The organism is Armatimonadota bacterium (assembly GCA_031460175.1).
GTDB lineage: Bacteria > Sysuimicrobiota > Sysuimicrobiia > Sysuimicrobiales > Sysuimicrobiaceae > Sysuimicrobium > Sysuimicrobium tengchongense.
In genome coordinates, this window is the sequence record JAVKGW010000002.1 from 341,598 (window position 1) to 398,996 (window position 57,399).

General features: G+C 70.0%; 51 protein-coding genes, 1 tRNA gene and 1 other RNA gene (2 of these 53 running past the window's edge). 4 read left to right on the forward strand and 49 right to left on the reverse strand.

The window, feature by feature from the left end; translation table 11 throughout:
• The 5 genes in view from QN206_04410 to QN206_04430 are tightly spaced (at most 13 nt apart) and all read right to left on the reverse strand, a layout consistent with a single transcriptional unit that may run on beyond the window.
• Positions 1-142, reverse strand: partial view of an ABC transporter ATP-binding protein gene (locus QN206_04410; protein ID MDR7614047.1) — the start only. 554 nt of this gene lie to the left of the window's left edge; the window shows 142 of its 696 coding nt (coding positions 1-142); it begins with the start codon at positions 140-142; its stop codon lies beyond the left edge, outside the window.
• A gap of 2 nt (positions 143-144) precedes the next feature.
• The gene (locus tag QN206_04415) at positions 145-897 is read right to left on the reverse strand and encodes an ABC transporter ATP-binding protein (protein ID MDR7614048.1); all 753 of its coding nucleotides are present in this window, start codon (positions 895-897) and stop codon (positions 145-147) included.
• 13 nt (positions 898-910) lie between these two features.
• Positions 911-1,903 (reverse strand): branched-chain amino acid ABC transporter permease, encoded by a 993-nt coding sequence (locus QN206_04420; protein ID MDR7614049.1) that lies wholly within the window; start codon positions 1,901-1,903, stop codon positions 911-913.
• A gap of 10 nt (positions 1,904-1,913) precedes the next feature.
• Positions 1,914-2,786, reverse strand: coding sequence for a branched-chain amino acid ABC transporter permease (locus QN206_04425; protein MDR7614050.1), 873 nt, complete (start codon positions 2,784-2,786; stop codon positions 1,914-1,916).
• A complete protein-coding gene (locus QN206_04430) occupies positions 2,765-3,964 on the reverse strand; it encodes an ABC transporter substrate-binding protein (GenBank protein ID MDR7614051.1) in 1,200 nt (399 codons plus the stop codon). The genes QN206_04425 and QN206_04430 overlap by 22 nt, the downstream gene beginning before the upstream one ends.
• Before the next feature lie 1,499 nt (positions 3,965-5,463).
• Here QN206_04430 and QN206_04435 point away from each other — a divergent pair.
• Entirely contained in the window at positions 5,464-6,018 is a 555-nt protein-coding gene (locus QN206_04435) for a DDE-type integrase/transposase/recombinase (protein ID MDR7614052.1), read from the forward strand.
• 42 nt (positions 6,019-6,060) lie between these two features.
• On the opposite strand, the gene QN206_04440 is transcribed toward QN206_04435, so the two are convergent.
• The 6 genes from QN206_04440 to QN206_04465 form a co-directional block, all read right to left on the reverse strand.
• Complete coding sequence (locus QN206_04440; protein MDR7614053.1) at positions 6,061-6,732, reverse strand: isochorismatase family cysteine hydrolase; 672 nt, start codon at positions 6,730-6,732, stop codon at positions 6,061-6,063.
• The gene (locus QN206_04445; GenBank protein MDR7614054.1) at positions 6,711-7,772 is read right to left on the reverse strand and encodes an ABC transporter substrate-binding protein; all 1,062 of its coding nucleotides are present in this window, start codon (positions 7,770-7,772) and stop codon (positions 6,711-6,713) included. The genes QN206_04440 and QN206_04445 overlap by 22 nt, the downstream gene beginning before the upstream one ends.
• 175 nt (positions 7,773-7,947) lie before the next feature.
• Positions 7,948-9,387 carry a CocE/NonD family hydrolase gene (locus QN206_04450; GenBank protein ID MDR7614055.1) on the reverse strand — a complete coding sequence of 480 codons (1,440 nt, stop codon included), beginning with the start codon at positions 9,385-9,387 and terminating at the stop codon, positions 7,948-7,950.
• 359 nt (positions 9,388-9,746) lie between these two features.
• On the reverse strand, positions 9,747-11,429 hold the full coding sequence (locus QN206_04455; protein ID MDR7614056.1) for a CocE/NonD family hydrolase: 1,683 nt from the start codon (positions 11,427-11,429) through the stop codon (positions 9,747-9,749).
• A gap of 89 nt (positions 11,430-11,518) precedes the next feature.
• Positions 11,519-15,067 (reverse strand): chromosome segregation protein SMC, encoded by a 3,549-nt coding sequence (smc, locus tag QN206_04460; protein MDR7614057.1) that lies wholly within the window; start codon positions 15,065-15,067, stop codon positions 11,519-11,521.
• Between the two features lie 11 nt (positions 15,068-15,078).
• Positions 15,079-16,248: a glycosyltransferase family 4 protein gene (locus QN206_04465; protein ID MDR7614058.1), complete on the reverse strand. Its 1,170-nt coding sequence runs from the start codon at positions 16,246-16,248 to the stop codon at positions 15,079-15,081.
• A gap of 82 nt (positions 16,249-16,330) precedes the next feature.
• Here QN206_04465 and QN206_04470 point away from each other — a divergent pair, with 82 nt between their 5' ends.
• Positions 16,331-17,503 carry a cysteine desulfurase family protein gene (locus tag QN206_04470; GenBank protein MDR7614059.1) on the forward strand — a complete coding sequence of 391 codons (1,173 nt, stop codon included), beginning with the start codon at positions 16,331-16,333 and terminating at the stop codon, positions 17,501-17,503.
• On the forward strand, positions 17,491-18,669 hold the full coding sequence (gene thiI / locus QN206_04475) for a tRNA uracil 4-sulfurtransferase ThiI (GenBank protein MDR7614060.1): 1,179 nt from the start codon (positions 17,491-17,493) through the stop codon (positions 18,667-18,669). Before QN206_04470 ends, thiI begins: the two co-directional genes overlap by 13 nt.
• Here the strand turns inward: thiI and QN206_04480 are convergent.
• The 7 genes from QN206_04480 to QN206_04510 form a co-directional block, all read right to left on the reverse strand.
• Positions 18,666-20,021, reverse strand: a complete 1,356-nt coding sequence (locus QN206_04480; GenBank protein ID MDR7614061.1) for a glycosyltransferase family 2 protein — start codon at positions 20,019-20,021, stop codon at positions 18,666-18,668. The two genes, thiI and QN206_04480, sit on opposite strands and share 4 nt — an antisense overlap.
• Positions 20,022-20,025: 4 nt before the next feature.
• Positions 20,026-21,075: an S-methyl-5-thioribose-1-phosphate isomerase gene (gene mtnA / locus QN206_04485; protein ID MDR7614062.1), complete on the reverse strand. Its 1,050-nt coding sequence runs from the start codon at positions 21,073-21,075 to the stop codon at positions 20,026-20,028.
• An 8-nt stretch (positions 21,076-21,083) separates the two neighbouring features.
• Positions 21,084-21,479, reverse strand: coding sequence for a cell division protein SepF (locus QN206_04490; protein ID MDR7614063.1), 396 nt, complete (start codon positions 21,477-21,479; stop codon positions 21,084-21,086).
• 68 nt (positions 21,480-21,547) lie between these two features.
• Entirely contained in the window at positions 21,548-22,255 is a 708-nt protein-coding gene (locus QN206_04495) for a YggS family pyridoxal phosphate-dependent enzyme (protein ID MDR7614064.1), read from the reverse strand.
• Positions 22,252-23,007, reverse strand: a complete 756-nt coding sequence (pgeF, locus tag QN206_04500; GenBank protein ID MDR7614065.1) for a peptidoglycan editing factor PgeF — start codon at positions 23,005-23,007, stop codon at positions 22,252-22,254. Before pgeF ends, QN206_04495 begins: the two co-directional genes overlap by 4 nt.
• 79 nt (positions 23,008-23,086) lie before the next feature.
• Positions 23,087-23,380, reverse strand: coding sequence for a ferredoxin family protein (locus QN206_04505; GenBank protein MDR7614066.1), 294 nt, complete (start codon positions 23,378-23,380; stop codon positions 23,087-23,089).
• A 26-nt stretch (positions 23,381-23,406) separates the two neighbouring features.
• Positions 23,407-23,856, reverse strand: a complete 450-nt coding sequence (locus tag QN206_04510) for a helix-turn-helix transcriptional regulator (GenBank protein MDR7614067.1) — start codon at positions 23,854-23,856, stop codon at positions 23,407-23,409.
• Between the two features lie 110 nt (positions 23,857-23,966).
• On the opposite strand from QN206_04510, the gene mutY reads away from it, so the two are divergent.
• The gene (gene mutY, locus QN206_04515; protein MDR7614068.1) at positions 23,967-24,995 is read left to right on the forward strand and encodes an A/G-specific adenine glycosylase; all 1,029 of its coding nucleotides are present in this window, start codon (positions 23,967-23,969) and stop codon (positions 24,993-24,995) included.
• Here mutY and QN206_04520 read toward each other — a convergent pair.
• The 31 genes from QN206_04520 to rsmB form a co-directional block, all read right to left on the reverse strand.
• Positions 24,992-27,406 carry an adenosylcobalamin-dependent ribonucleoside-diphosphate reductase gene (locus QN206_04520; GenBank protein MDR7614069.1) on the reverse strand — a complete coding sequence of 805 codons (2,415 nt, stop codon included), beginning with the start codon at positions 27,404-27,406 and terminating at the stop codon, positions 24,992-24,994. The two genes, mutY and QN206_04520, sit on opposite strands and share 4 nt — an antisense overlap.
• A 29-nt stretch (positions 27,407-27,435) precedes the next feature.
• On the reverse strand, positions 27,436-27,963 hold the full coding sequence (gene nrdR / locus QN206_04525) for a transcriptional regulator NrdR (GenBank protein ID MDR7614070.1): 528 nt from the start codon (positions 27,961-27,963) through the stop codon (positions 27,436-27,438).
• A gap of 153 nt (positions 27,964-28,116) precedes the next feature.
• A complete protein-coding gene (locus QN206_04530; GenBank protein ID MDR7614071.1) occupies positions 28,117-29,244 on the reverse strand; it encodes a site-2 protease family protein in 1,128 nt (375 codons plus the stop codon).
• Positions 29,241-30,317, reverse strand: coding sequence for a cell division protein FtsZ (gene ftsZ / locus QN206_04535; GenBank protein MDR7614072.1), 1,077 nt, complete (start codon positions 30,315-30,317; stop codon positions 29,241-29,243). The genes QN206_04530 and ftsZ overlap by 4 nt, the downstream gene beginning before the upstream one ends.
• 19 nt (positions 30,318-30,336) lie before the next feature.
• On the reverse strand, positions 30,337-31,563 hold the full coding sequence (gene ftsA, locus QN206_04540) for a cell division protein FtsA (protein ID MDR7614073.1): 1,227 nt from the start codon (positions 31,561-31,563) through the stop codon (positions 30,337-30,339).
• Positions 31,564-31,591: 28 nt separating this feature from the next.
• On the reverse strand, positions 31,592-32,320 hold the full coding sequence (locus QN206_04545; GenBank protein MDR7614074.1) for an FtsQ-type POTRA domain-containing protein: 729 nt from the start codon (positions 32,318-32,320) through the stop codon (positions 31,592-31,594).
• On the reverse strand, positions 32,320-33,222 hold the full coding sequence (gene murB / locus QN206_04550; protein ID MDR7614075.1) for a UDP-N-acetylmuramate dehydrogenase: 903 nt from the start codon (positions 33,220-33,222) through the stop codon (positions 32,320-32,322). The genes QN206_04545 and murB overlap by 1 nt, the downstream gene beginning before the upstream one ends.
• Positions 33,219-34,568 carry a UDP-N-acetylmuramate--L-alanine ligase gene (murC, locus tag QN206_04555; protein ID MDR7614076.1) on the reverse strand — a complete coding sequence of 450 codons (1,350 nt, stop codon included), beginning with the start codon at positions 34,566-34,568 and terminating at the stop codon, positions 33,219-33,221. Before murC ends, murB begins: the two co-directional genes overlap by 4 nt.
• The gene (gene murG / locus QN206_04560) at positions 34,565-35,644 is read right to left on the reverse strand and encodes an undecaprenyldiphospho-muramoylpentapeptide beta-N-acetylglucosaminyltransferase (GenBank protein ID MDR7614077.1); all 1,080 of its coding nucleotides are present in this window, start codon (positions 35,642-35,644) and stop codon (positions 34,565-34,567) included. Before murG ends, murC begins: the two co-directional genes overlap by 4 nt.
• 4 nt (positions 35,645-35,648) lie before the next feature.
• Complete coding sequence (gene ftsW, locus QN206_04565) at positions 35,649-36,794, reverse strand: putative lipid II flippase FtsW (GenBank protein MDR7614078.1); 1,146 nt, start codon at positions 36,792-36,794, stop codon at positions 35,649-35,651.
• Positions 36,791-38,251 (reverse strand): UDP-N-acetylmuramoyl-L-alanine--D-glutamate ligase, encoded by a 1,461-nt coding sequence (murD, locus tag QN206_04570; GenBank protein MDR7614079.1) that lies wholly within the window; start codon positions 38,249-38,251, stop codon positions 36,791-36,793. Before murD ends, ftsW begins: the two co-directional genes overlap by 4 nt.
• Before the next feature lie 10 nt (positions 38,252-38,261).
• Positions 38,262-39,212 carry a phospho-N-acetylmuramoyl-pentapeptide-transferase gene (gene mraY, locus QN206_04575; protein ID MDR7614080.1) on the reverse strand — a complete coding sequence of 317 codons (951 nt, stop codon included), beginning with the start codon at positions 39,210-39,212 and terminating at the stop codon, positions 38,262-38,264.
• Positions 39,194-40,579, reverse strand: coding sequence for a UDP-N-acetylmuramoyl-tripeptide--D-alanyl-D-alanine ligase (murF, locus tag QN206_04580; GenBank protein ID MDR7614081.1), 1,386 nt, complete (start codon positions 40,577-40,579; stop codon positions 39,194-39,196). Before murF ends, mraY begins: the two co-directional genes overlap by 19 nt.
• Positions 40,566-42,026 (reverse strand): UDP-N-acetylmuramoyl-L-alanyl-D-glutamate--2,6-diaminopimelate ligase, encoded by a 1,461-nt coding sequence (locus QN206_04585; GenBank protein ID MDR7614082.1) that lies wholly within the window; start codon positions 42,024-42,026, stop codon positions 40,566-40,568. The genes murF and QN206_04585 overlap by 14 nt, the downstream gene beginning before the upstream one ends.
• Positions 42,027-42,068: 42 nt before the next feature.
• Positions 42,069-43,814 (reverse strand): penicillin-binding transpeptidase domain-containing protein, encoded by a 1,746-nt coding sequence (locus QN206_04590; protein MDR7614083.1) that lies wholly within the window; start codon positions 43,812-43,814, stop codon positions 42,069-42,071.
• The gene (locus QN206_04595) at positions 43,811-44,245 is read right to left on the reverse strand and encodes a hypothetical protein (protein MDR7614084.1); all 435 of its coding nucleotides are present in this window, start codon (positions 44,243-44,245) and stop codon (positions 43,811-43,813) included. Before QN206_04595 ends, QN206_04590 begins: the two co-directional genes overlap by 4 nt.
• Positions 44,242-45,120: a 16S rRNA (cytosine(1402)-N(4))-methyltransferase RsmH gene (gene rsmH, locus QN206_04600; protein MDR7614085.1), complete on the reverse strand. Its 879-nt coding sequence runs from the start codon at positions 45,118-45,120 to the stop codon at positions 44,242-44,244. Before rsmH ends, QN206_04595 begins: the two co-directional genes overlap by 4 nt.
• Before the next feature lie 153 nt (positions 45,121-45,273).
• On the reverse strand, positions 45,274-45,696 hold the full coding sequence (gene mraZ, locus QN206_04605) for a division/cell wall cluster transcriptional repressor MraZ (GenBank protein MDR7614086.1): 423 nt from the start codon (positions 45,694-45,696) through the stop codon (positions 45,274-45,276).
• A gap of 142 nt (positions 45,697-45,838) precedes the next feature.
• Positions 45,839-46,099 (reverse strand): hypothetical protein, encoded by a 261-nt coding sequence (locus QN206_04610; protein MDR7614087.1) that lies wholly within the window; start codon positions 46,097-46,099, stop codon positions 45,839-45,841.
• Positions 46,100-46,130: 31 nt separating this feature from the next.
• Positions 46,131-46,496, reverse strand: an RNA gene (gene rnpB / locus QN206_04615) — RNase P RNA component class A.
• Between the two features lie 18 nt (positions 46,497-46,514).
• Positions 46,515-46,919, reverse strand: coding sequence for a ribonuclease HI family protein (locus QN206_04620; GenBank protein ID MDR7614088.1), 405 nt, complete (start codon positions 46,917-46,919; stop codon positions 46,515-46,517).
• Positions 46,920-46,976: 57 nt separating this feature from the next.
• Positions 46,977-47,054: transfer RNA gene (locus QN206_04625), tRNA-Pro, on the reverse strand.
• A gap of 46 nt (positions 47,055-47,100) precedes the next feature.
• Positions 47,101-48,303, reverse strand: coding sequence for a S1 RNA-binding domain-containing protein (locus tag QN206_04630; GenBank protein ID MDR7614089.1), 1,203 nt, complete (start codon positions 48,301-48,303; stop codon positions 47,101-47,103).
• A gap of 86 nt (positions 48,304-48,389) precedes the next feature.
• Positions 48,390-49,436: a histone deacetylase gene (locus QN206_04635; GenBank protein ID MDR7614090.1), complete on the reverse strand. Its 1,047-nt coding sequence runs from the start codon at positions 49,434-49,436 to the stop codon at positions 48,390-48,392.
• A 1-nt stretch (position 49,437) separates the two neighbouring features.
• Complete coding sequence (locus tag QN206_04640) at positions 49,438-51,411, reverse strand: PASTA domain-containing protein (protein MDR7614091.1); 1,974 nt, start codon at positions 51,409-51,411, stop codon at positions 49,438-49,440.
• The gene (locus tag QN206_04645) at positions 51,411-52,811 is read right to left on the reverse strand and encodes a penicillin-binding transpeptidase domain-containing protein (protein MDR7614092.1); all 1,401 of its coding nucleotides are present in this window, start codon (positions 52,809-52,811) and stop codon (positions 51,411-51,413) included. Before QN206_04645 ends, QN206_04640 begins: the two co-directional genes overlap by 1 nt.
• Positions 52,808-54,070, reverse strand: a complete 1,263-nt coding sequence (locus QN206_04650; protein ID MDR7614093.1) for an FtsW/RodA/SpoVE family cell cycle protein — start codon at positions 54,068-54,070, stop codon at positions 52,808-52,810. Before QN206_04650 ends, QN206_04645 begins: the two co-directional genes overlap by 4 nt.
• A 16-nt stretch (positions 54,071-54,086) precedes the next feature.
• On the reverse strand, positions 54,087-54,512 hold the full coding sequence (locus QN206_04655) for an FHA domain-containing protein (GenBank protein ID MDR7614094.1): 426 nt from the start codon (positions 54,510-54,512) through the stop codon (positions 54,087-54,089).
• Positions 54,509-55,240, reverse strand: coding sequence for a DUF3662 and FHA domain-containing protein (locus tag QN206_04660; protein MDR7614095.1), 732 nt, complete (start codon positions 55,238-55,240; stop codon positions 54,509-54,511). Before QN206_04660 ends, QN206_04655 begins: the two co-directional genes overlap by 4 nt.
• Positions 55,227-56,339: a 23S rRNA (adenine(2503)-C(2))-methyltransferase RlmN gene (gene rlmN / locus QN206_04665; protein MDR7614096.1), complete on the reverse strand. Its 1,113-nt coding sequence runs from the start codon at positions 56,337-56,339 to the stop codon at positions 55,227-55,229. Before rlmN ends, QN206_04660 begins: the two co-directional genes overlap by 14 nt.
• A protein-coding gene (gene rsmB, locus QN206_04670) for a 16S rRNA (cytosine(967)-C(5))-methyltransferase RsmB (GenBank protein MDR7614097.1) crosses the window boundary here: on the reverse strand, positions 56,336-57,399 show its 3' portion. The gene runs 259 nt beyond the window's last position; the window shows 1,064 of its 1,323 coding nt (coding positions 260-1,323); its start codon lies beyond the right edge, outside the window; it ends in the stop codon at positions 56,336-56,338. Before rsmB ends, rlmN begins: the two co-directional genes overlap by 4 nt.

Here is a 57,399-nt window from a genome sequence, read left to right on the forward strand (position 1 = left end):
TGACGCTCCGGATGAGGGTGGTCTTGCCCACGCCGTTGCGTCCCAGCACCGCCACCGTCTGTCCCTCGGCCACCCTCAGACTCACCCCCTGGAGGACGTAGCTCTCCCCGTAGTACGTGTGGATCTCCTCCACCTCCAGCACTGCTACACTTCCTCCTCTCCCAGGTAGATGGCCTGGACCTCCGGGTTCCGCCGGATCTCCTCCACGGTGCCCTCCGCGAGGATCCTCCCGAGGTGCATGACCGTGATGCGCTGGGCGACGGCGAACGCCACGTCCATGTCGTGCTCGATGAGCAGCACGGTGATGGCAGGATCCAGGGCCTGCAGCAGCTCCACCACCCGCTGGGTCTCCGCGGGCGACAGGCCCGCGGTGGGTTCGTCCAGCAGGAGCAGCCGGGGATTCCCGGCCAGGGCCAGCACGATCTCCAGCTCCCGCTGTTCCCCGTAGGAGAGGCTTGCCGCCGGCCAGTCCCGCTTCTCCCAGAGCCCGAAGGTCTCCAGCAGCTCCTGGGCCTTGGCCCACGTCTCCCGATGCGAACGGGTGGGCCGGAACGGGTCGTACTGCTCGCGCCGCAGGCCCCACAGTGCCAGGAGCACGTTCTCCAGGACGGTGAGGCTCAAGAAGACGTTCGTCACCTGGTACGTGCGTCCGATCCCCAGGGCCGTCCGCCGATGCGCGGGGAGATGCGTGACCTCCCTCCCGTGCCACCAGATCCGGCCATGGGTGGGGCGGACCTCCCCGCTCAGGAGGTGGAAGAGGGTGGTCTTGCCCGCCCCGTTCGGGCCGATGATGACCCGGCGCTCCCCCTCCTCCACCCGCAGGTTCACCCCGTCCACCGCGCGCAGTCCACCGTATGCCTTGGAGAGGCCCTCCGTGCGGAGGACGATTCCCGCCACGCCGCCCGGCCTCCTAGCTCCCCTTCTCCCCCACCGCGGGCGCCCGTTTCCACGCCTCCCGGGGTCTTTGCATCCGCCTCGCCCACGCCGCGGCCAGCGGAGGATACAGACCCGCCGGCGCATAGCGCACCACGAGGACGTACCCGATGCCCAACAGGGCGGCCCAGTATTCCGTGTAGCCGCTGATCCAGTGCTTCACGAGGGTCACCACGAAAGCTCCCAGGGCCGGCCCCAGGAACGTCCCGGGTCCCCCCACGAGGACCATCACGAGCCCTTCTGCGGAGGTGAGGATGTGCAGCTCCGTGGGGCCCACGAACCCGTTGTGGTAGGCGAGGAGGGCCCCTGCCAAGCCCGCCATCATGCCGCTGCCCACGAGCGCGAGGAACTTGTGGAGCTGCGTGTTGTATCCCAGGGTCCGCATCCGGTTCTCGTTTTCCCGGATCCCCTGGAGCACGAGCCCGAAGCTGGATTGCCCCACCCGGCGCAGGAGAATCAGGCAACCCAGGAACACCAGGAGAAGGAGATAGTACTCGGAGGTGCCCCCGAGGGACGGGAGGACCTCTCCCAGGCGTGGCACGCCCGTAAGCCCGTCGTCCCCGCCCGTGAAGGAGCGCCACTTCACCGCCCCTCCCCAAAGCATCATGGAGATGGCGAGGAAGGCCATGAGGGACACGATTCCGCGGGTGCGGAGGACGGCGGGAGCGATCACGGTCGCCAGGATCCCCGCCGCCAGCATCCCGCTGAGGGTGCCGAGAAGCATATTCTGTATCCCGAGCCGCGCCCCCAGGAGCCCCGCGGTGTACGCGCCCATCCCCCAGAACGCCGCGTGCCCCAGGGACTCGATCCCCGCATACCCGTAGAGGAGATCCAGGCTCATGGCGAAGATGGCGTAGAGGAAGGTGAGGCTCAGGAGGGTCCGCTGGTACTCGGAGAGGACCCACGGCAAGAGCAAGAAGAGCACAACTCCCCCCAGCTGCAGAAGGCGCGGAGGAGCGTTCCGAACCATACCCTGGTTCCTACCGCTCCACGAGCCCGCCCGGCCGCAGCATGAGGGCGGCCACCATCACCGCGAACAGGCTGAAGGTGGAGATCTCCGGCCAGTTCCCCGTGAGCACCGTCTCCAGCACGCCCACCAGGAGCGCCCCGAGATACGTCCCCGCCACACTCCCCACCCCTCCCACCACCACCACCACGAGGGCAGCCACCAGCATCTCCACATCCATCCCGGGGCCCACTCCCGTGATGATCCCTCCCACCACACCTCCCAGGCCCGCAAGCCCTGAGGCGATCCCGAACACCCACCGCTTGATCCGCACCACGTCAATCCCGAGCCCTCGTGCCATCTCCTCGTCGTCCACCGCGGCCCGGACCAGGGCCCCCCAGTGGGTCCGCTCCACCACCCACCAGAGGATCCCCGCGATCGCCCCGCCCAGCCCCACCAGGACCAGCCGGTACGCGGGGACGACCGCCCCGCCGAGCGTCACCGCACCCTGCGCCCACCTCGGCGCCGCCACCAGGGTGGGAATCCCCCCCCACACGAACCGGAAGAGGTCCATGGCCACGAACAGCACCCCCACCGTGAGCAGCACCTGGGCCAGAAGTGTCCGGGCCCAGGGCCGCCGAAGGAGCTCGAAGATCGCAAAGCCTCCTGCGGTGCTGGCCAGGATCCCGCACATCGCCCCCGCCCCCCAGCTCCCCGTGGCCCGGGCCACGCTCACCGCCAGGTACCCGCCCAGAAGGTAGAGGGAGCCGTGCGCGAGGTTGGCGATGCGCAGCACGCCGATCCCCACGCTCAGCCCCACCGCCACCAGGAAGAGGACGCTGCCGTAGACGAGCCCGTTCAGCGCCTGTAGCCCGTAGGCGGAGATCACCGCCTCCACCACTGCCACACGTCCACCTGCGCCACCTGCCCGATCCGATCAATGGGGACGTTCAGCAGCTGGCCCTCGCGGCGCTCCACCCGCACCACGTACAGGTCGAAGATCCGCTGGTTGTACCGGTCCAGGCGGAGGGGACCCGCGGGCGTGACGATCTTGGGAGCCTCCCGGCGCATGGCCCGGGCGAGCTCCTCCCTGCGGCTCGTGTCCCCCCGCATGGCCTGCAGGCCCGCGAGGATGAGCTTCCCGGCCGTGTATCCGCTCTCCTCATAGGAGAAGGGCAGCCGCCCGTACCGCTGCCGGAAGGCCTGCACGAACCTCCGGCTCTCCGGGGTCTCCAGGACCGGCGTGTACGGGGTGACGGTGATGACCCCCAGTGCGGAGTCCCCCGCCTCGCTCACGTACGCCTCATCGGACATGGGCCTCCCGCCGTACAGGGGAAGCCGGGCCTTCCATCCGAAGGCGTCGTACTGCTTCAGGAACCGGATGGCATCCACTCCGGCAAACCACGCGTACACCGCGTCCGCCCCCTCCATGTTCGCGGGCGTGAGGAAGGGCGCGAAGTCCACGGTGCCCACCCGCACGAAGATCTTCCGGAGGACGCGGCCGCCTGCGGCCCGCACGCCCGCCTCGAACGCCCCGATCCCGTCGTGCCCCGCCGCCACGTCGAAGCCGATGGCCACGAGGTTCCGGTGCCCGCGCTTGTTCACCACCCACCGCCCGAGGGGGAAGCTATTCTGGTCGCTGGTGTCCACGAGCCGGAACATCCGGGGCGTTGCCCGCTCCGGGGTCATCAGAAGCCGGGTGGTGGGCACCGGGATGACCCAGATGACGTCCCGCGTGCGCAGGTAGTCCGCCAAAGCGAGCGCCACGTGACTCCACACCGGCCCCACGAGGAAATCCACCTGCCGCTCCTCCACCAGGCGCCGGACCTTGCTCAGCGCCACCGTGGGGCTCCCTTCATCGTCCTCCCGGAAGAGCTCGAAGCTCCTTCCCGCTACCCGGCCTCCGACTTCCTCCAGGGCGAGCCGCAGCCCGTCCTCCACCCCCCGGGACTGGACGGGCTGGCTCGCATAGGTCAAGGGAAGCCCGATGCGGATGGGAGCCGGCTGAGGAAGTCCCGGCAAGCTCAGGAAGAGGAGCATGGAGAGGAGGAGGACCCCTATCCCTCCCATGCGCAGGACTCGCATGTCCTCACCCCCTTCTCCAGAATCCATACTTCCCCAGCGGAATCCGCCGGGGAGGTGCTTCATAGCGCCACGATCTACCATACCACGCCCACGGAACCCCAGCCAGCAGCCCCGGGAGCTGCCCCCCCACCACCGTATCTACTGCCGGGCCACCATCGCCCGGCACTGCCGGGCGGATCCCGCGAAAGGAGCGGCGGCCATAGTGACCCGGATCTCCATCTGCACGTGGGCTCCACGCTGGGCTTCCGGGAACCCCCGTTGGGCTCGCCCCACACTAGGATGAGCTCCGTCCCTGGCTGGCTGTAGGGCTCCTCCACAGTGGCCAAGGAGACCGCCACGGTCTCCTTGTGAGGTGTACCCGGGCCACCTGCCGAACCCCACCACCTCCCCCGGCGGTTTAACACGGCATCATAGTGCCACATGGCGTACTGGGCCGCGGGCATATCGATGAACTTCGCCCGCTGGCCCAGGGGCTTCGGCCCTGGCTGCGCCGCGCGGACGGTCGCTCCCTCGCCCGCCTACCTTCCCGCCTCAGAAGGCCGGACGCGGCCACGGCCGAAACGCACCGACCCACGCGGCCTTGGAATCCGGGCCCGACCGGATCGACGGGGGCGCCGGATCCGCAGGACATCCGGTGATCTTACTTTATCTCCTCGCGGGATTGTGGACGTCGCCCCTGGTAGAGGTCAAAATCTCCGAGTGGGCAAGGGATGCCCGCAGCCTGAAAACCTTCCCGGACGAGTACCCGGATATGACGGACGGCGGCCCCTTGACGTGCACCGGCGGGCAGATCCTGCCCCTCACCCGCCGGGTTCCGGCAGTGCCCCGGTGGGCCGTGCGCTGAAGGATCTGTCCAGGACCCGATGAAAGCCCGCGTCATGGCAGGATCACCCCTCGGTTCCTTGCCGGTAGGCGGAGGGCCGGGTCCGGGATGGACCACCCTGAACGGCTCTAGCCTGTCCTGTTTCGCATTCGTGTTGACAGTACAGGAGGGCCATGTGACGAATCCTTCCCGCTGGAAACCAACCCCTTCCGGGTTGACGGGGAGGACCGCCCATGACCCTCGCCGACAGTGTACACGCCTTCCGGCTCCGTGTGATCGCCCGGGCCCAGGCCCTGAGGAACGTCAGCCAGGCCGCTCGAGGAGTTCGGGATCTCCCGCACGCTGTTCTACCGCTGGCGCCGTCGCTACCTGGCCTACGGGCCGGATGGTTTGCATCCCCGCCGTCAGGGTCCCAGGCGGGGTCGGCCACCCACCCTGACCGCGCAGGAGGAGCGCGCCATCCTGGCGCTCGCCCTCGCCTGGCCGACATGGGGGCCGGCCCGATTGGCCGACATGTGGCGCGACCGGAGCAGGGCGGGCTGCGGGTGGCCCCGACGACGATCTACCGCCTGCTGCGCCTGCTGTGGGCTGCAAACCCGCTGGGAACGCCTGGCCGTGCTCGAGATCCACAGTGCCCAGAGTGTGGGGTTGTTGACCGACCGGACCCGTCGCTCAAGTGGCGCATCAGGCCCGGCACATCGCGGCGCGCCGTCCCGGCGAAGTGGTCTGTGTCGATACGTTCTACATCGGCAAGCTCAAGGGGGTCGGCAAAGTCTGGCAGTACACCGCCTGCGATGCGGCATGCTCGTATGCCATCGCCGAGGTGTCGACCGAGTTCTCGGCCCGGGCGGCAGCCCGCTTCCTGACCAGGCGAGTCGAGCCGACCTATCGGGGCGCGGGCTGGGTCATAGAGCGGGTCCTGACCGATCAGGGCAGCGAGTACCGGGGGGCGTTCGATCAGGCCTGTCGGGCGCTGGGGATCCAGCACACGCGGACCCAACCCCGCCATGCCTGGACCAACGGCTTCGTCGAGCGCCTGCAAGGCACCATCCTGAGCGAGCTGTGGCGCCTGGAGTTCCGCCGGCGCTTCTTTACCCGCGTGGCGACCATGCAGGACGCTCTGGATCGCTACCTGACGTTCTACAATCACCACCGTCCCCACCTGGGGTATCGGACCCGAGGTCGTACCCCTGGCGAGCTCTTCATGCACCACAAGGAGGTCTCCTCATGAGTAAGGTGTCAACACCCTTCCGGAACTTGACAGCCTAGACCTTCAGGTACCCTTCCCCAAATCCTCAGGAGCCGGAAGTACCCTGAGCAGACTCTTGCTCATCTCGACCCTACCAAAGTATTTTCCGATGCGCTCCAATGCCAGCTCGTGCTCTTTCACATCGAGAGCACCACAGCAATCGCCCACCACCGTAACCACATATCCAAGGTCCACGGCGCTACGCACCGTACTCTCCACGCATACATCTGTAGTGACCCCTGCGATGACCAGCGAAGTAATTTCTTGACTTCGCAGTACAAGATCCAGGTCCGTTCCGCAGAACGCGCTGAATCTGTGCTTCGTGACCACCAACTCCCCTCTACCCGGCCCGATCCGGTAAAATTCCGCTCCCCACGACCCTGCTCGACAGATCTCCGGCACCACCTCTCTGCCTAGACCTCTGAGCCTTTCCCGCCATCCCGCCGCATCCGTCCAAGGGCTGTGCTCGGTGCGAACGAAGAGAACTGGAAGTCCGCCCACACGCCAAGCCTTCAGAAATCGCTCCAGTCGCGCCACTGCCTCCTGGATGGCTCTCACCGAGAAGCCCGCACGCCCGAAGGCCCCTCCCTCATGACAATAATCGTTCTGCACATCCACCACCACCAGTATTCTCCGTGCATCTCTCACACTCACTACCTCTCTTCTCGAATTGCTCACCTTCTCCACCACTGCCACACATCTACTTGTGCAATCCGTCCAAGCCGATCTATCGGCACATTGACCAGCCGTCCTTCTCGCCGTTCCACCTGCAATACGTAGATATCAAAGATCCTTTGGTTCCAGCGATCGAAGCGTAGGGGGCCCACCGGTGTAAGCACTTTCTGCGCTGCTCGCCTCATCGCGCGTGCCAGTTCTTCCGGGGAACTCGTGTCGCCTCGCATGGCCTGCAAGCCCGCAAGAATCAGCTTCCCCGCCGTATAGCCGTATTCGCTGTACCGGTAAGGAACCTGCCGAAACTTTCGCTGATACAGCTCCACAAACTTCCGGTTCTGCGGTGTATCCACCACCGAGGTGTAATGTGCTAAACTGATCACCCCGACCGCTGATTCCCCGATCTCACCGAGGTATGGGTCGTCCACCAGAGGGTTGCATCCTTGGAGGGGGATACGGCTTTTCCATCCAAGCTCCGCATATTGCTGGACAAATCGCACCGCATCAATCCCCGCAAAACACGCGTACACCGCTTCTGCTCCGCTCAGGTTGGCGGCCGTCAGGAACGGCGCAAAGTTCACGGTACCGATCCGGACAAAAACCTTCCGGAGCACCTGACCTCCGGCAGCCCGGACTCCCGCTTCAAACGCTCCCACAGAGTCGTGTCCGAACGCTACATCGGTTCCGAAGACCACGATGTTTTTGTGCCCCCGACTTCGTACCATCCACCGGCCATGGGGAAAGCCGCTCTGGTCCGTAGTTTCCACCACCCGAAACATCCGCGGGGTTGCCCGCTCGGGAGTCATTAGGAGCCGTGTGGCTGCCACCGGGATCACCCAGATCACATCCCGTGCCTTCAGGTAATCCAGGAGGGCCAACGCTTCATGGCTCCAGACCGGGCCGACGATGAACTCCACTCGCCGTTCCTCTACAAGCCTCCGGGCCTTCGTTAGGGCCACGGTGGGATTGACCTCCGTGTCCTCCCGGAGGAGCTCGATTCTCCGCCCCGCCACCTGGCCTCCCTCCTCTTCCACCGCCAGCTGCAACCCCCTGGTCCGTCCCAATGGCCTGGAACGGCGATGGCCCCGTATAACTCAGCAGGAGGCCAACGCGAACCGGTCGCTCCTGTCCTGCTCCCGGAACCCCTAACGCAAGAACCACGAGCCCGATTAGCGACAGGTAGGCATTCCTTCGAAATCGCATCGCCCTTTATACCCCCTCTTTCTTTTCTTTCGACCTTCACCCTCCCCGGGGAAACTCCCCTCCTGACACGTACAGACCCAGGAGGTTCCCTCTCGTTACTGGCAACAGGAGGTAGCTCGGAAAGTGGGCATTATGCTGGATAACGATACGGCTAGGCCGCTGCCTACGCAGGCTTCCCGCCCCGATGAGCTCGAGTGGATTGCTGGGTGGTTCCTCTACTCCCGCAATCCTCAGCACCAGCCGCTCTCCGGGCCGCACGAGTATCCCCGTGGGCCGAACATTGATCCAGAATTCGTGGATCTCCCCTGGAGTCAGCGGAACCATCCGGTCGTGCCGATGCCGGATCTCCCAAATCGTGGAGTTCTCCCAATCCACCTCCCGATGGCTGCCACGGAGCCACCCTCTCGTCAACAACCTGCGTTCTCCATTCCTATCCTCGTGGTACAAGGAGACGACCCAAAACACGTCCGTGTCTGTACTGCTGGCGTAAAGCTTTAGAATGATGGGTCCCAGCACCTCTGTGGACTCCACCATGGGCGGGGTCCGAAACTCCACACTCCCGCGGTACCATGGAGAGTCTTCATATGCCGAACTCCCTCCATCCTCCGCCGGCTCCCGATCCAGGAGCAGGCCTCCCTCATGCAGGAAAAGGGGAACCCACCGCGTTCCCGGCACCGGCCAGTCGGTGGTCTCCTTCCACTCGCCTGTCCCCATCACAAAGAGACGGACCGGAGGTTCCTCCAGAATTCCTGTTGGAATCCCCTTCATCCAGTAATCAAACCACCGCAGGGCCTCAAACTGCAGCTGGTAGAGGGGGCGGTCCAGGTAGACCGGTGGGCCAATGATCAGCTTCTTCGGTGCGGTAATCCGCTTCCAAGCCCGGAAGGCCCCTGGGAGGTGCAACCCATAGATCCCCCAGTCCCCTCCTAGGTAGGCTGGGATGTGGATTCGCTCCAAATCCACTGTGCGCTCACGCCAGTACTCATCGTAGAAAGGATGGAGAAGGACATCCACCAAGAACGGGTGCATGCCGGTCTCCGGATCCGCCAGGGCCCGCTGGAGCTCCGGGATGGCCGCAAGGTCCTCATCCTGCTTGAGTTCTGTGATCCTCTGCGCGAGCATCTGTTCATCGAAGGTCCGCCTGCTCACCAGCTCTGGCTGGCACCGGCTATACGTCAAGGAGGTCTGGCTCCAGCCCACCAGCCACTGCCAGGCCAGAAGACCCCCTCGATACACAAAGTCCCTGTAGAAGTCCGTGGCAGCCCAAGGACAGAACAAACACCGCAGCTCCTCCGTGCCTTTGGCGGCTGCGAAGAGCTGAATCCAGGCAAAGTAGGAGACGCCGAACATGGCCACCTGGCCGGTGCACCAGGGCTGACGAGCGATCCACCGGATTACCTCCAGAACGTCCTCCACCTCCTTGTCGCCCACAAACGTCCACTTGCCTTCGGACCCCCCGTACCCCGCACATTGCAAACCACATGTGCGTATCCCCTCCGCGCAAACAGATACGGGTCACCTGCTTCCAGCGAAGCATTGGTCCGCTCCTGGCCGGGGTGGCGCCATTGAGCGGTGGAAAGGGCCGTGGGACGGATGGGAGCGGTCTGACCCAGTCGGTGGTAGGGGTGGCAGCCCAGGATGGCGGGGAACCGCCCATCCGCATCCGGCCGGAACACGTCGCACAGCAGCCGAACCCCATCCTTCATGGGGACCGCGACATCCCGTTCCACCCGCACTCCGAAAAGCCGCTCCGACGTCACCCAATCTAAGCCACGGATCGTGGGACCGAGCTCACGTGGTTCCATGGTCTTCCCTCCTCTTCCCTAGCACCCGCATTACGGGACGTGCGGGATCACGAGGTACGAGTCGAACCGGCCCCCGCCCCAGACCACGTGCCGGCCCACGTTCACCGTGGCCTCGTGGCGGGCGTACGGGAGGTGGCGGGGGTAGTCCTGGATGTCCCGGCCCTGGATCACCAGGCGCAGCCGGTCCCCCGCTTCAAACCGCGTCCCCGAAGGCCAGATCTCGATCTCCAGGGGCACCACCTCCCCCGGGTGCAACTTCTCTTCCCGGCGGTGCGGGTGCACGGGCTGCCATTCCGTGCTGGCCACGGGATCCACCTCCCGGTGGGAGGCCCGCAGCCAGCCAAGCGCCACGGGACCGTCCTCGTACTGGGCATAGTGGATGAAAGGCACTGTCTGCCCGTCCCGGCGGATCTTCTGGATCCCCACGAACACGTCCATGTCGTCCCCGTCCGGGGTGCTCATCCACACCCGCAGCTTCATGTACCCCACAAGATCCACCCGCTCCCGGAACACGTACTCGAACACCACCCGGCCCAACTCCCGCCGGTGCCGATCGTACCCGCCGCTCGTGGCGAGATAGAAGCGGCTCGCTTCCTCCCCCACCGGCGCCTCCTGCAGGCGGCCCTCCGCCACGTTCAGGTACAGCCGCTGGTACCGGGTCTCCGGAACCGGCCACCCCTCAAAGGACCGCCACACCCCTTCTGTCCCCTGCTCCCGGACGAAGGCCTGGATCCGGGGCCAGTTTTCCACCTCCGTACGCTCGCCCTTCAGGAACCGGTCGAAGAAGGCCGCCTGCCGCTCGAGGCTCTCCCGCCGGTAGTAGTAGGCCCACTTCTTGTGCCCGTGGACTTCCAGCCACTTCGGGTCCGACCGGATGCGCTTGAAGCCCTCCAGGGTTCCCCGGGTATGCAGCCCGTGGTCGCTCCAGCTCGCCACCACGTACGCGGGCACCCGGATGGCCTCCAGGTCCGGAAGCTTCGAGGCCCAGAAGGCGTCGAAGAAGGGATGCTCGAGCTCCTCCGCAAAGAGGTCCTCCACCTGGTGAAGGCCCACACCGATGCGCTGCAGGCTCCAGTAGGGCCGGAACCAGGTCTCCGGGATCCCGCCGTGTCGGGAGACCTCCCGGTAATGGTCCGTAAAGCCTTCCCAGGGGTTGATGGCCGCGAGGTGCGGAGGGTGCAGGGCCGCCACCTTCCACTGGATGCACGCGAGGTAACTTACCCCCGTCATCCCCACCTTCCCGTTGCACCAGCTCTGGTGGGCGATCCACTCGATGACGTCGTAGCAGTCCTGGGCTTCTTCGGGGGAGAGGAAGGTGGCCACCCCTTCCGAGTACCAGGTGCCCCGGGGGTTCACGTTGACCACCGCGTATCCCCGGGGGACCCAATAGGCAGGATCTGGTCCCTCGAAGACCGCATAGGAGGAGACGTCCTCCTCCCGCACCCCCGCGGCCGGGAAGGCCCGCACCAGGTACTGCAGGGTTCCCTCGTGCTTGCCGTAGGGGCTCCATGCCAGCAGGGCGGGGACCGGAGGACCGTCCGGGGGTCGGAAGACGTCCGCGTAGATCCGCACCCCGTCCCGCAGCGGGATGGCCACGTCCCGCTCCACCAGCATCCCCGCCTCCACCCCTCGGCTTGGACGGGGGCCCACGACCCCCACCTCCTCCGGACGGTACAGGGGCGTACGGAACCGGTATGCGAAGGTCTCCGGCATCTCCTCCCCCGTCTCTTCGGGGCGTGTCGTATAGAGGTTCTCCCCCAGGGGCCGGGCTTCCTGCCCCGCGCCATGGGGAAAGGGCCGGGCTAACGGGATGCGACCTCCTGCTCGCGTCCCACCATCCGCACGGAGACGATGCGGGAGATCCCGGGTTCCTCCATGGTGACCCCGTAGAGGACGTCCGCGGCCTCCATGGTGGCCTTGTTGTGGGTGATGATGATGACCTGGCTGCGCTCTGCGAGCTCCCGCAGCAGGGCCGTGAGACGTCGGGTGTTCTCGTCGTCCAGGGCCGCCTCCACCTCGTCGAAGACGCAGAAGGGGCTCGGGTGCACCCGCAGGAGGGCGAAGATGAGGGCGAGGGCCGTCATGGCCCGCTCCCCGCCCGAGAGGGCCCCCAGATCCCGAACCTTCTTGCCGGGCACCTGCACCTGGATCTCGATCCCCTCCTCCCCGTCCTCGTCCACCACCCGCTCCAGGGAGGCGTTCCCTCCCCCGAACAGGCGCCGGAAGCAATCCGCAAGCGCCCCGTTCACCGCTTGGAGGGTTGAGCGGAAGCGCGCGTCCAGGACCCGACCCAGCCGCTCCATCTCCTCCCGCAAAAGCGCCCGGGCCCGCTCGATGTCCTCCACCTGCGCCCGCAGCTTCTCCAGGCGCTCGCGCAGACGCCCGTGTTCCTCCACGGCCCGGAGATTCACCGGTCCCAGGGCTTCCAACTGGGCACGCAGCTCCTCGGCCCGCCGTACGAGCTCCTCGCGTGGAAGCTCCTGGGGAGCGGCCTCCTCCGCGGCCGAGAGCTCTACCCCGAACGCCTCCGCCACCCGCTCCGCCAGAGCTCTGTGCTCAGCCTCCACCTGCGCCCTGCGCAGCGCGATCCGGTGCAAGGCTTCCGTTGAGCCCCGGACCTCCCTCCAGGCCGCCTCGCTCGCGGCCACGAGCGCCTGGACCTCCTCTGAGGCGCGCTCCCGTTCCTGCGCGGCCGCCTGGATCTCTCCCCGCAGCGCCTCCTCCCGCGCCCGCAAGCTCTCGAGGGCCCTCTGGGCCTCTGCCTGCTCCCGGGCCAGGTGATCCGCCTCCTCTGAGAGCGCCGCCCGCTCCGCCTGCACCGCGGCCAAGCGCTCCTCCAGCAGCCTGCGCGTCTGCTCCCCGTCCTCCACCCGGTGATGCAGGGTCTCCCGCAGGGCCTGGAGCTCCACCAGGTTCACGCGGAGCCTCGTGTGCTCCGCCCGGGCGGCTTCCAGGGCCCGCTCCCGCTCGTCCAGGGCCTCCCGGGCCGTCTGGAACGCGGCCCGCACCCGTTCCAGCTCCGCTTCCACGGACGTGAGATCCGCCTCGGCGCGCTCGAGGACACCCGCTCGCGCGTGGGCCTCGGACTCCACGGCTTCGAGTTCCGCCCGGAGTTCGGCCTCCATTGAGCCCCTGCGGGTTCGATCCTCCTCCACCGCCAGCAGCGCGCGGCGCAGCTCCGCCAGCCGGATCTCCCAGGTCCGGAGGGTCTGGGTGATCCCGTGGAGCTCGGCCCGCAGGGCCTCCAGGTGCCGCTCGAGGGATCGCCGACGCTCTTGGAGCTCCTGCCTGCGGGCGTCCAGGATCGCGAGGGTGGCCCGGAGGCTCTCCAGCTCCTGAGCACGCCCCAAGGGATGGTCGGGACTCACCCCTCCGGTGGCGAGCAGCCCCTCCGGGCTCAGGACCTCGCCCGCCAGGGTGACCAGACGACCCGAAACCCCCTGGGCCCGCAGGGCGAGGGCGGCCTCCAGATCCCGGACCACCCAGGTATCCGCCAGGGCCGCGGCCACGAAGGGCGCCACTTGCGGGGGGCAACGCACCAGCTCCGGGGCCGGGATCGCGCCATCCGGTGGGGAAGAGCCGTTCGAGGGGATACGGAGGAGCTCAGGGACGAAAAAGCGCACCCCGCCCGCCCGGTCCTCTAGCCACCGGAGAGCCGCGCGGGCGGATTCCAGGGAGTCCGCGAGGAGCCCGAAGAGGGCGGGACCCAGGGCCGCCTCCACCGCACGCCGGTGCGGGGTCTCCACCTCCAGGAAGTCCACGAGGGCTCCCCGAACCCCCCGAAGCTCCGGGGAGTGGGTCCGCGCCAGCAGGACCTCCCGGGCGCCCTGCTCGTAACCCACCAGACTCGCCTGCGCCTCCTCCAGGTACCGGAGCCGTTCGAGACGGGCCGACCGGTCCAGTTCCACCTCCCGCTCCTCGGCCCGGACCCGCTCCACCTCCGCCTCCACCTGCTGGATCTGCGCCCGGAGGGCTTCCACCCGCTCGCCCAGCGCCTCCATCTGAGCAACGCCTTGGCTTACCTGGGCCTCCAGAGCCTCCTGCTGCGCCTGTAATGCCCGGCCCTCCTCCTGGACGCGCTCCAGGCGCTCCTGGAGGCGATGCCGCTGGGCATGTAAGCCTTGGAGGCGGCTGCGGGCCGCGGCGAGCTGGGCTTGGGTCTGGGCCCGGGCGTGCTCCAGCTCCACGAGGTCCGCCCGCAACCGCTCCACCTCCTCCCGATGGATCCTCACCTCCTCCGCACGCTCCTCCACCCGGGCCCGGGCCTCCGCCTCCGCCTTGGCCGTCGAGGTGACCTCAACCTCCACGGTCGCCCGCTGAGCCTGAAGGGCCTCTATCGTCTCGCGGAGGGCCGCAAGCTCCCCCGCAAGGCGCGTGGCCTCTGCCTCAAGCCGCAATTCCCGCTCTCTCCGGGTCCGGAGCCGCTCGGCCAGGAGCTGGAGGCGGGCCTCGCACGCCCGGGCCGCCTCCACCGCCGAGAGGAGCTCCCGCTGTGCCGCCTCCAAGAGGGCTGCCGCGGCCTCCGTGCGCTGTCGTTTCTCCCGGAGGGCGCAATCCACGGCCTGCGCCCGCTCTTCCGCCTCCGCGTGCCGGCCCCGGACGGCCTCGTGCTGGGCCTCAAGACGCTGGAGCTGAGCGGCCAAGCGCCGGGCCGCCTCCACGTGCAGCAGGAGCTCCACCTCCTTTAGCTCCCGCTCGCACGCCCGATACCGGTTTGCGGCCTCCGCCTGGTCCGCCAGGGAGGCTTCTTGGGCCCCGAGCTCCTGCAGGAGATCCCGCAACCGCTCCAGGTTCTCCTGAGCCTGCCGCAGCCGCCGTTCAGATTCCCGCTGCCGGCGCTGGTAGCGGGCGATCCCCGCGGCCTCCAGCAGCCACGCCCGCCGCTCCTGGGGGGAGGCGTCCAGGACGGCCTCCACCTCGCCCTGGGCGATCATGGCGTACGAGCGGCCGCCGAGCCCCGTACCCAAAAACAAGGCCTGAACATCCCGCATCCGGTAAGGGATCCGGTTCACGAAAAACTCGCTCTCGGAGGCCCGGGTGGCCCGGCGGACCACGGTGACTTCGGAGAACTCCAGGGGCAGGATCCCGCTCGTGTTGTCCAGGGTGAGCTCCACCTGCGCGATGCCATGGGGCCGGCGGGTGCTAGTTCCCGCGAAGATCACGTCCTCCGTGCGGTGGGTTCGGAGGGCCCGGTGGGAGGTCTCCCCGAGCACCCACCGGATGGCATCGAAGAGGTTGCTCTTCCCGGCCCCGTTGGGGCCCACGATGGCGGTGATCCCAGGACCGAACTCCAGCTCCGTGCGGTCCGCAAAGGTCTTGAACCCCACCAGCTCCAGGCGCTTGAGGTACATCCGAACCTCCCCTAAGGCGAATGGTTTCGCCCCCCTCGCCCCTGCCCCTCCCGTACGGACCGATACAGGGCCAGCACCCGTTCCGCTTGAGCGGCCTCGGACCAGTTGCGGGCCACGTTCCGGGCCTGCTCTCCCATCCTGCGCCGGAGATCCGGCTGGTCCGCGAGCCGCACCACTGCCCCCGCCAGCGCCTCCGGATCCGGATCCACGAGCAGACCGGTTCGACCGTGGGTCACGGTCTCGCTGGTCCCCGTGGCCTCCACCGCGGCCACCGGCAGCCCGCACGCCATGGCCTCCACCACCGCCAGTCCCTGGGTCTCCGTCCGGGAGGCGAACACGAAGACGTCCGAAGCCTTCATCCAGGCCAGGGCCTCGGGGTGCGGGAGGGCACCCGCAAAGGTCACCCGGTCCCAGACCCCCGCCTCACGTGCCCTGCGCTCGAGCCCCGCGCGCTCAGGGCCGTGGCCGACGAGGAGCAGGTGCAAGGGGCGGCTTCTGCAGGCCCGTGCGAACGCCTCCAGGAGCAGGTCCAGGCCCTTTTCCCGGGCCAGCCGGCCCACGTACACCAGCAGGATCCGGTCCTGGGGGATCCCGAGCGCCCGCCGGTCCGCGGGCGGGATCCGGGCGATGCCCTCAAGGTCCAGGGCCGCGGTGGGGATCACCTCGATCCGGCTCCTGACCCCCTGCGCCCGCAGGAGGTCCAATACGGCCCGGGAAGGGGCGATGACCGCGTCACAGCGGTTGCAGAACCGGACCACGTGGGTCCGCACGAACCAGGCGGCCACGGGAGGCGGGACCCAGGGGACGTAGTGCACGTACTCGGCGTAGAGGGTGTGGTGGGTAAAGACCACGGGCACGCGAAGGGCCCGGGCGGCGTTCAACCCCAGGCGGCCCGCGAGGAAAGGGGAGTGCACGTGCACCACCTCCGGCGCGATGGCCCGGATGTGTCCCATCACCCCCGGCTGGACGGGCACGAGCAGCGGGAAATCGGGGTACTGGGGGAGGTGGAGGGACCGGAGGCGGTGCACGTCCGGTTCTGAGTCCCGATAGCCGGGATAGGCGGGCGCGAAGAGGTGCGCGCGGATCCCCCGACGCCGCAGGCCCCGCACCAGGGCCGCCACGGAGTGCACCACCCCGCTCAGCCGGGGCCGGTACGAGTCGCTGAACAGGGCCACCTTCACGCCCTACAGTCTAGCCGAGGAATGCCCGTCTCCCGTGCCTCGTTGGAGGGGGCGGACATCGGGTAGACTACGGGAGGTCGGGATGATCTACCTGGATCACAGCGCCACCACGAGGCCGCTCCCGCAGGCGGTGGAGGCGGTGCGCCGGGCCTTGGTGGAGCGGTGGGGGAATCCCTCCTCCCTCCACCGGATGGGGCTGGAGGCGGAGCGCCTCGTGCAGGAAGCCCGGACGCTCCTCGCCGAGGCCCTGGGAGTGGATGCGGGGGAGGTGGTGTTTACCTCCGGGGCCACGGAGGCCAACAACCTGGCCCTGTGGGGCGTCGCCCGAAACCGGCGGGATCCCCACGTGGTGGTGAGCGCGGTGGAGCACTCCTCGGTGCTGGAGGTCGCTCACCGCATGCGGGAGGGGGGAGTGCAGGTGGACGTGGTGCCCGTGGACCGGGAGGGGTTCTTGCGATGCGACGTGCTGGAGGAGCTCGTAGGACCGGGCACGAGCCTGGTGAGCGTGATGCTGGTGAACAACGAGGTGGGGACGATCCAGCCCCTGGCAGAGGTGGTGCGGATCCTGGACCACGTGGAGACGCGATCCGGCCGCCGGCCGCTCCTGCACGTGGATGCGGTTCAGGGGCTTTTTAAGGTGGAGGTGCGGCCCAGGATCCAGCGGTTCGATCTCGTGAGCCTCTCGGGACACAAGGTGGGCGGCCCCAAGGGGATCGGGGCCCTGTACGTGCGAAAGGGGGTGCGGCTTGCCCCCCTGCTGGCAGGGGGGGACCAGGAGCGGGGCCTGCGGCCCGGCACGGAAAACGTCCCGGGGATTGCGGGATTCGGAGCCGCGGTGCGGGTCCAGCTTGGCACGTGGCGGCAGGACGCGGAGCGCATGCGGAGCCTTCGGGACCTGCTGCGGGAACTCCTCTCGGATCTCCCCGACGTGGTGTGGAACACGCCGGACCACGACATCGCCCCCCACATCCTGAACTTCGCGGTGTCGGGCGTGCGAGGAGAGGTCCTCGTGCACCGCCTGGAGCAGGAGGGGGTGTACGTGAGCACGGGATCCGCGTGCCATTCCCGGAAGGCCCGTCCCAGCCACGTGCTGCTCGCCATGGGACGCACGGAGGAAGAGGCCATGAGCAGCGTCCGCGTGAGCCTGGGGCCCCAGACCTCGGAGGACGAGGTCCGCGCGGCGGCGGAAGCCATCCGCCGGGCGGTGGAGGATCTGCGGCCGCAGCCGGTGCGGCGGGGAGCATGGAGGAAGTGATCCTGGTCCGGTACGGGGAGATCGGCCTCAAGGGCCGCAACCGAGGTTTCTTCTTGCGGCACCTGGAGCGCAACCTCCGGGCGCGCCTGGCGGATCTGGACGCGGAGGTGGAGAACCGATTCGACCGGTTCGTGGTGCGGGCCGTGCGGGACCGCGAGGAGGCCATCGTCCGCATCACCCGCACCTTCGGGGTGGTCTCCGCGAGCCCTGCCCTGGAGGTCCCCGGGGAACTACAGGCCATCGAGGAGGCTGCGGTGGAGGTCACACGCCGGGCCCTGGGGGAGGCCGCCACGGCCACCTTCCGGGTCAGCGCCCGCCGCGGGGATCCCCGCTTCCCCATGCGCTCCGTGGACCTGGAGCGGCACCTGGGGGCGGTGCTCCTCCGGCGGTTTCCCGGGCTGGTGGCCCGCATGAAGGATCCGGAGATCGAGGTGTGTGTGGAGGTGCGGAAGCGGGCGTACGTGTACACCCGGACGCATCCAGGCCCCGGGGGTCTCCCCGTGGGGAGCGGAGGCCGTGCGGTGGGGCTGCTCTCGGGCGGGATTGACAGCCCCGTGGCCCTTTGGATGATGGCCCGGCGGGGAATGGAGATCCTCCCCCTCCACTTCCACGCCTTCCCCTTCACGAGCGAGCGGTCGAAGGAGAAGGTGGTGAGCATCGTGCGGCGGCTCGAGACGTGGACGGGCCCTTTGCGGCTCCGCGTGGCACCCTTTGCGGAGGTGCAGCGGGCCATCGGGCAGTCCGTCCCGGAGCCCCTGTGGACCCTGGTGATGCGGCGCATGATGATGCGGGTGGCGGAGCGGATGGCGGATGCCGCGGGCGCCCGGGCCCTGGTGACCGGGGAGAACCTGGGACAGGTGGCGAGCCAGACCGTGGAGGCCCTGCACGTGATCGAGGCCGTGACGCGCCTGCCGGTGCTGCGGCCGCTGGTAGGGATGGACAAGCAGGAGATCGTGGCCCTGGCCCAGCGCATCGGCACCTACGAGCTCTCCCTCTTGCCCTACGAGGACTGCTGCACCCTTTTCGTGCCCCGCCATCCCCGCACCCGGCCTTCCCTGGAGGAGGTGGAGGCGGCGGAGCGTGTCCTTCCCGTGGAGGACCTCGTGGAACGCGTAGTGGCGGGGGTGGAGGAGATCCCTTCCCCGGAGCCCGTCTCCGTGAACTAAACGGCCTCCGGCCGGGGCGCGCCCCGATGCTCCGTCTTCAGCCACTCCCCCTGCCCCGTAAGGGTGTCCCTGGCGTACCGGAGGAGGGCCAGGGGAGCCGTCAGCATCTGGTGCGATCCCATGAGGAGGTAGCTCAGCAGGGCCCCCGCCACCCGGAGCGGGCGGAAGCCCATCTGGGCCCCGATGGCGGTGGCGAGGGCTCCGGTGAACAGGAAGAAGGCCGCGTTGGTGAGCTCGGGCGCGAGGGCGCGGCCGATGGGCAGGAGGTACAGGGGCTCCAGCAGGTTCCGCAGGAACAGGACGGTGCCGTACACGTAGCTCGCGAAGATGGCCGCGGGGATCGCCACGGTGCCCGTGAGGAAGAACACCAGATCCAGCTTCTGAAAAAGGGTGGTGCGCCCCAGAAGGATCCTGAGGAAGTAGTCGCCCAGGGCCATGAGGGCTCCCTCGGACCAGCGGGTGCGCTGGCGGACGAGGTCCCACCAACCGGGCACGGACTCCTCCCACACCACCGCCTCCTCGCAGTACCGTACCCTCCAGCCCGCGGCCCAGAACCGGATGGCAAGGTCCGTGTCCTCCGTGAGAGCGAGGGGGTTCCATCCGCCCAGGGCCAGCAGGGCCCGGCGGTTCACCAACATGCCGTTCCCGCCCAGGAGCACGCACGCGCCGAAGTGTTCCCGGGCCCGCTGCATGAGGGTGTGGAACACCCGGAACTCCACCTCCTGGCCCCGGCTCAGGAGCGTGCGCACGGGATGGTAGAAGAGGCGCCGGCCCTGCACCCCCGCCACCCCCGGCTCCAGGAGGTACGGAACCGCCCGCCGCAAGAACTCCGGGTGGATCCGGGCGTCCGCGTCGAACACCGCCACGAGCTCCCCGCGTGCGTGCCGCATCCCCACGTTCAGAACCGATGCCTTCCGGCCCCCTTCGCCCTCCGGGACCCGCACCACCCGGGGCACCACGGGGAGGGTATCCTGGAGCGCCCGCACCACCTCCGAGGTCCCGTCCGTGGACCCATCGTCCAGCACGATCACCTCGAACCGGGGCCTCCCCTGGGCGTCGTGGTAGCGGAGGGAGCAGCTGCTCCGCACGCTGCGGCCGATCACCCTCGCCTCGTTGCGGGCGGGGATGAGCACGGTGACGAAGGGAAGGCGGTCCGCAGGGGGTGCACAACGGGGCCGGAAGCGGGCCAAGGTCCCCAGGAGGTGCATGCACACGCCGTAGAGGGAATAGACAAGGAGCACCACCTGCAGCCAGCGGATGTCGTGGGTGCGGACGCTGTAGAGGAGGAGGGCGACCCACACGGCCCCTCCCCCCACCACCCAGAGAAGCGCCTCCGGCCGCCGGGTCCGCATGGCCCTAGACCTGCAGGGGTTGGGCCGCTCCCACCAGGCGCCGCAGGGATTCCTCGTAGGGCGGGGTCGCGATGCCCGCGTCCGTGACGATGGCGCTCACCAGCTCCGCGGGCGTCACGTCGAAGGCGTCGTTGAGGACGGGGGTCCCCTCCGGCGCCACGGGAATTCCCCCGAGGTGGGTGACTTCCCGGGGATCCCGGGACTCGATGGGGATGGCGGCCCCGTTGGGTGTGGCGAGGTCGACGGTGGAACTCGGCGCCGCCACCCAGAAGGGAATCCCGTGGTGCCGGCTCAGAACCGCGAGGGTGTAGGTACCGATCTTGTTCGCCACGTCCCCGTTCGCCGCGATCCGGTCCGCCCCCACGATCACCCGATCCACCATCCCCCGCGCCATGAGCCACCCCGCGGCCGCGTCCGGGAGGAGGTGAAAGGGGATCCCCTCCTGCAGCAGCTCCCAGGCGGTGAGCCGAGCGCCCTGCAGCACCGGGCGGGTCTCACACACGTACACGTGGATGCCCTTGCCGGAGGCGTGAGCCGCCCGGAGGATACCGAGGGCGGTGCCCATGCCCGCCGTGGCCAGGGCTCCGGTGTTGCAGAGCGTGAGGATGCGCTCCCCGGGCCGGATCTGCGCGGCCCCGAGGAGACTCAGGCGGCGGTTCGCCTCCGCCTCCTCCTCCAGGATCCGGTGGGCCTCCCGGAGCAACGCCTCCGCGTTTGCCCATGGGTCCCTGCGGGGATCCAGGCACCGCATCAGCCGGTCCACCGCCCCCTGCAGGTTCACCGCGGTGGGCCGGGCCTTCCGGATCTCCTCCGCGGCCTGATGGAGCCGGACCTCGAAGGAGTCCGGGTCCGCGGCAGCCTGCCGGGCCGCGAGGGCCAAGGCGTATGCACCCGCGGCCCCGATGGCGGGAGCGCCCCGCACCCGCATCTCGCGGATGGCCTCCACCACCTCCCGCCAATCCCGCAACCGCAGCACCCGCACCTCATGCGGGAGGCGGGTCTGGTCCAGGACCTCCAGGGCATCCGCTTGCCAGGCGATGCTGCGAAGCGGCATCCGCACGCCTAAACGGGGAAGAGGGGACCGGTGGCGCGCGGCGGGTTGGCGGAAGGAGCCGTGATCACCACGTGGCTGGGCGCGAACAGGAAGATCTCCTCCCCCACCTGCTGGAGATGCCCGTCCAGGGCATAGTCCACTCCGCAGAGGAAGTCCACGATCCGCTGCGCCGTCTCCCGCTCCACGTCCCGGAGGTTCACGATCACGGGGCGCCGGTGCTTGAGACAGTCCGCGGCCCCCCGGGCTTCCTCCAGGCTCTTGGGCTCCAGGACCACGATCTCCATCTGCCGGTTCGTGTGCAGGCTGAGGATGGGGGTCCTGCGGCGCCGGGGTTCCTCCTCGACGAGCGGTTCTTCCTCCTCCGGCTCCTCATCGAAACCCAGGAACTGCATCAGGCGCGCCATGGCTCCCATGCCTTCCACCCCGCTTTCCCTGGTCCCCTGGGTATTCGCCCCTGACCCCCTCCATCCCTTCACCGGCCGGGCCGTTCTCCGAAGAGGGCCCGGCCCAGGCGCACCATGGTGGCTCCCTCCTCCACCGCCACCTCGAAGTCGTCCGTCATCCCCATGGAGAGCTCCGGGAGGGGAAAGCCCAGGCGGTGCGCGAGGTCGTCCCGCAGGGTCCGCAGCGTCCGGAACACCCACCGGACCTCCTCCGGGTGGGGGGTGAGGGGAGCGATGGTCATGAGTCCCCGCAGCCGCAGCCTCCGAAGCCGCAGCACGGCTTGGGCAAGCCGGATGGCCTCCTCGGGCGGGACCCCGTGCTTTTGGGCCTCCCCCGCTACGTTTACCTGGATAAGCACCTGGAGGGCGCGGTCGTGCTGTGCGGCCCTGCGATCCAGCTCCTCCGCGAGGGCCTCGGAGTCCAGGGAGTGGATCCACGGGAACAACCGGACCGCCTCCCGGGCCTTGTTCCGCTGCAGGTGCCCCACCAGGTGCCAGGTGGCCTCCGGAACCGCCCGGATTTTCTCCCGGGCTTCCTGCACGTAGTTCTCCCCGAGGTCCGTCAATCCCGCCTGCACCGCGGCCACCACCACCTCCGCGGGGAACCCCTTGGTCACGGCCACCACCCGCACGGAGGCGGGATCCCGGCCCGACCGGGCGCAGGCGGCGGCGAGGCGCAACCGCACCGCCTCGAGGTTGTGCCGCACCAGATCTAGCCCGATCGCGCCCACGGTCACGGCTCCAGGGCGATGAGACCCTCCATCCGACCCACCCGCCCGTCCCGCCGGTACGAGAAGAACCACTCCCCGTGACACGCGGTGCAGGCGGGACAGAAGCTCATCCGGTGCCAGGATACCCCGACATCCCGGAGCTGCACGCGGGCCACCGCCCGAAGGTCCAACTTCCAGTGGCCGGGACGGGTGGGCAGAAGGGCCCCTTCCGCCCAGCGCTTTAGGGCCTCCACCACGGGCCCGTCCACCTCGTAGCAGCAAGGGCCCACGGAAGGCCCCCCCACCGCGGTGATGCGGTCGGCCCGGGCCCCCCGGGCCACCATGACCTCCACCACCCGGGCCAGGATCCCTCTTGCCAGCCCCCGCCATCCCGCGTGTGCGGCCGCCACCACCCCCGCCTCCGGATCCACGAGGAGGACGGGGAGGCAGTCGCTGGTCCGAACGCTCAGCACCAGGCCGGGTTCTGCCGTCACCACCGCGTCCGCCACGCCCAGCTGCCTTCCTGCGTCAGCCCTCTCCGCCACTACCGCCCGGGCGGTATGCCGTTGGGTGACCGCTACGGCCCGTTGTGGATCGAATCCCAACGCCGCGAGCAAGCGGGCCCGGAAGGTGGGGTCCGCCAGGGGATCGGAAGATCCCATGCGGGCCCGGCGGGTGGTAAAGGCATGCCGGACCCGGGCCACACCCTGGAGCCGCCTGGACCGCAGGCACCACAGCCCCTCTACCTCCACGGGCTCGAAGTCGGGTCCGAAGGGCATGGGATCCATCCGTGCACGGAAACGGGCGCGGGAGGGAAGTCCCCTCCCGCGCCCCGTGTGCACCGTTCGTGGCCCGGACCTACGGTTCCCGGCCCCACTTCTCCGCGAACTCCTCCCGGCTCAGCCGGTAGTAGTCCGCGTTCATCTCCACGTACTCCTTCCACTGCTCGGGTACATCCGCCTCCGCGAAGATGGCCTGGACGGGGCAGACGGGTTCGCAGGCGCCGCAGTCGATGCACTCGTCGGGATTGATGTACAGCATGATCTCGCCCTGGTCCTCCTCCGCCCGCGGGTGGATGCAGTCCACCGGGCACACCTCCACGCAGGACCGGTCCTTCGTCCCGATGCAGGGTTCCGCGATCACGTACGCCATAGGTCCCTCCTCCGATGGGGTTTGGGCTAGACCGCCTTGCGCTCGCCACGCTGTACCCGATCCACCAGGAACTCCACGTACAGGAGCAGGGCCTCCACCACGTCCGCGGGGGCCGGCCGCAGCTTCTCGAGATTCGCCTGGAGACGGGCCCATAGGACCGGACTCGCAGGCTCCGGCCGGGCACTGCGCAGCTCCACCACGTCCATGGGCGTCACCAGGGCCGCCACCCGCTTCATCACGGAGGGCCGAACCCCCAGGGCAGGGGCCAACCGCTCGATGTACCATGGCTTGCGGAGGTCCTGGAGGCCCCGCTCTCCCCGGGAGAGCACACTCAGGGGGATCCCGGTCTCCTCACTGAGCTGCCGCAGGCTCTTGCCCTTGCCGCGGCCGTAGAAGTTCTGCCGCAGGGACCGGATGTAGTTGCCGAACGCCCGGGCCCGCTCCCTGGACTCCGCCGGGTCACTTGTTCCTACCATGGAACACCCTCCCCAGTTTACGCGGGGATTCTCCCGGATTTCAACCGCCAGATGTTCCAGATTTGGAACAACCAGAGGAACTGGTGCGTTTGCCGGGAATGACATCCTCGATGGATACCGGTTTCTCTCGCGCGCTGCTGGCCTGGTACGTCCGGAGTGCGCGCCCGCTCCCCTGGAGGGCCACCCGAGACCCCTACGCCATCTGGGTGGCGGAGGTCCTCTTGCAGCAGACCCGGGTGGAGGTGGCTATTCCTTACTACCACCGGTTCCTCCAGGCCTTCCCCACGGTGGAGTCCCTGGCCGCGGCACAGGGGGAGGAGGTCCTGCGGGTGTGGGAGGGATTGGGGTACTACGCCCGAGCCCGTCACCTCCACCGGGCCGCCCGTCTGGTGACGGAGCAGGGGGGATTCCCCACCACCGCGGAGGGGTGGATGAAGTTACCGGGGGTAGGTCCCTACACCGCGGCCGCCATCGCGAGCATCGCCTTCGGCCAAGACGTGCTGGCCCTGGACGGCAACGGACTGCGGGTCGGGGCGAGACTACTGGGCATCCGCCGGCCGTTGGATGACCCCTCCGCCCGCCAGCGCATCCGCGCGGGCCTGGAGGCCCTGCTCCCCCGGGGCCGGGCCGGGGAGTTTAACCAGGCCCTCATGGACCTGGGAGCCACGGTGTGCCTAGCCCGGTCTCCCCGGTGCGAGGCGTGTCCGGTGTGGAGGTGGTGCGCGGCCGCGGCCCACGGGCTTTGGGAGCACATCCCCGCCCGGCCGGCGAAGCGCCCCAAGCCCCACCGCCACTTCGTGGCGGTCCTCGTGCGGGACCCCGCGGGTCGGGTGCTGCTGGTGCGCCAGCCCCCGAGGGGGTTGTGGGGCGGGCTGTGGATTCTCCCACAGGTGGAGGCCCGGACGTGGAGGCAGGCCCGGCAAAGGCTCGAGCGTGTTTTGGGGGTCCGCCTGCGGCGCCGCACGGGTAGGCCCTTCGCCGTCCTACAACACGGCTTCACCCACTTCCTGGCCACCTTCCGCGCGGTAGAAGCCATCCCAAGCGCCCGGCCCGCGGTAGGGCGCTTCGTCTCCCCCCGCTCGCCGGGTGTCCCGGTTCCCGTCCCGACCCGGAGGATCCTCGAACGGCTCAGGACCTAGCACTTCGAGTACCCGCACCCGCGGCAGACCGCGCACCCGTTCTCGTACACGAGGGTTTCCCCGCAGTCCGGGCAGATGCCCGCGAACTCCAGGGGCACGGTGCCGTTCGCGGCCCCTACAGGGGGGAGCGGCTGCGCGGGAGCGAAGCGCAGCCGCTCCTGGCGGGCGCGCGGCACCGGCTCGGGGAGAACTGCCGCGCGCGGGAACTCCCGATCGGGACGAAAGGCCTCCCCGTACAGGGTCCGGCCCAGGGCCAGGGCCACCGCCTGGGCGATGGTGCTCACCCGCACGGGCGTGCCGTCGCTGCTGCGGTCGATCACCGCCTCCTTGGACTGCACCCGCCACAGCTGCTCGATGACCTCCCGGGCGTCCACCCCGGCCCGCAGGGCCAAGGAGCTCAGCCGGCCGATGGCCTCCGCTTCCACGTCCAGGGACTCCACGAACACCTCGCACACCCCCAGCTCGTCCTCGTTCACCGTCACGTACACCCTCCCCCGGGGTGTCTCGATGCGCTCCGTGCGGCCCTGGGTGACCTTGGGCCGGGCCCGCACCGCCACGGCCCCGCGCCCGGCCTCCGGGGCCCGCTCGGCCCGGGAGGGAGCGGACCGTGCCGCGTCGTTGTCCGGTTGCTTCTCCCCGCTCAGGCTCCGGAGGATGTCCTCCCGGCTCCCTTCCCGGTACACGGTGATCCCCTTGCACCCGAGCTTCCACGCGAGGAAGTAGACGCGCTCCACGTCCTCCACCGTGGCCTCACGGGGCAGGTTCACCGTGGAACTGATGCTGTGGTCAACGTGCTTCTGGATCGTGGCCTGCATCCGCACCCGCATCTCTGGCCGGATCCGGTGGGCGGTGGTGAAGTAGTCCGGCAGGTGCTCCTCGTCCACTCCGAACTCGTCCATGTACTGCTTGACAAGCGGGTGATAGACCTTGAACTCCCGCTGGCTCAGGGATTCGCTGCGCCGCAGGTAGAAGAGGTCGTAGATGGGCTCGATCCCGCTCGTGACCCCCGCGAGGGCCGCGCCGCTTCCCACGGGCGGGACCGTGAGCAGGGCCACGTTCCGCAGCCCCCAAGTCCGGCACTTGGCGAGCACTTCCGGGCTCAGGGTGGCGAGGAACGGATGCAGCGTCCCGTCCCGGTAGAAGTGCCGGTCCGGGTCAAAGGCGGGGAACGGACCCTTCTCCCGGCTCAACTCCGCGGAGGCTTCGTAGGCGGCGTCCTTGATGCGCTGGAAGAGCCGGTCCACGAAGGCGATGGCCTCCTCCGTGTCGTACCGCAGCCGCAGCTGCGCCAGCATGTCCCCAAGTCCCGTGAATCCCACCCCGATCCGGCGGGCCCTCCGGCTCGCTTCCCGCTGCTGCGGCAGGGGATGCCGGTCCATGTTGTAGTCCAGGACGTCGTCCAGGAACCGCACGGTGTACCGCACCGCCCGCAGCAGCCCCTCCTCGTCCACCCGGGCCCGGTCCGTGAAGGGGTCCAGGACGAACCTCGCCAAGTTCACGTTCGCCAGGTTGCAGGACCCGTACGCCTCGAGCGGAATCTCGCTGCACGGGTTGGTGGTGAGGACCTCCATCCCGTTGTACTCGCTCGTGGAGTAGCGCTTGACCGTGTCCCAGAAGATGACCCCGGGCTCCGCCCACCCCCAGGCTCCCTCCACGAGTTCCCGCCACAGATCCCGGGCACGGATGGGACGCTCCACGTGGGCCTTCTCGTTGCGGAAGCGCAGGACGTACTCCCCGTCGCGTTCCACGGCCCGCATGAAGTCGTCGTGGATCCGGACGCTGATGTTGGCATAACGCACCCGATCCAGGTTGCGCTTGACCCGGCAGAACTCCAGCACATCCGGATGGTCGTTGGCGATGGTGATCATGAGGGCCCCCCGACGCCCCGCCTGCCCGATGGTGCCGGTGGTGGTGGACATGAGCTCCATGAAGCTCACGGCACCGGTGCTGGTGAGGGCCGCGTTGTTCACGGGGCTGCCGCGGGGCCGCAGCACGCTGATGTCCCCGCCCACCCCACCGCCCAGGGAGTAGGTGCGGGCCGCCTCCTTGCACCACTCGAAGATGTCCTCCAGGGAATCGCCCCGGATGGGGATGACGTAGCAGTTGCTGGCGGTGCTGCGGCGGGGGTTTCCGGCGGCGAAGAGGATGCGGCCTCCGGGCACCATCCGGAAGTCCTCCAGCAGCCACCGGAACTTCTCCTCCCACTCCCGGCGCAGGGCCTCCGTGGGCTCCGCGGAGGCGATCTCCCGCGCCACCCGGTTCCACATCTCCGGCGGGGTGCGCTCCAGGATCCGCCCCCCTCCATCCCGCAGGGCGTACTTGTCCAGGAACACCCGGGCACGCAGCTCGTCTCCCCCAAACCATCGGAAGGTCTCCTCGAAGAGGGTCCTGGGTTCCGTGGCGATGGTCATCGCGCCCTCCTCCTTTCGTGACGTGCCCCTCAATACCGTCCGTCGCTCTGGTTCTCCGGGGCGGGCAGGAGAGGGATCTGGCGCCGCAGCAGCTCCTCCCGTGCCTTCTGAGCCCGCAGCCGGGCCACCTCCTCCACGATGCTGTCCGCATCCGAGAACCGCCGGTACTCGGAGGCGAACCGCACGTAGGCCACCTCGTCCAGGGACCGCAGCCGCTCCATCACCAGCTCCCCGATGAGGCTGCTCGGAACCTCCGCCTCGCCCCGATGGCGCACCACCCGCTCCACGTCCGCCACCAGGGCCTCCAGGGCCTCGATGGGGATGGGACGCTTGCCCCTGGCCTTCAGCAGGCCCGCGAGGATCTTCCCGCGGTCAAAGGGCTCCCGCCGACCGTCCCGCTTCACCACCATGAGGGGGGCCGCCTCCACCCGCTCGTAGGTGGTGAACCGCCGCTCGCACCGGGGGCACTCCCGCCGCCGCCGGACGGCACTCCCCTCCTCCACCGGGCGGGAGTCCAGCACCCGGCTGTCCTCATACCCGCAGTACGGACACCGCATCCCCCACCTGCCCCTAGATTTAGAGATCCTGTTCAGGGGCCACCTCTAAATATTGTGGCAGAAGGCGGAACAGGTCAAGCCGTCAAAATCCTCCGAAGGCCCAAAATCCCGCGGGTTTTCTCCTCCGCACGAGGTCGCACGCCTCCTCGTGCGTTACTGGAGGAGGCGGAGGGGAAGGAGGAAGTAATCGAGGGGGAGGGCCAGGAGGAAGATCGTAAGGAGCAGCAGGCCGACGGCGATCCGGGAGGCGGTTGGGGGAGAGACGTCGTTGGCTGGCCCGGGGTGCCCGCGGGTGGTGAGGAAGAGGAGCAGGATGGCCATGGGGATGAGGCCCAACAGCAGCAACAGCACCACCGCGGCGTAGGAGGCCACCCGGTGCCACCGGGGGCCCAGCAGGGCCCGCACCGCGTGCCCGCCGTCCAGCATGCTGGCGGGGAGGAGGTTGATGCCGGTGACGAAGAGCCCGATGACCGCGGCGTCCGTGAGCGGATCCGTGTAGTACACCACCTCGGATCCCGCGCCGAACCGCCACTCCAGCAGGCGCGCCACGGACCAGGGGAAGGGGAAGGCCGGCAGACCCCCCAGGTGAGGCAGGATTTGCCTCAGATCCAACAGCACCGTGCGATCCAGGCCCAAGAGCAGGAGGGGAATGGCCACCAGCAGGCCGGCCAGCGGGCCGCTGGCCCCGAGGTCGAACAGGGCGTTGCGGCTGGGAGCGGGTTCCCGGGTGACGATCACCGCCCCCATGGTCCCGATGGAGACCTGTCCGAGGATCACGGGCGGGAAGGGGATGAAATACGGCCAGCTGGCGTCGATCCCGTGGATGCGGGCCGCCAGCTTGTGCCCCAGCTCGTGCACCAGGAGGATCCCCAGCAGGGCCGCGCTGAACACGAGCCCGTCCCGCAGGGGATCCGGGGTATACCCCGCCCGCAGCACCGCCTCCGGCACCCGTTGCAGGACCTCCGCGAACCGGAGGGATCCGATGTAGCCCGTGGCGAAGGTGGTGGCCACCGTGGCCAGAAAGAGCGCCACGTGCAGCCCCATGCGGGCGCCCGGAGGATGCGGTTTTGGAACCACGGTGAGGAGCACGGCTCCGTCCCGACGGCGCAGCAACGGCATCTGTCCGTGCGGCCGGAGGGCCTCCCGCAGCGCCTCGAACCGCTCCTCCAGGTCCTGGGTGGGGAGCACCGCGAACACCGGGTACCCGTCCTGCACCCATGCCTCCCGCACCGGGAAGTAACGGTGAATGAGGAGGGCGAGGTCGTCCGGAGAGAACGTCATGAGCCGCGCCGGCGCAGGAACGCGGGGATGTCCAGGTAATCGTCGATGAGGCGTACGGGCTGCGGCTCCGGCTTGGGCGCGGCCTCCCGCGCTGGAGCCGGCTCCTGCGCCGGGACCTGGGCGGCCTCGAACCCCGTGGCGATCACGGTGATGCGGACCTCGTCGCTCATGCCCTCGTCGATGACCGCGCCGAAGATGATGTTGGCGTCCGGATCCGCGGTCTTGGCGATGATCTGGGCGGCCTCGTTCACCTCCACCAGTCCCAGGTCCAGCCCGCCGGTGACGTTCATGAGCACCCCCCGGGCCCCGTCCATGGAGGTCTCCAGCAGGGGGCTGCTGATGGCCGCCTGGGCGGCCCGCACCGTCCGGTCCTCCCCGCTGGCCACGCCGATCCCGATGAGGGCGCTGCCGGCCTCCGACATCACCGCCCGCACGTCCGCGAAGTCCAGGTTGATAAGGCCCGGCACCGTGATGAGGTCCGCGATCCCCTGGACCCCCTGGCGGAGCACGTCGTCCGCCACCCGGAAGGCCTCGATGAGGCTCACCTTGCGATCGATGATCTGCAGCAGGCGGTCGTTGGGGATGGTGATGAGGGTGTTCACCTGCTCCTTGAGGCGCCGGATTCCGTCCTCCGCGGTGGCCGCGCGCCGGCGTCCCTCGAAGGAGAAGGGCTTGGTGACCACCCCGATCACCAGGGCCCCCAGTTCCCGGGCGATGCGGGCCACCACGGGGGCTCCGCCCGTCCCCGTGCCCCCGCCCATCCCCGCGGTGACGAACACCATGTCCGCACCCTCCAGGGCGTCGTACAGGTCGTCCTTGCTCTCCTCCGCGGCCTGGCGGCCGATCTCCGGATCCCCTCCGGCTCCCAGCCCACGGGTGAGCTTGCTGCCGATGTGGATCTTCCGCTCCGCCTGCGAGAGGGCCAGGGCCTGGATGTCCGTGTTGACGGCGATGAACTCCACGCCCCGCAGGCCCGCGGCGATCATGCGGTTCACCGCGTTGCTGCCGCCCCCGCCCACGCCCACCACCTTGATGGATGCGAAACGCCGCAGATCCCGGTCCAGGTTCGCCATGGTCGCCCCCTCCTCTTGGCTATTCTCCCACAAGCCAGGTGCGCAGCCGCTGCCAGATTCCCCGGGCCGCACCATCCCGCCCCCGCGCCCGCTCCACCGCCTGATGGTGGGCGTAGAGCAGCAGGCCGATCGCGGTGGCGTATGCCGGTCCGCTCACCGCGGCCGTGGGCCCCAGGAGTCCCCGGGGATGCCCCACCCGCACGGGAAGCCCCCAGCGCTCGGAGGCCAGCTCCACGAGACCGGGCAGGAGCGTGCTGCCCCCCGTGAGGACCACCCCCGCAGGCAATTGGGCCACGGACCCCCACCGCTCCAACTGCGCGCGGACCAAGTCCAGCAGCTCCTCCACCCGGGCCTCGATGATCTCGCACACCACCCGCCGCGGGATGACCTTCGGGGTCTGCGCCCCGATCTCCGCCACCTCCAGGAACTCTCCCTCCGCGGCCATGCGGGCCGCGGCGGCTCCGGAGCGGAGCTTGATCCGCTCCGCTTCCTCCACGGAGGTGCGCAGGCCCACCGCGAGGTCGTTGGTGATGTGCTGGCCGGCCACGGGGACCACCGCGGTGTGGCAGAGGGCCCCGCCCTGGAAGATGCCCAGGCTCGTGATCCCACCCCCCACCTCGCACACCGCCACCCCGAGTTCCCGCTCCGCCCCGGAGAGCACCGCCTCCGCGGAGGCCAGAACCCCGAGCACCAGTCCCTCCACTTCCAGGCCCGCCTGTTCCACGCACTTCACGAGGTTCGCCACCTGGGTGCTGGCCCCGGTCACCACGTGGGCCTCCACCTCCAACCGCACCCCGTACATCCCCACGGGGTTGCGCACGCCATCCGTCCCGTCCACCACGAAGTGCCGGGGCAGTACGTGGAGCACTTCGCGATCCGCGGCGGGGACCGCGCTCATGCGGGCGGCCTCGAGAGCCCGGGCCACGTCCGCGGAGGAGATCTCCCGATCGGGAGAGCTCACGGCCACCACGCCCCGGGTGTTCTGGCCCGTCACGTGGTCTCCGGAGACCGCCACGTACACGGACCGGATCTCGCGGCCTGCGGCCTTCTCCGCCCGCTCCACCGCCCGCTCCACCGCCTCCGTGGCCGCGCGGAGGTCCGCCACCACGCCCCGCCGGAGGCCTGCGGAGGGGGCGGTTCCCACCCCCAAGAGCTGGAGTCGGTCCCCTGCCTCCGCCTGGGCCACCACAGCACAGACCTTCGTGGTTCCGATGTCCAGACCCACCAGCGGGCTCGATCTTGCCACCGCCTTCCTCCCATCCGGGGTGGTTGCCCTATTCCACGGGAGCCATGGGAGTCCTCCCTCGGGGCCGCACGATGGCCCGGTCCCCGAACCGGAGGTCCACGGACTCCACGGAGATCCCCTCCCGTTCCAGGGCCCGCACCACCGCCTCCGCCGTCCTCAGGCGCGTCCGGAGATCGTCCTCCAGCCGCACCTGCACCCAGGGGCCGGACCGCAGCTTCACGTGCAGGCTCCCTTCCGGATCCAGGCGCGCGAGGAAGAGCTGATGGCGTCCCTCCTCGGGAAGCGCGGCGAGGGCCCGCACCGCCTCCTGCAGCCGAGGAGAGGCAAGTCGCGCGCCGAGCGGGGTAGGAGGAACCCGGAACTCCACGAGGAGGGGAAGCAGGTCCTCCCCGCGCCCGTCCAGCACCACCCCTTCCTCGTCCACCACCAGGACCCGATCCCCCACCACCACGTGGAGGACGGGGATCCGCTCCGCGATGTGGAGCACGACCGTGTGCGGCCACCGGAACTCCACCCGGGCCGTGCGGATGCGGGGATGCCGCAGGAGGTGCGCGGTCACCTCCTCTTCTCGGATGCGGGCCAGGGGAATCCCCGTACGCAGTCGGGCCCAGTGGAGGACCTCGGATTCCGGGAGGGCCCGGTTGCCCGACACGACAACGGTGCGGACGGCGAAGACGGACGAGTGCGGGAAGGAGAAGAGCGCGGCGATGGTACACATCACCGCGCCGAAGCGCAACCCCCGCACCCACCGCGTCATCAGAACTCCCCCACCAGCTGGACCTCCAGTTCCAGCTCCACCCCGAACGTGCGCCGCACCCGGTCCCGCACCGTCTCCACCAGGCGGAGGACGTCGAGGGCCCGGCCTCCACCCTCGTTGAGGATGTAATTCGCGTGCAGGGTGGAGACCCGCACCCCGCCTACCCGCAGGCCCTTGCAGCCCGCGAGCTCGATGAGCCTTCCCGCGGCCTCCCCCGGCGGATTGCGGAAAATGCAGCCTGAAGAAGGCGGGCCCACGGGCTGCGTGCAGCTCCGGAGCCGCAACCACTCCTCCATGCGGGCCCGAATCTCCTCAGGATCCCCCGGCCGCAACCGAAGGATCGCCTCCACCACCACCGCCGTCTCCCGTTGCAGCCGGCTGGTGCGGTAGGCGAACCCCAGGGCCGCGTTCTCCCACACCTCCTCGCCCCGCGGGGTGACCACCCGCACCGCCTCCACCACTTCCGCCACGCATTGGCCGTGGGCCCCCGCGTTCATCACCACCGCGCCCCCCACGGACCCCGGAATCCCCGCGGCGAACTCCAGGCCCCCGAGTCCCCGACGGGCGGCCTGGTGGGCGAGGCTTGGAAGTCCTACCCCGGCCTCCGCCACCGCCTCCATGCCATCCCACCGAACCCGATGGAGGCCCCGCCCCACCTTCACCACCACGCCCCGTACCCCCCGATCGGAGACCAGCACGTTGGAACCGCGCCCCAACACCACGAACCGCTCGCCCCGGCCGAACAGGAAGCGCAGGACCTCCCGCAGCTCCTCCTGTCCGCGGGGCAGGAGGAGGACGTCCGCGGGTCCTCCGATGCGGAAGGAGACGTGGCGGCTGAGGGGCTCCCCCACCCGCACGTCCCGGCAGACCGCCCGGAGGTCCCGCAACAGGGCCTCCGTCACCCCTCCCCTCCGCGCAGGCATTCCGCCACCCACCGGGCCACCTTCCACACGTCCCCTGCGCCCATGGTGGCGAGGACGTCCCCGGAGCGCAACCGGTTCCGGACGTACTCCACCACGCCTTCCAGATCCGGGATCCACACCACCGGGCGGTGAGGCTGGACCGCCCGCACGATGAGGTGGGCGCTCACCCCGGGGATGGGGGGCTCGTCTGCGGGATAGATTTCGGTCACCACCACCTCGTCCGCGTCATCGAAGGCCCGGGCGAACTGGGCGTGGGTGGTGGCGGTCCGGGAGTACCGGTGGGGCTGGAACACCGCGAGGATGCGGGCGTCCGGCTTCACCTCCCGCAGGGCCCGCAGGAACGCCCGCACCTTCACGGGGTTGTGCGCGTAGTCATCCACCACCAGGGGATCCGGACAGTGCACCTCGAACCGCCGGGAAATGCCCCGGAAGCGTTCCAGGGCCTGCATCATGGGCTCGAGGGGCGCCCCTAGACCGAGACCTGCGGCAAGGGCCGCGGTGGCGTTCAGCACGTTGTGCGCCCCGGGCATGGGAAGCCGAACCTCTCCCCGCTCCCGGCCTTCCACGATGACCGCGAAGGTGGTCTGCAAGCCCTCCCGGCCGAGGATCCGGGCCCGGACCTCCCCGACCTCGAACCCGTACCGGATCACCCGCGCCCGGCTCACCGCCTTAAGCGCCGCCACCTCCGGGACCTCCGCGCACAGGACCACAACCCCTCCCGCGGGGACGGCCCGGATGAAGGAGGCGAAGGTCTGCCGGAGCCGGGACCAGGTCCGGTAGTGGTCCGCGTGGTCCGAGAGGTCCATGCTGGTGACCACCGCGGCGTCGACCTCCACCTCCCCCACGGACCCGTCGCTCTCGTCCACCTCCGCCACCACGGGCCCCCTACCCACCCGGGCATGTCCCCCGAACTCCCGCACCTCGGCTCCCACGAGGGCGCACGGATCATAGCCCGCGGCCGCGAGGGCGGTAGCGGTGAGGGCCGTGGTGGTGGTTTTCCCGTGCGTTCCCGCGACTCCGAGGGAGAACCGGGTGCGCAGCAGCTCCGCGAGCATCCGGGCCCGGGGCCAAACGGGGATCCCCAGACGTCCTGCCCGCACGATCTCCTCCTCCACAGGGGGGACCGCGCGGGAGACCACCACGAGGTCACACCCCTCCAGGTGGGCGGGATCGTGGCCCAGCTGCACCCGGACCCCAAGCGCCGCCAGCCGTTCCGTGGCCCGGCTCCACCGAAGGTCGCATCCGCTCAGAGCCCTTCCCTCTCCGAGGAGGACCTCCGCGAGGGCGCACATCCCCGCCCCGCCGATCCCCACGAAGTGGATCACCGCCTCCTCCCCGCCTCCCGCACCACGTGCCAGACCGCCTCCGCGGCGTCGGGCCGGCTGAGGCTTCGGGCCGCCTCCCGCATCCGCGCAAGCCGTCCCGGCTCCGCCAGGAGTTCCGTGAGGACGCGGGCGAGCCGCGCGCCGTCCAGGGCCTCCTCCGGGATCACCACCGCGGCCCCGGCCCGTTCCAGGACCCGGGCGTTCTCCGCCTGGTGGCCGGAGGCGGCTCCAAGAGGCACCAGCACCGCGGGGAGCCCCAGCGCCGTGATCTCCGCACAGGTCCCGGCCCCGGCCCGGGCCACCACCAGATCTGCGACCGCGTAGGCGTCGCCCATCTCCTCGATGTAGTCCACCTGAACGTAGCGAAGCGCACCGCCGCCCGGGGGTCCCGTCACGCCTGCCCGCCGGGGGCCGGTTTGGTGCAGCACCTGCAGATCCGACCGATCTTCCAGGTACCGCACCGCCTGCCCGATCGCCCGGTTGATGGCCGCGGAGCCCTGGCTTCCCCCGAACGCGAGGATGGTGGTTCGACGCGGATCCAACCCGAACCGGTCCGCTGCCCGCCCCCGATCCCCCCGCCACAGGGAAGCCCGAAGCGGCGTCCCCGTCCACACACCTCGGCCCCCGAACTCCGCCAGGGTATCGGGCATGCCCACGCAGACCGCCCGGGCGAACCGCCCCAGGAACCGGGTCACTACCCCCGGTCTCGCGTTGGGCTCCAGGAAGACCAGGGGAATCCGCAGCAGCAGGGCCGCCTGGCTTACGGGGTAGCCCGCATACCCGCCCGTGCTCACCACCACGTCCGGTCGGAACCGCCGCAGGATCCGCGCGCCCTCCGCCACGCCCCGCGCCGCCCGGGCGAGACCTCGGGCGCCCTCCCTCACCCCCTTACCGACCACCCCGCCGCTGGGTACGGGGCAGAACCTCAGCCCCCTTTGGGGCACCAAGCGGGCCTCTAGCCCGCCGGGGGTCCCACAGTAAAGGAGCTCCACCTGTTGCTCCCTCAACGTCTCCGCGAGCGCTAAGAGCGGGTACACGTGTCCGCCGGTCCCTCCGCCCGTGAGGATCACCCGCATGGCCTCACGCCGCCCACCCCCGATCCGGGGCTTTCTCGGTCCGGGCGAGCTCCCGGACGTATCGGGAGAGGTTGAGGCAGATGCCGCACGCCACCAGCAGTGCGAACAGGGATGAACCTCCGAAGCTCAGGTAGGGCAACGGTACGCCCACCACGGGCAAGGCTCCGGAGACCGCGCCGATGTTGAGCACGACCTGGGAAGCGATCCAGCTCCCCACGCCCGTGGCCAGCAGGGCCCCGTATCGGTCCGGCGCATACAGGGCGAGGCGCCGGATCCGGAGGAGGAGCAGGAAGTACAGGGCCACGAGGCCGGCCACGCCCACGAGTCCCAGTTCCTCCGCGAGGATGCTGAACACGAAGTCCGTGTGGCGCTCCGGGAGGTAGAAGAACTTCTGGGTGCTCCGCCCGATCCCCACCCCCCAGATCCCCCCGGAACCGATGGCGATGAGGGACTGCACCACGTGGAAGCCGATGCCCTGGGGATCCCGCCAGGGATCCAAGAAGGCCAGCAACCGATCCCGGCGGTACGGCTCGGAGAGGGCCAGCCAGAGGGCCAACAGTCCCCCCGTCGCGAGAACCGCGCCGAGGTGGCGCGCCCGGACGCCGGCGGCGAACAGCAGGCTCAGGGTGATGGTGCCCAGCACCACGGCGCTCCCCATGTCGGGCTGGCGCATCACGAGCCCCCCCAGGAGACCGAGGACCAGGAGCGGGGGAGCAAGCCCCCGCCATGGGTCGCGGAGGACGGGTCCCCGGCCCGCGAGGAAGTGCGCCAGGTACAGGACGAGGGCGAGCTTCGCCCCCTCCACCGGCTGCACGGTCACGGGCCCCAGATCCACCCACCGCCGGGCGCCGTTCACCAGCACGCCCACGCCGGGAATCAGCACCGCCCCCAGGGACGCCACGGACAACAGGAGCAACCACGGGACCAGGCGCCGCCACGTGCGGTAGTGGATCCGGGAAGCCGCGGCCAGGCCCACGCCGCCCAGCCCCACCCACACCAGCTGCCGCTTGAGGAAGTAGGCGGCGTCTCCGTACGTCTCCAGGGCCGCCACGCTGCTCGCGCTGTAGATCACCACCAAACCGCCCAGGCACAGGGCCACCACCGCTCCGAACAGCAGGGGATCCGGACGGCCGCGGACCTGGACGCTCATGAGGTCCTCCCCGCTGGCCCCTCAAGGGCGCGCACCAGGGCACAGAAGACCTCCGCCCGCTCCCGGTAGTCCCGGAACTGGTCGAAGGACTCACAGCCCGGGGAGAGGAGCACGGCTTCCCCCGGACGCAGGAGCTGCACCGCCCGCCGCACGGCCCGCGGCAAGGTCCCCACCTCCAGCACCTCCGCGGGGAGGTCACGGAAGGCGGAACGCATGGCCTCCGCGCACTCACCGATGAGGTAAATGGCCCGCACGGGAGAGACCCGCAGGGCCTCCCGCATGGGCGCGAAGTCCTCCGGGACTGCGCCCGGACGCCTCCCGCCCGCGATGAGCACGAAGGGTCGCCGCATGGCCCGGATCGCGGCCGCGGCCGCCGCGGGGTTTGTGGCGAGGGAGTCCTCGATGAACTGCACCCCCTGGTACTCCCCCACCGGCGCGAGCCGGTGGGGCAGCCCCTCAAATGTCCGTAACACCTGCGCCATGGCCTGCGGCCTGACCCCGAGGGCACCTGCCGCCGCGCAGGCCGCGAGGGCGTTGCGGACCATGTGCTCTCCGGGGACCGGGAGGTCTGCCACGGGCAGGACCCGCTCTCCGAAGGCCACGATCCACCCGTCCGCCACCCACGCGCCCGCGCCAAGCTTCGGGGGGAGAGGGCTCGCGATGGCGAAGGGCACCAAGCGTGCCCGGATGCCCGAGAGGAGCGAGGCGCACACGGGATCGTCCACGTCCAGGACGGCCACGTCCGCTGGGGTCTGGTACCGGAAGATGGTGGCCTTGCAGGCCACGTAGGCCTCGAAGGATCCGTGGTCGTCCAGGTGGTGGGGGGCAAGGTTCGTGAGGACCGCCACCCGCGGGCTGCGGTCCAGCTGCAGCAGCTGCCGGTTGCTGATCTCCAGGACCACCCAATCCGCGGGATCCAGCCGATCCAGGAGATTGAGCAGGGGGACGTGGGTGCGGTCGTTGCCGCTGAAGTGGGCGCGCCGGCCGTCCGCGGTAAGCATCCGGTAGAGGAGGGTGCCCACGGTGAACTTGCCGTTCGTGCCCGTCACGCCCACCACCGGGCACGGGCAGAGCTGCAGCGCGAGCCGGGTCATGCTGTGTCGCTCCACCTGCACGGGCAAGCGCTGGAGGGGCTCGTTCTCCGGGTAGCGGAACCACGCCTGCGGCAAAAACACCACCTCCGCCGCCTCGATCCCCTCCAGGTACCGGTCCCGCCACCGGATGGGAACGGGGCCCTCAAGCCACCGCCGGATGGCGGCCTCCTGCTCCTCCGGGGACATCCAGAGGTGAGTGCGGCGGAAGACCTCGGGGAAGGTGTCTGGGGTCGAGAGATCGTGGACGGTGAAGGTGTCTACGCCGTGCGCGAGGAGGTAATCCGCCACCGCAGACCCCTCGGTCCCGCTCAGGCCCAGCACGTGGATGCGGCGTCCGCGCAGGGAAGCGAGAAGATCCGGCATCTCAGGCCTCCTACAGGGCCAGCCCCAGCCCTCCCAGCGCCGCGAGGGCCGCGAGCACGTAGAACCGGGTCACGATCTGCGGCTCCGACCACCCCAGGAGCTCGAAGTGGTGGTGGAGGGGGGAACTGCGGAAGATGCGGCGCCCCCGAGTGGCCTTGAAGTACCCCACCTGCAGGATCACGGAGAGGGCCTCCGCCACGAACACCGCGCCCACCACCACCAGCACGAGCTCCGTCTTGGTCCCCAGCGCGAGAGCCGCGAGGGCCCCGCCCAGGGCCTGGGAGCCCACGTCGCCCATCATCACCTGGGCGGGATGGGCGTTGTACCACAGGAAGCCCAGACATGCGCCCGCCACGGCGCCGGCGAAGGGCGCGAGCGGCGCCTGGTCCGTGCGAAGGGCGATGACGACGTAGCTCAAAAACGCCGTGGCCGCGGTCCCGGCCGCAAGGCCGTCGAGCCCGTCCGTGAGGTTTAAGGCGTTCACGAATCCCGTCACGTACACCGCGGCAAAGAGCGGGTAGGCCCACCCCAGCTCCCACGTCCCGAAAAACGGCACGTGGAGGGCCGTTCCCTGCGGGCTCAGGCGGGCCGCGATCCAACCCAGCAGGGCGCCGAGCGGGAGCTGGAGCGCGAGCTTTTCCCGGGCCCGCAGCCCCAGATTTCTCTTCCGTCGCACGCTGCGGTAGTCGTCCCAAAACCCGATGGCCCCGTACCCGCAGAGGGCGAGGATCGCGAGTCTGACCGAGGGCGTCCACTCCGCAGCCGCCGCGGTGGCCACCAGCACGGCGGCGATGAGCACGAGGCCGCCCAGGGTGGGCGTACCGGACTTCGATCGGTGGCGGGGCGGCGCGTCCTCGCTGATGGGCTGAACGGCCCAGCTCCGCAGCCACGGGATCACGAACCGGCCCGCCACAAGCACCACGAACCCTCCCAAGGCGGTGCTCAGAACGACCCGTTCCATCCCAGGGCCTCCGCCACCCGCTCCAGCCCCACGGCCCGGGAGGCCTTGACGAGCACCAGGTCTCCGGGCTCGACCCGCTCCGCCGCATATCGGGCCGCCTCCTCCGCATCCGCCACCAGCACCACGCGCTCCTGGGGCATCCCCGCCTCCCGCGCGCCCCGGGCGATGAGCCCTCCGCCTTCCCCCACGGCCACGAGCAGGTCCACCCCCTCCGCGGCGCACCACCGCCCCGCCTCCAGGTGCGCGGCCTCCCGCGCCGGCCCCAGCTCCCGCATCTCCCCCAGCACCGCCACCAGCCGGCGGCCACGCCGGAGGACCCGCACGGTCTCGAACGCGGCCCGAAGGGACTCCGGGCTGGCGTTGTACGCGTCGTTGACGAGGAGGACCCCACGGGCGGTCTGCTGGACCTCCAGCCGCATCCGGGGCGGCCGGAACCGTACCAGGATCTCCCCCACGGCCTCCAAGGGCACCCCGCACACCCATCCCACGGCCGCGGCCGCAAGGGCGTTCAAGACCAGGTGGCGGCCGGGAAGGGGAAGACCCGTCCGGAAGCGGCCGTGGGGCGTACGGAGGACGAACCGCACCCCGTGCGCTTCCACCTCGATGTCCTCCGCCCGCACCTCTCCCTCCTCGATCCCGTAGAACACCACCTGGGCCCTTGTCTTGCGGCCCATGGCACGCACCCTGGGATCGTCCGCGTGGAGCACCGCCCACCCGTGCGCGGGCAAGGCCTCCACCAGCTCCGCCTTCGCCCGGGCGATGTTCTCCACAGAGCCCAACAGCTCCAGATGCGCGTGTCCCACGTTCGTCACGACCCCGATCTCCGGACGCACCGCCATGCACAGTTCCCGGATCTGTCCCAGACCCCGCATGGCGAGCTCCACCACCACGAACCGGTGCGTCGCCTCCAGGCCGAACAGGGTGAGAGGAACGCCCAGCTCCGCGTTCCACTCCGGCGCGGAGACGTGCACCGGGTAGGTAGAGGCGAGCACCGCCCCGATGAGCTGTGTGGTGGTGGTCTTCCCCGCACTTCCCGTGACCCCCACGGCCTGCACCGCGAACCGGGATCGCCACAGGGCCGCGAGGGGCAGCAGCGCCTGGATGGTGTCCGGCACGAGGACGAGCGGAATGCCTGCCTCCACAGGTCGGGAGACCAGGGCCGCCGCGGCACCCCGCGCCGCGGCCGCCTGCACGAAGTCGTGGCCGTCCCTCCGGGGACCCCGCAGGGCCACGAAGAGCCCGCCGGGTCGCACGGCATCGCTGTGCACCGCGATGCTGCAGATGTCGACCCGTGGATCCCCCAGGACCACCCCCGCTGTCGCGGAGGCCACCTCCGCCAAGGTGAGCAACCCCTCACCGCCCGCCATACCCGCGCCCCCGCAGGGCTTTCCGCGCCTCCTCCCGGTCATCGAAGGGGATCCGCTCGGTGCCCACGATCTGGTAGGCTTCATGCCCCTTCCCGCAGATGAGCACCACGTCCCCGGATCTCGCTTCCGCGATGGCCTGTCGGATGGCGACCCGGCGATCGGGCTCTACGAGGCAGCGCGCACCGTCCACCACGCCGGCCAGGATCTGCTCGAGGATGCGTAAGGGATCCTCGGTCCGGGGGTTGTCGGAGGTGAGGACCACGACGTCCGCCCGCTCCGAGGCGATGCGGCCCATCACGGGCCGCTTGGTGGGATCCCGGTCTCCGCCACACCCGAACACCACGATCACCCGGCCGCGCGTGAGCGCGCGCGCGGTCTCGAGCACTGCCCGCAGCGCATCGGGGGTGTGGGCGTAGTCCACGACCACCTCGAAGTCCTGCCCTTCGTCAACGCGCTCGAACCGGCCCGGAAGGCCGGGAAACTGCCGCAACGCGTCCGCCATGGCATCGAGCGGTACGCCGAAGTGCTCGCCCAGGGCGATGGCGCACAGGGCGTTGAGGACGTTGAAGGTCCCGCACAGGGGAGATCGGAACCGCGCGCGTCCTCGGGGCGTGCGCACGGTGAAGGTCGCTCCTCCCGGATCCAGCGCCACCGCCTCCGCCCGCACGTGGGCCTCCGGCCCGAAACCGTACGTCAGAACCGGCGCACGACTCCGGGCCGCCATGTAGGCACCTGCTGGATCCTCGCGGTTAATCACGCAGACGCCGTCCGGTTCCACCCGTTCGAAGAGCAGGGCCTTCGCGTCCCGGTAGGCCTCCAGGGTGCCGTGGAAGTCCAGGTGGTCGGGGGTGAGGTTGGTGAAGGCCGCGGCCGCAAACCGCACCCCGCCCACCCGCTCCTGCGCGAGGGCATGGGAAGCCACCTCCACGGCCGCGAACCGCAGGCCGCTTCTCACCATCCGGTGGAGCAGGGCATGGAGCTCCGGGGCCTCCGGGGTGGTGAGGGAAAGGGGCAGCACCTCCGAGCCCACCACCGCGCCGAGGCTCCCGATGACCCCACACGGCCACCCTCCTGCCTCCAGTACCGCCCGCAGGAGGTAGGTGACGGTTCCCTTGCCGTTCGTGCCGGTGACCCCGATCACCTGCAGGTGGTGGGAGGGACGGCCGTAGAAGGCGGAGGCAAGCGGCCCCAAGGCCTGCCGCACGGAGGGGACCACGACCTGCGGCACCCGGACGCCCACCGGCCGCTCCACCAACACCGCCACCGCGCCCCGGGCCACGGCCTCGGGGGCGAACGCATGGCCGTCGTGGTGCCGGCCGGGGACGGCGCAGAACAGCTCCCCGGGCTGCACCGTGCGGGAGTCACAGGAGATCCCGCGGATCTCTCCGTCCGCCCCGCCCAGGAGCGTGTACGCGGGGAGGATGCGCAGGAGTTCCTTTAGCCGCATGCGCACCTCGGCGGGTGGTGTCCGTTCGCGATTATACGCCCTTCAGTCCCGGAGGTCCGGGCCGCTTTCCGGGACCACGGGTCCTCCGTCCGGCGGGATGCGCAGGTGCCACAGCACCTGGGAGGCGATCCGCCGGAACACGGGAGCCGCCACCACCCCGCCGTAGTACGCTCCCCGGGGTTCGTCCAGCAGCACCAGGATGGCAAGCCGCGGGCTGGTGGCGGGAACGATCCCCACGAAGGAGGCCACGTACTTCCCGGGAAGATACCCGCCCCGGGGATCCGGCTTCTGCGCGGTTCCCGTCTTGCCCGCCACCGTATACCCCTCGATGGCCGCGGCCCTGCCCGTGCCGTCCACGACCGCCCGCACCATCATCTCCAGCAGCGCTCGGGCAATCCGCGGGCTGAGCACGCGGGCTGAGGCGGAGGCCCGGGGAGACTCCAGCACCTGCCCATCTGGGCTCCGGAGGAAGGAGACCAGGGTAGGGCGCACCAGCAGACCTCCGTTGCCGATGGCGGCCACGGCCCGGAGGAGCTGCAAGGGGGTCACCGCGATGCCCTGCCCGAAACTCAGGGTATACAGGTCCGGGCCCGTCCACTCCGCGGGGGAGCGGACGATCCCCGCGGCTTCCCCCGGCAGCTCCACGCCCGTGGGCTGCCCGAACCCGAACCGGAGGATGGCCTGGTAAAGGCGATCCGGTCCCAACCGCGCCGCGGTGAGGGCAGCGCCCACGTTGCAGGAGAGGCGCAGGATGTCCGCGGGCCGCACCTCCCCGTGGGCCTCGCCCTGGGCCTCTCGGATGCGATGACCGCCCGGCACCCGGAGGAACCCGGGGCAATAGAAGGTGGTCTCGGAACGCACGACACCGGCCTCTAGGGCCGCGCCCATCACCACGAGTTTGAAGGTGCTCCCGGGCTCGTACACCTCCGCCACCGCCCGGTTGCGCCAGACTTCGGGAGGAACCTGCGCGTACCGGTTCGGATCGAACCGGGGAACGTTGGCGACCGCCAGCAGTTCCCCGGTCCGCACGTCCATCACCATCGCCACGCCTGCCCGGGCCCTATAGGCCTGGACCGCCTCCAGCATCTCTCGCTCCGCGAGGTGCTGGATCACCGCGTCCAGGGTGAGGAAGAGGTCCGCGCCGTTCCGGGGGGCGATCCGCACCTGCCGACCCTCCAGGATCTCCCGGCCCAGGGCATCCCGCACGCGCACCGCCCGGCCCGGGGTCCCCCGCAGCATCGCGTCGTAGCGGGCTTCCAACCCCCACAGCCCCTGGTTGTCGATGCCCGTAAACCCCAACACCTGCGCGGCGAGAGGACCGAGGGGGTAAGCGCGCCTCTCCTCCCGCTCGAACCCGAGCTGGCCCTCCAGTCCCAGCGCCCGCAGCCGCTGGACCACCTGGGAGGGAAGGTGGCGGGCGATCCATACGAAGTACCGGTCGGGCACGAGCCGTTCCTGGATCTGCTCCGGCGGCACATGGAGCACCGCCGCGACCCGGCGCGCGAAGGCCTGCGGGTCCCGGATGTTCCGGGGAACCGCATAGACGCTCTCCACGGGCACGTTCGTGGCGAGCTCCCGGCCGTTCCGGTCGTAGATCCGGCCCCGGGAGGCGGGAAGCACCAGAAGGTCTGTCCGCTGGCGGACGGCCAGGTCCCGCATGGCCTCGGACCGAGCAACCTGCCAGTACGCCACCCGGGCCGTGACGAGGAGGAAGAGGAGCGTCCAGCCGAAAAAGAGGACTCGGATGCGCGCCCGGAGCGGGGAGGAGGCCGAGCGCCTCCGGATCACCGACCCTCGTGGGCGAGGGCCAGGTCTTCCCAAAGCTGCACCACCAGCTGCACCCACCACGGGCGGCGGTCCACCGCGGCGGGCGCGGGCTCCGGGGGCGGAGGAACCACCACCACGGCGCGCTGGGCCTCCGTGGGCGGGGTCAGCCCCAGGCCCCGGCTCAGCCGCTCGATGCGTTCCGGAGCGCGCAGGGCCGCCACCTGCGCCCGCAGCCGGGCCTGTTCCTGTTGAAGGCGGTCCACCTCCCCGCGCAGGACCCGCAGCCGCTCCCCGCGCTGGGCGGCCATCGTCTCCAGCCAAACGTTGACCACCAGGAGGAACGCGAGCAGGACCGCGGTCCACAGCGCTCGTCCCAGTGGGGAGACGTGTCTTTCCCGGAGCCGGCGGGAAGGAGGAGGATCGGGAAGGGAGCGGGCGAGGGGCACGGTCATGGCTCGATCCTCTCCGCGGCCCGCAGTCGGGCACTCCGGGCATGGGGATTGGCCCGCACCTCCTCCGGGGAGGGACGGATGGGCTTGGGCGTGAGCACCCGCAGGGGCTTTGCGCTCCGGAGCGCGTGCTTGACGATGCGATCCTCCAGGGAGTGGAAGCTGATGACCACCAGCCGACCGCCCAGACCCAACACCTCCACCGCCTGGGGGAGCGCCTGCTCCAGGGCCTCCAGCTCGCGGTTCACCGCAATGCGCAGGGCCTGGAAGGTGCGGGTGGCCACGTCCACCCTCCGGGGCCACGCCCTCCTGGGGACCGCGCGGAGGACCGCTTCCCGCAGCTCCTGGGTGGTGGAAAGCGGCCGGCGCCGGACGATCTCCCGGGCGATGCGGGCGGCGAAGGGCTCTTCCCCGTACCGCCGGAGGAGGTCCGCCAGCTCCTTCTCGGACAGGCGGTTCACGAGATCCGCGGCGGTGACGGGAGAGGCGGGATCCATGCGCATGTCCAGAGGGCCCGCGAGTCGGAAACTGAAGCCCCGATGGGGTGTTGCGAGCTGCAGTCCAGAAACCCCCAGATCCATGAGCACCCCCTGCACCCGTGCGATCCCGAGAGTCCGGAGGACGTGCTGGAGATCCGCGAAGTTGGCCTGCACGAGTTGCACGGCATCTCCGAACCGCTCCAGGCGCCTTCGGGCCACCGCGAGGGCCTCTGGATCCAGGTCCAGCCCCACGAGCCTTCCTCCGGGGAGGATGCGCTCCAGGATGGCCTCCGCGTGTCCTCCCGTGCCCACGGTGGCGTCCACGTAGAGGCCTCCGGGCCTGGGATCCAGCCAGGTGAGGACCTCCTGCAGGAGGACGGGGACGTGGAGGGAGACCATGGGGATGCGCGGGGAGCGGGACCCGGTGCCGCCGCGTCTAGGGGAGTCTGCGGAGCATCGGGCAGAGGGGGGCTGCGAGGGGTACGGCGTCGTCGCTGCGATCAAGGCTCGTCGAGTGCTCGACCGGGTCCCGGTCTCCGCGCATCCCTCACTTCACAGAACCATCTCGCGCATGGCCTCCAGCAGCTTCGCCTCGTCCTGCTCCGTCTGGGCGAGATACTGCTGCCAACGCTCCTTGCTCCAGATCTCCAACTTATGGATGAGGCCCACCACCACCACCTCCCGCTGGATCCCCGCGTGCTCCCGCAGGGGCGCAGGAAGGACGAACCGGCCCTGTCGGTCCAGCTCCACGTCCACCGCGCTTCCCAGCAGGTACCGGACGAACTGGCGGTTCGCGATGGGCTGCGCCCGCAACTTCTCCTCCACCACCTGCCACTGCTCCTCCGGGTAGACCACCACGCACCCGTCGAACCCCCGGGTGACCACGAACCGATCCCCCAGGGCCCGCCGGAACCTGGGGGGGATGACGAGACGACCCTTCTCGTCCAGCACATAGTGGAACTCACCCTTGAACATGCCCCCAGTACCCGGTGGCAGCTTCTCCCCACCATTCCCCACCGTTCCCCACCAATTCTCGACCCATCCCCCGATTCCTGCTGGGTGCACGAAGATTCTCGAAGAAAGTTTTCAGAAAGTGAAGAGAACAGCCTTTCGCAGCTCAGTAGACCAGTTCGAGGGTCCCGTTGCGGTGCCGGATCACGATGAGGTCCCCGCTCTCCTGGAGGCTCTGGATGGCAGGCGTGATGCGGTCGATGAGCACGCTACGCAGGGCGAGTTCTCCGGGTCCTCTTCCCTCGAACGCCTTCCCACAGGAGGTGCAGTAGGCCCCCCGCCGGGGGACGAACACCCCGCGCACCTGGCTCCACCGGATGGTCACGTTGGGGACCACGTTCGGGCTTCCGCAGTACGGGCAATCCATGGATTCCGCCCCGACACCGTTCGATATCGACCAGGAGAGGCGGCCTATAAGCCGGGTTCTGTCCGCCGCACGGGCGGCGGGGCGGCCATCTCTCTGGGACCTCCGTTGCCGGAGGCCTCAAGCGGCCTACCCGGGGATCAGCGGGCCACCTCCTCTCCCCCTACCTGGCCTTGCTCCGGGTGGGGTTTGCCTGGCCGGCGTGTCACCACGCCGCCGGTGCGCTCTTACCGCACCTTTGCACCCTTACCCCCCGCCGGCTCCGAAGCCGGCAGGAGGCGGTATGTTTCTGTGGCACTTTCCCTGGGGTCACCCCCGGTGGGTGTTACCCACCACCCTGCCCTGTGGAGCCCGGACTTTCCTCCCTCCTCGGTCGGAGGGCGGCCGCCCGGCCGCCTCTCCTGGTTTCCACACTCCATTATAACGGATGGGCATCCAGGGCCCGGTTCGCGAGCTCGTCCGCCCGGGTGTTCTCTTCCCGCCGGACCGTCCGGATCACCGCTTCCCGGAACTCCCCCAATTTCCTCCGCGCCTCCTCGTACAGGGGCCGCAGCTGGGGACTGCGCACCCGATACTGCCCCCGTAGCTGCCGCGCCACCAGCTCGCTGTCCACCCGGATTTCCACCCGCGTGGCACCCAGCTCCGCGGCCACCTCGAGTCCTCGGAGCACAGCCCGGTACTCCGCCACGTTGTTCGTGGCTTCCCCGATCTGCTCCGAGATCTCCCGGAGAACCTGCCCCTGTGGGGTCTCGACCACCACGCCGATGGCCGCGGGGCCGGGATTCCCCCGGGAGGCCCCGTCCGCCCGAACGATGGCCTTCACCGGATCCCCCACCTTCTTCTTTCAGGGTTCCCGGCCTGCCCGGAAAGGACCGATTCCTGGTCGGGGCGGGCGGATTTGAACCGCCGACCTCAGCGTCCCGAACGCTGCGCGCTCACCAAGCTGCGCCACGCCCCGACGCTTCTGTCTCGACCCATGCAACGCAGGAAGGTTCCCGTGTCTTTCAGGACGAACCCGGCTCCTCGCCGGACTCCTTCCCTCCCTGCAGCGCCTGGCGCAGCAGATCCCCGGCCACATCCCCGATGGTCACGCGGCCCGCGTGGACCTGCGTCTGCTGGTACTCCGCCAGCTGCTGGCGCTCCCGCTCCCGCGCCAGCCGCCGCACGCTCAGCACCATCCGCCGCTGCTCAGGCCGCAGCTCGATGATGACGGCCTCGACCTGCTGACCGGGCTGCAGCACCTCCTCCAGCTTCGACACCCGCCGCTCCGCCACCTCGCTCGCGGGCAAAAACCCGTCCACGTCCCCCAGCCGCACGAAGGCACCGGAGGGTGCCAGACGGACCACCTTCCCGCGCACCACTTCCCCGACCCGGTAGCGGTGCGGAACCTCCGTCCAGGGATCCGGCAGCACCTGCTTGAGGCTCAGGCTGATCTTCCCGGTCTGCGGGTCCACCTTGATCACCCGGACCCGGATGTGCTGCCCCCGGCGGAGCACCTCGGAGGGATGCTTGATGTAGGTCCAGGAGATCTCGCTGATGGGCAGGAGCGCATCGACCCCGCCGATGTCCACGAAGGCTCCGAAGTCTACGATCCGGCGGACCACGCCGTCCCGCTCATCCCCTTCCCGGAGGGTGCGGAACAGCTCCTCCCGCAACCGCGCCCGCTCCTCCTCCACCGCCTGCCGGTGGGAGAGGATGACCCGGTTGCGCTCCCGATCCACCTCGATGACCTTCAGCGGGATGCTCTCCCCCACCAGGTTCTCGAACCGACGCCCCTTCACCTGGGAGAGGTCCACGTGCGAGCCCGGCACGAACCCCCTCAGTCCGATGTCCACCACCAGACCGCCCTTGACCCGATCCACCACCATGGCGTGGAGGATCTGGCCCTCCCGGAAGGCGCTCTCCACCCGATCCCATGCCAGCAACGCGTCCGCTCTCCGTTTGCTCAGGAGGATGTTCCCCTCCTCCTGCTCCACCTTCATCACGTAGACGTCAATCTCCGCTCCCACCTGGAGCTGCGCGGTGTCCTCCTCCCGGAGCTCCCGGGGCGGGATGAGCCCTTCGGACTTCGCTCCGATGTCCACGAGCACCCCTTCGTTGTCGATGCGCACCACCGTGCCCCGCACGATGGAGTGCGCCTCCACCCGGGGAACCGCGCCCTCCATGGTGACCTCATCTGAACGCTCCGTCCGAGTCTCCTCCGCCATGGGCCGCCCCATCCTCTCGATGTCACACGCAGCAAGTCATTATACCTGTCTATTCTCCCCACAGGCAAGCGCAGGGGGCCGCTCCCTCAGATGGCCCAGTAGTGCCGCAGCACCGCCCGCACGCCCCGGACCCGGGCCTGGATGGTGCCGTACGGGCACTCCCGGGGAGGCGTCTCGGCGGGAGCCGACTCCAGAGGTTCGCCGGCCAGCACGGAGAGGGTGTGGGCCACGGACCAGCCCAGGGCCTGCGGATCGTAGCCGCCCTCCAGAATGCCCGCCACGCGGCCTTCGCACCACCGCCGGGCACCCTCCACCAACATCCCGCAGAGGTTCCCGAACCCGGCACTCGTGAGCGCCATGCGCCCTAGAGGATCTGCCTGGTGGGCATCGAAGCCCGCAGAGACGAGTACCAGCTGGGGACGGAACGCGTCCCCCAAGGGGAGCACGATCTCCTCGAACACCGTCCGGTATCCTCCCTCGCCCGTGCCCGGAGGAAGGGGCACGTTCACCGTGAATCCCTCACCCTCGCCTGCCCCCACCTCCTCCACCTGGCCCGTCCCCGGATACCAGAACTCCTGGTGCAGGGAGATCACGAGGACTTTTCCGTCCCGGTAGAAGATCTCCTGGGTTCCGTTGCCGTGGTGCACGTCCCAGTCCACGATCATCACCCGCTCCACGGCCTGCCGATCCATCACGAGCCGCGCGGCCAGGGCCACGTGGTTGACGAGGCAGAAGCCCATGGCGCGGGTCGGGGTGGCGTGGTGGCCCGGCGGCCGGAGGAGGGCGAAGGCCCGGTGCACGCGGCCCGTGGCAACGGCCTCCGCGGCGTGCACCGCGGCTCCCGCGGCCGCCCGCAGCGCGGCCCAGGATCCCGAGGAGACGTAGGTATCCGGATCCAGCTGCCCTCCGCCCGACCGATCCAGGTCCTGGATCCGCTCCACCAAGGCCCGGCTGTGCACCGCGAGCAGGGCCTCGGGATCCAGGAGCTCAGGTTCCTCGCGCGGGAGCCGTTCCCACAGGTCCGTGCGCTGCAGCACCTGCTCGACGGCCGCCAACCGCTCGGGCCGCTCCGGGTGCCCCGGCGGATTTCTGTGCCGCCGGCAGTCCGGGTGCGTCACCAGCAAGAAGCGCATGCTAGGGCCGGAACTCCCGCACGAAGCGGCCGTCCAGGTACACCTGGACGATGGCGTACCCATAGACCTCCAGCCACCGCGTCAGCCGTTCCCTTGCCCGGTGCCGTCCCCGGTACACCTCCCGCACGCCCCGCTGGTCCACGGCCACGATCCGCACCTCCTGCGGATCTCCCGGAGGCAGGTGCACCACGACCCGTACCCGTCGGGTCTCTCCTGCCTCCCGGCCAGGCTCCACCGCCACCTCGGCGGAGGGAATCGCCCCGCCCGGCTCCGGCGTGCTCTCCGGAGGCGTGGGCTCCCCCGGGATGGGGGAAGGGGCTGGAGGGCTCGGGGAGGGGAGCGGAGGGGGTTCGGGGGTGGGTGGGGGCGCGGTGGCGATGAGGACCGTGATCCCCTCCCCCCGGCGCACCCTGGCTCCCGGAGGCGGAACCTGCTCCACCACGGTTCCCGGCGGCGCGTCCTCGCGGGGAGCATACCGTACCCGTTCCAGGGGAAGGCCCAGCGGTGCGAGTCTTGCCCGGGCCTCGTCCAGGGTAAGTCCCACCAGGTCCGGGACCTCGAGGAGCTCCGGCCCCTTGCTCACCACCAGACTCACCGTGCTCGAACGCGGGACCCGGGTCTGAGCAGCCGGTTCCTGGGCGATGACCACCCCGCTCGGGAGGCGGTCGTGGTAGGCTTCCCGCACCTCACCCAGGCGCAAGCGCGCCTGGGTGAGGAGGATCCGGGCCTCGTGGAGGGGCCGGTTCGTCACGTCCGGAACCTGCACCATCTCCGGTCCCTGGCTCACCACCACCTGGACCACCCGCCCTTCCCGGACCCGCATCCCGGGAGGCGGCACCTGGTCCACCACGGTGTTGACCGGATAGCGATCGTGGTACTCCCGGCGCAGCACCTCTAATCTCAGGCCCGCACTCGCGAGGATGGCCTGGGCCTGCTCTATGGGCTTTCCCCGCAGGTCCGGGACCACCACTTCCGCCACGGTGAAGTACTCGTTCACCGCCCGCCAGGCCGCGACCGCGGCCCCGATGGCCACGAGGAGCAGGAGCCCCGCCACGCCCACGGGAGAGACCCCCCGCCTCGGATCCCTCCGCCGGGGAGGGGTCCGCGACATCTCCCGCCCGCGGACGACCACCGTGGGCAACTCCCGCCAGGAGTCCGTCCGACCCTCGAGGTCCGCACAGAACTCCTCCGCGGACGGGTACCGGTGGAGGGGAGACTTCGCGAGGGCCCGGAGCACGATGCCCTCCAAGCGCGGGGAGATCTGGGGATTCACGCTTCGGGGGGGAGGGGGTGGGTCGTGCACGTGCCGCAGGGCGACGGTGATGGGGGACTCCCCATCGAAGGGAAGCCGGCCCGTGAGCAGTTCGTACAGGACCACGCCGAGGGCGTACAGGTCCGCGCTCGGCCCCACAGGGTTGCCGAGGGCCTGCTCGGGTGCGAGATAGTGCACGGAGCCGAGCACGGTACCGGTCTCCGTGATGGTGGCGCTGGTGGCGGCGCGGGCGATCCCGAAATCCGTGACCTTCACGGCCCCGTCCGGGGTCACGAGGATGTTCTGGGGCTTTATGTCCCGGTGCACGATGCCCTGCCTGTGCGCGTAAGCGAGGGCTTTGCATACCTCCACGGCGATGCGCACCGCCTCCTCTTCCCGCAAGCGTCCCCGGCGCCTCAGGAGGGTCTTGAGATCCGTTCCCTCCACGAACTCCATCACGATGAAGTGCACGCCGCGATCGCTGCCGCTCTCCAGCACGGGGACGATGTTGGGGTGCCGCAGCTGCGAGGCGGCCCGGGCCTCCCGCTGGAAGCGCTCCACGAACTCCCGGTCGTGGGCGTGATGCTCGTGGAGAACCTTCACCGCCACCACCGCACCGTCTTCTCGACGACGGGCCCGGAAAACCGTGGCCATCCCCCCCTGCCCCACGGGCTCCAGCAGCTCGTACTTCCCTCCCAGGACCGTCCCGATGGTCACCGCCATCACCGCACCCGTTCCAGAGCCCGCCGGAGGACCTCCCGGGCCATGGGCGCCGCTACCTGTCCTCCCGTGCCGCCGCGCTCCACCACCACCGCCACCACCACCCGGGGCCGCTCGGCGGGTGCGAACCCGATGAACCACGCGTGGGGCGCACCCCCGGGAGCCGTGGCGGTCCCCGTCTTCCCCGCCACCGCCACGCCGGGAAGGGCAGCCGCGCGTCCGGTGCCCCGTGCCACCACCTCCACCATGGTATCGCGGAGGGAACCTGCCACCTCCTCCACGAGGATCCGCTCGCCGGGCTTCGGCCGGTATCGCTCCACCACCTGCCCGTCTCCCGCGCGCACCTGGGCCACCACGTACGGCCTGAGCCGCACGCCCCCCCGCGCCACCACCGCGGTGAGAAGGGCCATCTGCAAGGGGGTGACGAGCAGGCTTCCCTGTCCGAAGCTCAGCTGCGCCACGCCATCCCCTGCCACCTCCTCGGGATCCGGAAGGTGGCCCGCTTCGCTGGGGAGCTCAAAATCCGGGGAGGTCCCCAGTCCGAACGCCGCGGCGAACTCCCGCAGGCTCGCTCCTCCCACCCGGAGGCCCACGTGCACGAAGACCACGTTGCAGCTCCACACCAGCGCCTCCCGGAGGGTGATGGGTCCGTGGGCCTGCCCTCCGAAGTCCAGGATGGGACGGCCCCGCACCAGGACGAATCCCGGGCAGAAGAAGCGCGTATCCGGTTTCGCGGCCTTGCGGCTCAGGGCCGCGGCCATGGTGACCACCTTGAAGGTGGAGCCGGGCGGGTACAGTCCGTGCGTGGCCCGGTTCAGGAGAGGGCTGGTGGGATCCCGACGCAGAACGGCCCAGTCCCGCTCCAGCTGGTTGGGATCGAAGGAGGGGGCACTCGCCATCGCCAGGAGCGCACCGTCCCGGGGATCCAGGACCACCACCGCACCCCTCCGGCCTTCCAGGACCTGCGCGGCGGCTTTCTGGATCTCCTGATCCACCGTGAGGACCACGTCGAAGCCCCTCGGCCTCCGCCCCAGGGCCCGATCCCGCCACTCCTCCCACGGCGTGCGCTCCGCGGCTCCCAGCAGGATCCCGTCCAAGGCCGCCTCCAGCCCGGCCTTTCCCAGGCGGGGGTGCCGGTACCCCACCAGGTGCGCGAAGAGGGAACCCGTAGGGTACTCCCGGACCGCCCGCCGGGCCTCCATGCGGGTGCGGGCAAGCGGCAGGAGGTTGCGGTCCAGAAGAGCTCCCCGCTCTACCCGCTCCTCTGCCAGCAGGAGCCGGGGGTTCCGGGGATCCTGGGCGAGCCGCGGGCCCATCCACACCTGCCAGTATGCGGCCCCGAGGGCCTGGAGGACGAAGAGGGCCAGCAGGAAGCCCGCCAGCCTGCGGATGCGTCCCGTCACGTTCTCCTCCCGTGCGGGACCTCCTCGTGATGCGAGATCCCCATCAGCAGGCCCAGGAGCACGAAGTTGCTCACCATCGCGGATCCCCCGTAGCTCACGAAGGGCATCGGGATCCCCGTGAGGGGGACCAGGCGCAGGGACCCTCCGAGGATGAGGAGGGTCTGGGCCGCGAGCACGAGGCTCACGCCCGCGGCCAGCAGCCGGGAGAAGGCCCGCCTCGCCCGCAGGGCGATCCGAAACCCCCGGACCACGAGGATCATATAGAGCAGGATCACGCCCAGGGCTCCCGCGTATCCCAGCTCCTCCCCGATGGCCGCGAAGACGAGATCCGTGTGCACCGCGGGGATGAGCTCGGGATACCCGAGTCCGAGCCCGGTTCCCGCAAGCCCCCCGCTCGCCAGGGCGAACAGGGCCTGCCCCAGCTGGTAGCCCGAGCCCGCGAGGTCCCGCCACGGATCCACCCAGACCTCCAGCCGGATCCGCACGTGGGGGAAGAGGACCGCGCACACCCCCGCGCCCGCGGCGAAGGCGAGGGCTCCCGCGGCCACGTACTCCACCCGCCCGGTTCCCACGTAGACCATGCCGAGGACGATGCTGAGGTACAGCAGGGCCCCTCCCAGGTCCCGCTGCACCGTCAGGATGAGGAGGCTGGCGCCGAGCACCGCCGCCACGGGCAACAGGATCCGTCGTTCCACCTCCTGGGGCGGACGGAGGGCGAGAAGCCGGTGGTGCTCCGCCAGGTAGCTGGCCAGGAACAGCACGAGGCATACCTTCACCACTTCCGAGGGCTGGAAGCTCGCAAACCCGAGGTCCAACCACTGGCGGGACCCGCCCCGCTCCACCCCGAAGACGAGGGCGCTCACCAGGAGAACCAGGGCGCTGAGGGCGTACAGATAGCGGTACCGGCTCAGACGGTCCACGGCGCGGGCCGCACAGTAGGCGACCCAACCCCCCCCGAGCCCAAGCAAAGCCCACGTGGCCTGCCGCACCAGACTCCCCGGCTGCAGCCGGTACAGCTCCACCAGCCCCAACCCCACCAGGGTCTGGGTCACGGGCAGCAGGAGGCCGTCCCCCCGGAACCCCCTCCGCACCAGGGCTACGTGGAGGGCGGGAACGGCGAGGAGCACGAGGACGCCGTATCCCACGGGCCCGGGCGAATCCCCGGGGTGGCGAACCGCGTACACCATCAGGAATCCCCCGAGGCTCAGGGCGAGGGAGGCACCGTAAAGCACGGGATCCACCATCCGCGTTCGGACCATGATTCCCTTCCCGGACCTAGGCGGGACACCGGAACCGCAGGGTGGTGCTCCCGATGCGTACCAGATCCCCGTCCGTCAGCGGGGCCGGCGCCTCGATCCGCTGGCCATTGAGGTACGTCCCGTTCCGGCTGCCCAGGTCCTCGATCCAGTAGCGTCCCCCGCGGACCACGAGCCGGGCATGCTGATGGCTTGTGAACGCGTCGGGCAGCACCACCTGCGCCTGTGGGGATCGTCCGATCACCGCTTCTCCCGCGATTACGAACACCTGACCCGGCTGCACCGTCCCGCCCCCCTCCTCCACCGCCAAGGTGGCCGGAGGTGCGGGTGGCTCCCCGCTCGCGCTGCGGAGTTCCTCCTGCATCACCCGCACGGCCCGGTACAGGAACAGGAACAGCAGGGCCAGCAACAGATACCGCAGGAGGAGAAGCCCGAGCTCGCTCACGCCTCCCCCTCCCGGTACTCCAGGACCGTAGACCCCACGCGGATCCGGTCTCCGGGGCGCAGCCGGTGGACCGTAACCCTCCGGTCGTTCACGAAGGTTCCGTTCGTGGACCCGGAATCCACCACGCGCCAGCCCCCCTCCTCCCGTTCCAACCGGAGGTGCTCCCGCGACACGCTGGGGTCCGGGATCACCACGTCGCACGTAGGCCGCCGCCCCACCACGGTGGGGTTCTTCCGGAGCGGGAACCGCGCGCCCTGGGGCACGCCCTGCACCACCACCAGGACGCCGCCGGGCGTCAGGCGGTACACCCGGGTGTCCTGGGACTCCGCCGCGCGGGGGGCCTGTGGGATTCCCTCCGGGTCCGGCACCACCCGCGTCTTGACCCGCAGCTGGCCCGCAGGGAGAGCCTCGTTCTGAACGAACCGGACGGCGATGGATCCCACGAGCGTGTAGCCCCGTTCCTCCGCGTGCTGCCGGAGAAACACCCGCAGCTCCTCCTGCAGGGCCGTGGAGAAGGGCAGGAGCGCCTCGAAGTCCTGGGGAGGAAGCTCCACCTCGAAGTCGTTCGGCGCGTAGACCCGCAGCACACTCACGGTGTGCTGCTGGTCCATGGCCCGCATGAGCTGCCGAGCCACCTCCACGGGCTGCATCCGCCCCCCGCCCGGGCGGTACACGAGGCCCTCCACCAGGGCCTCCAGCCGTCGTTCCCACCGCTCAAGGAGCGTCACGGGCCGCCTCCCCCTGCAGCCGGATCCGGGTGGGCCTGCGCCCCGGGGTACCCGCCTGGGACAGCTGCCCGCATGCGGCCATGATCTCCGTGCCCCGCTCCACCCGCACCGTGGTGGGAATCCCGTAGGCGCGCACGATCCGGGCGAATTCCCGCACCCGCTCCCCCGGGGGGCGTCGGAACGCAAGCCCCGGCACGGGATTCCAGGGGATGAGGTTGAGGTGGCAGAGCATGCCCCGCAGGAGTCGCCCCAGGGCCCGGGCCTCCTCAAGGGTGTCGTTCACCTCTGCCAGGAGGACGTACTCGAAGGTGATGCGGCGGCGGGTGCGGGCGATGTAGAACCTGCAGGCCTCCAGCAGCTCCCCCAGCGGATAGCGTCCGGCGATGGGCACGAGCCGGGCGCGCAGGTCATCCGTGGGCGCATGGAGGGAGACCGCCAGGTTGAGATCCAGCCCCTCCTGCGCAAGGCGCCGGATCTGCGGAACCAGGCCCACGGTGGAAACCGTGATGCGCCGGATCCCGATCCCTAGACCATAGGGGGCGTTGAGCAGCCGCACCGCGCGCACCGTGGCCCCGTAGTTCGCCAGCGGCTCCCCCATCCCCATGAACACCACGTGGGTGGGCCGCTCCCGCTGATCCCGCTGCATCGCGTACACCTGATCCACGATCTCGCCCGCGGTGAGGTTGCGGGAAAGGCCCGCCAGGCCTGTGGCACAGAACGCGCAGGCCATGGCGCAGCCCACTTGGGTGGAGACGCACACGCTGCGGCGGCCGTCCGCGTACCGCATCCACACGCTCTCCACGGTGCTCCCGTCCGGGCAGGCGAAGAGGTATTTGATGGTGCTGCCATCGGGCGAGGTCAGGCGCTGGCGGATCTCCAGACGGGTGAGACGGGCGCGCGTCGCGAGCTCCGCCCGCAGGGTCTTGGGGAGATCCGTCATCTCCGCGAAGCTCGACGCCCCCCGGGCGTGCACCCACCGGGCGAGCTGGCGGCCCCGGTAGGAAGGCTCGCCCATGGAGGTGAGGGCCTCCACCATCTCCGCCTCCGTCATAGACCGGAGGTCGGGCAGGGTCGCCTGCCGCGAGAGGACCGTGCTCATGCCCCACGCCTGAACCGAGCGATGAAGAATCCGTCCGTGTCGTGACGGTGCGGCAACAGCACCAACCGCCCCCCAGGAGCCTCCAGGCGCCCGTCCCGCCAGGGGATTTCAAAGGGATCGGGCACCAGTCCCACCGTGTCCATCCCCCATTCTACGACCTCCTCCCCCTCTTCCGGTTCCGGGGAGCACACCGCGTACACCAGCACCCCGCCCGGCCGGAGGGCCCGGGCCGCGGAGGCCAGCAGCTCCCGCTGGAGCCGGCTGGCCTGGGCCGGCCCCTCGGGTGAAACCCGCCAACGGATTTCCGGCCGCCTCCGGATGACCCCAAGCCCGGTGCACGGCGCATCCACGAGCACCCGATCCGCGGCTCCCGGGTAGCGCTCCCCCAGACGTCGGGCGTCCAGGAGGATCGCCTCCACGCACCGGGCTTCGGCTCGCTCCGCGGTGCGGCGAAGGGTTTCCACCTTCCGGGGATGGACCTCGCAGCTCAGCACTCTCCCCTCGTTACGCATGAGGGCCGCGAGGTGGGTGGTTTTCCCCCCGGGGGCTGCACACGCATCCACCACGACCTCCCCGGGTTGCGGATCCAGGGCGTACACCGCGGCCATGGAACCCTCGTCCTGTGGCCACACAAGGCCCTCTTGTACCACCTGCATCCGCTCCGAAACCGGCCCGGAGCGGACCCGCAGGGACTCCGGAAAGGACCCTGGCTCGGTCTTGACTCCGGCTTTTTGCAGCCGCGCCCGTACCTCCTCCGGAGTTGCCTTGAGGGTGTTCACCCGCAGGAAGGCGGGTGGAGGACGGTTGTTGGCCTCGCACAGCCGCTCCGCCTCCGCCCGTCCCCACCGCGCCACCCACCGTTCCACGAGCCACCGGGGGTGGCTCTGCCGTACCGCCAGGGCCTCCAGGGGATCCGGGGGCGGTGGGGGCTCTGCCTCCCGGGCGAGGCGCCGGAGCACCGCGTTCACCAGGGCCACAGTCCCCGGATGCCCGTAGCGCCGGGCGAGCGCCACGGACTCGGACACCGCGGCATAGGCCGGGATGCGCTCCAGAAACAGGA

Excerpts from the sequence above, each read along its gene's own strand:
- QN206_04420 (MDR7614049.1), bottom strand. The coding sequence starts at position 1,903 with ATGGTTCGGAACGCTCCTCCGCGCCTTCTGCAGCTGGGGGGAGTTGTG.
- QN206_04430 (MDR7614051.1), bottom strand. The coding sequence starts at position 3,964 with ATGCGAGTCCTGCGCATGGGAGGGATAGGGGTCCTCCTCCTCTCCATG.
- QN206_04455 (MDR7614056.1), bottom strand. The coding sequence starts at position 11,429 with ATGCCGGAGACCTTCGCATACCGGTTCCGTACGCCCCTGTACCGTCCG.
- smc (MDR7614057.1), bottom strand. The coding sequence starts at position 15,067 with ATGTACCTCAAGCGCCTGGAGCTGGTGGGGTTCAAGACCTTTGCGGAC.
- QN206_04470 (MDR7614059.1), top strand. The coding sequence starts at position 16,331 with ATGATCTACCTGGATCACAGCGCCACCACGAGGCCGCTCCCGCAGGCG.
- thiI (MDR7614060.1), top strand. The coding sequence starts at position 17,491 with ATGGAGGAAGTGATCCTGGTCCGGTACGGGGAGATCGGCCTCAAGGGC.
- QN206_04480 (MDR7614061.1), bottom strand. The coding sequence starts at position 20,021 with ATGCGGACCCGGCGGCCGGAGGCGCTTCTCTGGGTGGTGGGGGGAGGG.
- mtnA (MDR7614062.1), bottom strand. The coding sequence starts at position 21,075 with ATGCCGCTTCGCAGCATCGCCTGGCAAGCGGATGCCCTGGAGGTCCTG.
- QN206_04490 (MDR7614063.1), bottom strand. The coding sequence starts at position 21,479 with ATGGCGCGCCTGATGCAGTTCCTGGGTTTCGATGAGGAGCCGGAGGAG.
- pgeF (MDR7614065.1), bottom strand. The coding sequence starts at position 23,007 with ATGCCCTTCGGACCCGACTTCGAGCCCGTGGAGGTAGAGGGGCTGTGG.
- QN206_04505 (MDR7614066.1), bottom strand. The coding sequence starts at position 23,380 with ATGGCGTACGTGATCGCGGAACCCTGCATCGGGACGAAGGACCGGTCC.
- QN206_04510 (MDR7614067.1), bottom strand. The coding sequence starts at position 23,856 with ATGGTAGGAACAAGTGACCCGGCGGAGTCCAGGGAGCGGGCCCGGGCG.
- mutY (MDR7614068.1), top strand. The coding sequence starts at position 23,967 with ATGGATACCGGTTTCTCTCGCGCGCTGCTGGCCTGGTACGTCCGGAGT.
- QN206_04520 (MDR7614069.1), bottom strand. The coding sequence starts at position 27,406 with ATGACCATCGCCACGGAACCCAGGACCCTCTTCGAGGAGACCTTCCGA.
- nrdR (MDR7614070.1), bottom strand. The coding sequence starts at position 27,963 with ATGCGGTGTCCGTACTGCGGGTATGAGGACAGCCGGGTGCTGGACTCC.
- QN206_04530 (MDR7614071.1), bottom strand. The coding sequence starts at position 29,244 with ATGACGTTCTCTCCGGACGACCTCGCCCTCCTCATTCACCGTTACTTC.
- ftsZ (MDR7614072.1), bottom strand. The coding sequence starts at position 30,317 with ATGGCGAACCTGGACCGGGATCTGCGGCGTTTCGCATCCATCAAGGTG.
- QN206_04545 (MDR7614074.1), bottom strand. The coding sequence starts at position 32,320 with ATGACGCGGTGGGTGCGGGGGTTGCGCTTCGGCGCGGTGATGTGTACC.
- murG (MDR7614077.1), bottom strand. The coding sequence starts at position 35,644 with ATGCGGGTGATCCTCACGGGCGGAGGGACCGGCGGACACGTGTACCCG.
- ftsW (MDR7614078.1), bottom strand. The coding sequence starts at position 36,794 with ATGAGCGTCCAGGTCCGCGGCCGTCCGGATCCCCTGCTGTTCGGAGCG.
- murD (MDR7614079.1), bottom strand. The coding sequence starts at position 38,251 with ATGCCGGATCTTCTCGCTTCCCTGCGCGGACGCCGCATCCACGTGCTG.
- mraY (MDR7614080.1), bottom strand. The coding sequence starts at position 39,212 with ATGGAACGGGTCGTTCTGAGCACCGCCTTGGGAGGGTTCGTGGTGCTT.
- murF (MDR7614081.1), bottom strand. The coding sequence starts at position 40,579 with ATGGCGGGCGGTGAGGGGTTGCTCACCTTGGCGGAGGTGGCCTCCGCG.
- QN206_04585 (MDR7614082.1), bottom strand. The coding sequence starts at position 42,026 with ATGCGGCTAAAGGAACTCCTGCGCATCCTCCCCGCGTACACGCTCCTG.
- QN206_04595 (MDR7614084.1), bottom strand. The coding sequence starts at position 44,245 with ATGACCGTGCCCCTCGCCCGCTCCCTTCCCGATCCTCCTCCTTCCCGC.
- rsmH (MDR7614085.1), bottom strand. The coding sequence starts at position 45,120 with ATGGTCTCCCTCCACGTCCCCGTCCTCCTGCAGGAGGTCCTCACCTGG.
- mraZ (MDR7614086.1), bottom strand. The coding sequence starts at position 45,696 with ATGTTCAAGGGTGAGTTCCACTATGTGCTGGACGAGAAGGGTCGTCTC.
- QN206_04610 (MDR7614087.1), bottom strand. The coding sequence starts at position 46,099 with ATGGATTGCCCGTACTGCGGAAGCCCGAACGTGGTCCCCAACGTGACC.
- QN206_04630 (MDR7614089.1), bottom strand. The coding sequence starts at position 48,303 with ATGGCGGAGGAGACTCGGACGGAGCGTTCAGATGAGGTCACCATGGAG.
- QN206_04635 (MDR7614090.1), bottom strand. The coding sequence starts at position 49,436 with ATGCGCTTCTTGCTGGTGACGCACCCGGACTGCCGGCGGCACAGAAAT.
- QN206_04640 (MDR7614091.1), bottom strand. The coding sequence starts at position 51,411 with ATGGCGGTGACCATCGGGACGGTCCTGGGAGGGAAGTACGAGCTGCTG.
- QN206_04650 (MDR7614093.1), bottom strand. The coding sequence starts at position 54,070 with ATGGTCCGAACGCGGATGGTGGATCCCGTGCTTTACGGTGCCTCCCTC.
- rlmN (MDR7614096.1), bottom strand. The coding sequence starts at position 56,339 with ATGAGCACGGTCCTCTCGCGGCAGGCGACCCTGCCCGACCTCCGGTCT.